The organism is Streptomyces sp. NPDC057099 (assembly GCF_042671245.1).
Classification (GTDB): domain Bacteria; phylum Actinomycetota; class Actinomycetes; order Streptomycetales; family Streptomycetaceae; genus Streptomyces; species Streptomyces purpurascens.
Window position 1 is genome coordinate 112,285 of sequence record NZ_JBHUTX010000007.1, and the last position, 56,367, is coordinate 168,651.

General features: G+C 72.5%; 49 protein-coding genes (1 of these 49 only partly in view). 33 read left to right on the top strand and 16 right to left on the bottom strand.

Translation table 11 applies throughout. From position 1 onward, the window contains the following. From ACFT4A_RS12630 to ACFT4A_RS12660, 7 genes are all read left to right on the top strand, one after another. A protein-coding gene (locus tag ACFT4A_RS12630) for an insulinase family protein (RefSeq protein ID WP_382828722.1) crosses the window boundary here: on the top strand, nucleotides 1-2,367 show its 3' portion. Its footprint begins 237 nt before the window's first position; 2,367 of the gene's 2,604 nt are visible here — the last part of the coding sequence; its start codon lies off the left edge, out of view; the stop codon is at nucleotides 2,365-2,367. Then, on the top strand, nucleotides 2,364-3,593 hold the full coding sequence (lxmK, locus tag ACFT4A_RS12635) for a class V lanthionine synthetase subunit LxmK (RefSeq protein ID WP_382828723.1): 1,230 nt from the start codon (nucleotides 2,364-2,366) through the stop codon (nucleotides 3,591-3,593). Before ACFT4A_RS12630 ends, lxmK begins: the two co-directional genes overlap by 4 nt. Next, nucleotides 3,590-4,591: a T3SS effector HopA1 family protein gene (locus tag ACFT4A_RS12640; protein ID WP_382828726.1), complete on the top strand. Its 1,002-nt coding sequence runs from the start codon at nucleotides 3,590-3,592 to the stop codon at nucleotides 4,589-4,591. Before lxmK ends, ACFT4A_RS12640 begins: the two co-directional genes overlap by 4 nt. A gap of 64 nt (nucleotides 4,592-4,655) precedes the next feature. Continuing rightward, nucleotides 4,656-5,441, top strand: a complete 786-nt coding sequence (locus ACFT4A_RS12645; protein WP_382828729.1) for an ABC transporter ATP-binding protein — start codon at nucleotides 4,656-4,658, stop codon at nucleotides 5,439-5,441. After that, nucleotides 5,417-6,985, top strand: coding sequence for a transporter (locus ACFT4A_RS12650; protein WP_382828730.1), 1,569 nt, complete (start codon nucleotides 5,417-5,419; stop codon nucleotides 6,983-6,985). The genes ACFT4A_RS12645 and ACFT4A_RS12650 overlap by 25 nt, the downstream gene beginning before the upstream one ends. Nucleotides 6,986-7,026: 41 nt before the next feature. Next, nucleotides 7,027-8,835 carry an ABC transporter ATP-binding protein gene (locus ACFT4A_RS12655; RefSeq protein ID WP_382828733.1) on the top strand — a complete coding sequence of 603 codons (1,809 nt, stop codon included), beginning with the start codon at nucleotides 7,027-7,029 and terminating at the stop codon, nucleotides 8,833-8,835. Further along, nucleotides 8,835-9,392: a hypothetical protein gene (locus ACFT4A_RS12660; RefSeq protein ID WP_382828735.1), complete on the top strand. Its 558-nt coding sequence runs from the start codon at nucleotides 8,835-8,837 to the stop codon at nucleotides 9,390-9,392. Before ACFT4A_RS12655 ends, ACFT4A_RS12660 begins: the two co-directional genes overlap by 1 nt. Nucleotides 9,393-9,439: 47 nt before the next feature. Here ACFT4A_RS12660 and pdxH read toward each other — a convergent pair whose 3' ends face one another. Continuing rightward, nucleotides 9,440-10,108 carry a pyridoxamine 5'-phosphate oxidase gene (pdxH, locus tag ACFT4A_RS12665; protein WP_382828738.1) on the bottom strand — a complete coding sequence of 223 codons (669 nt, stop codon included), beginning with the start codon at nucleotides 10,106-10,108 and terminating at the stop codon, nucleotides 9,440-9,442. A 284-nt stretch (nucleotides 10,109-10,392) separates the two neighbouring features. Here pdxH and ACFT4A_RS12670 point away from each other — a divergent pair, with 284 nt between their 5' ends. Next, nucleotides 10,393-11,493, top strand: coding sequence for a citrate synthase 2 (locus ACFT4A_RS12670; RefSeq protein ID WP_215120737.1), 1,101 nt, complete (start codon nucleotides 10,393-10,395; stop codon nucleotides 11,491-11,493). A gap of 467 nt (nucleotides 11,494-11,960) precedes the next feature. Further along, nucleotides 11,961-13,367: a PAS domain-containing protein gene (locus ACFT4A_RS12675; RefSeq protein WP_382828741.1), complete on the top strand. Its 1,407-nt coding sequence runs from the start codon at nucleotides 11,961-11,963 to the stop codon at nucleotides 13,365-13,367. A gap of 16 nt (nucleotides 13,368-13,383) precedes the next feature. Here ACFT4A_RS12675 and ACFT4A_RS12680 read toward each other — a convergent pair whose 3' ends face one another. Beyond that, on the bottom strand, nucleotides 13,384-14,139 hold the full coding sequence (locus ACFT4A_RS12680; RefSeq protein WP_382828742.1) for an SIS domain-containing protein: 756 nt from the start codon (nucleotides 14,137-14,139) through the stop codon (nucleotides 13,384-13,386). Between the two features lie 280 nt (nucleotides 14,140-14,419). On the opposite strand from ACFT4A_RS12680, the gene ACFT4A_RS12685 reads away from it, so the two are divergent. Further along, nucleotides 14,420-15,112: a metal-dependent transcriptional regulator gene (locus ACFT4A_RS12685; RefSeq protein ID WP_215120741.1), complete on the top strand. Its 693-nt coding sequence runs from the start codon at nucleotides 14,420-14,422 to the stop codon at nucleotides 15,110-15,112. A gap of 527 nt (nucleotides 15,113-15,639) precedes the next feature. Further along, nucleotides 15,640-16,548, top strand: a complete 909-nt coding sequence (locus tag ACFT4A_RS12690; protein WP_382828745.1) for an alpha/beta fold hydrolase — start codon at nucleotides 15,640-15,642, stop codon at nucleotides 16,546-16,548. A 24-nt stretch (nucleotides 16,549-16,572) separates the two neighbouring features. Here ACFT4A_RS12690 and ACFT4A_RS12695 read toward each other — a convergent pair whose 3' ends face one another. From ACFT4A_RS12695 to ACFT4A_RS12705, 3 genes are all read right to left on the bottom strand, one after another. Continuing rightward, nucleotides 16,573-18,165: a transporter gene (locus ACFT4A_RS12695; RefSeq protein WP_382828748.1), complete on the bottom strand. Its 1,593-nt coding sequence runs from the start codon at nucleotides 18,163-18,165 to the stop codon at nucleotides 16,573-16,575. Next, nucleotides 18,162-18,953, bottom strand: coding sequence for an ABC transporter ATP-binding protein (locus tag ACFT4A_RS12700; protein WP_382828750.1), 792 nt, complete (start codon nucleotides 18,951-18,953; stop codon nucleotides 18,162-18,164). The genes ACFT4A_RS12695 and ACFT4A_RS12700 overlap by 4 nt, the downstream gene beginning before the upstream one ends. A gap of 109 nt (nucleotides 18,954-19,062) precedes the next feature. Further along, nucleotides 19,063-19,725 (bottom strand): bifunctional DNA primase/polymerase, encoded by a 663-nt coding sequence (locus ACFT4A_RS12705; RefSeq protein ID WP_382829100.1) that lies wholly within the window; start codon nucleotides 19,723-19,725, stop codon nucleotides 19,063-19,065. 306 nt (nucleotides 19,726-20,031) lie between these two features. On the opposite strand from ACFT4A_RS12705, the gene ACFT4A_RS12710 reads away from it, so the two are divergent. Together ACFT4A_RS12710 and ACFT4A_RS12715 are read left to right on the top strand one after the other, a co-directional pair. Continuing rightward, a complete protein-coding gene (locus tag ACFT4A_RS12710) occupies nucleotides 20,032-21,417 on the top strand; it encodes a transcriptional regulator (protein WP_382828752.1) in 1,386 nt (461 codons plus the stop codon). A gap of 201 nt (nucleotides 21,418-21,618) precedes the next feature. Next, nucleotides 21,619-23,544: a hypothetical protein gene (locus ACFT4A_RS12715; protein ID WP_382828754.1), complete on the top strand. Its 1,926-nt coding sequence runs from the start codon at nucleotides 21,619-21,621 to the stop codon at nucleotides 23,542-23,544. 46 nt (nucleotides 23,545-23,590) lie between these two features. Here ACFT4A_RS12715 and ACFT4A_RS12720 read toward each other — a convergent pair whose 3' ends face one another. After that, a complete protein-coding gene (locus tag ACFT4A_RS12720; protein WP_382828756.1) occupies nucleotides 23,591-24,901 on the bottom strand; it encodes an ABC transporter substrate-binding protein in 1,311 nt (436 codons plus the stop codon). A gap of 117 nt (nucleotides 24,902-25,018) precedes the next feature. Between ACFT4A_RS12720 and ACFT4A_RS12725 the strand changes: the two genes are divergently transcribed. Further along, nucleotides 25,019-25,519 carry a hypothetical protein gene (locus ACFT4A_RS12725; RefSeq protein ID WP_382828757.1) on the top strand — a complete coding sequence of 167 codons (501 nt, stop codon included), beginning with the start codon at nucleotides 25,019-25,021 and terminating at the stop codon, nucleotides 25,517-25,519. Nucleotides 25,520-25,577: 58 nt separating this feature from the next. Next, nucleotides 25,578-26,459 (top strand): formyltetrahydrofolate deformylase, encoded by an 882-nt coding sequence (gene purU, locus ACFT4A_RS12730; RefSeq protein ID WP_215120748.1) that lies wholly within the window; start codon nucleotides 25,578-25,580, stop codon nucleotides 26,457-26,459. Between the two features lie 94 nt (nucleotides 26,460-26,553). Here the strand turns inward: purU and ACFT4A_RS12735 are convergent, their stop codons facing one another. Then, nucleotides 26,554-27,831, bottom strand: coding sequence for a zf-HC2 domain-containing protein (locus tag ACFT4A_RS12735; protein WP_382829103.1), 1,278 nt, complete (start codon nucleotides 27,829-27,831; stop codon nucleotides 26,554-26,556). Between the two features lie 11 nt (nucleotides 27,832-27,842). Next, nucleotides 27,843-28,424, bottom strand: a complete 582-nt coding sequence (locus tag ACFT4A_RS12740) for a sigma-70 family RNA polymerase sigma factor (protein ID WP_382828760.1) — start codon at nucleotides 28,422-28,424, stop codon at nucleotides 27,843-27,845. 327 nt (nucleotides 28,425-28,751) lie between these two features. Between ACFT4A_RS12740 and ACFT4A_RS12745 the strand changes: the two genes are divergently transcribed. The 3 genes from ACFT4A_RS12745 (at nucleotide 28,752) to ACFT4A_RS12755 (ending at nucleotide 30,831) form a co-directional block, all read left to right on the top strand. Beyond that, a complete protein-coding gene (locus ACFT4A_RS12745; RefSeq protein ID WP_030849533.1) occupies nucleotides 28,752-29,132 on the top strand; it encodes an STAS domain-containing protein in 381 nt (126 codons plus the stop codon). A gap of 168 nt (nucleotides 29,133-29,300) precedes the next feature. Further along, a complete protein-coding gene (locus tag ACFT4A_RS12750) occupies nucleotides 29,301-29,813 on the top strand; it encodes an EF-hand domain-containing protein (protein WP_382828763.1) in 513 nt (170 codons plus the stop codon). A 664-nt stretch (nucleotides 29,814-30,477) separates the two neighbouring features. Continuing rightward, complete coding sequence (locus ACFT4A_RS12755; protein ID WP_382828765.1) at nucleotides 30,478-30,831, top strand: hypothetical protein; 354 nt, start codon at nucleotides 30,478-30,480, stop codon at nucleotides 30,829-30,831. Between the two features lie 137 nt (nucleotides 30,832-30,968). On the opposite strand, the gene ACFT4A_RS12760 is transcribed toward ACFT4A_RS12755, so the two are convergent. Further along, nucleotides 30,969-32,468 carry a class I adenylate-forming enzyme family protein gene (locus ACFT4A_RS12760; protein WP_382828767.1) on the bottom strand — a complete coding sequence of 500 codons (1,500 nt, stop codon included), beginning with the start codon at nucleotides 32,466-32,468 and terminating at the stop codon, nucleotides 30,969-30,971. A gap of 90 nt (nucleotides 32,469-32,558) precedes the next feature. On the opposite strand from ACFT4A_RS12760, the gene ACFT4A_RS12765 reads away from it, so the two are divergent. The 4 genes from ACFT4A_RS12765 to ACFT4A_RS12780 all read left to right on the top strand — a co-directional run bounded on the left by ACFT4A_RS12765 (nucleotide 32,559) and on the right by ACFT4A_RS12780 (nucleotide 36,696). After that, the gene (locus ACFT4A_RS12765; RefSeq protein WP_382828770.1) at nucleotides 32,559-33,755 is read left to right on the top strand and encodes an amidohydrolase family protein; all 1,197 of its coding nucleotides are present in this window, start codon (nucleotides 32,559-32,561) and stop codon (nucleotides 33,753-33,755) included. Further along, a complete protein-coding gene (locus ACFT4A_RS12770; RefSeq protein WP_382828773.1) occupies nucleotides 33,756-34,889 on the top strand; it encodes an acyl-CoA dehydrogenase in 1,134 nt (377 codons plus the stop codon). Between the two features lie 2 nt (nucleotides 34,890-34,891). Next, nucleotides 34,892-35,773: an acyl-CoA dehydrogenase family protein gene (locus ACFT4A_RS12775; protein WP_382828775.1), complete on the top strand. Its 882-nt coding sequence runs from the start codon at nucleotides 34,892-34,894 to the stop codon at nucleotides 35,771-35,773. Nucleotides 35,774-36,216: 443 nt separating this feature from the next. Beyond that, nucleotides 36,217-36,696, top strand: coding sequence for an ATP-binding protein (locus ACFT4A_RS12780; RefSeq protein ID WP_382829106.1), 480 nt, complete (start codon nucleotides 36,217-36,219; stop codon nucleotides 36,694-36,696). Between the two features lie 460 nt (nucleotides 36,697-37,156). Here ACFT4A_RS12780 and ACFT4A_RS12785 read toward each other — a convergent pair whose 3' ends face one another. Next, entirely contained in the window at nucleotides 37,157-38,083 is a 927-nt protein-coding gene (locus tag ACFT4A_RS12785; RefSeq protein ID WP_382828777.1) for a cyclase family protein, read from the bottom strand. Nucleotides 38,084-38,187: 104 nt separating this feature from the next. On the opposite strand from ACFT4A_RS12785, the gene ACFT4A_RS12790 reads away from it, so the two are divergent. The 3 genes from ACFT4A_RS12790 (at nucleotide 38,188) to ACFT4A_RS12800 (ending at nucleotide 41,431) form a co-directional block, all read left to right on the top strand. Continuing rightward, the gene (locus tag ACFT4A_RS12790; protein WP_382828780.1) at nucleotides 38,188-39,099 is read left to right on the top strand and encodes an SDR family oxidoreductase; all 912 of its coding nucleotides are present in this window, start codon (nucleotides 38,188-38,190) and stop codon (nucleotides 39,097-39,099) included. A gap of 134 nt (nucleotides 39,100-39,233) precedes the next feature. Beyond that, on the top strand, nucleotides 39,234-40,382 hold the full coding sequence (locus ACFT4A_RS12795; RefSeq protein ID WP_382828782.1) for an acyl-CoA dehydrogenase family protein: 1,149 nt from the start codon (nucleotides 39,234-39,236) through the stop codon (nucleotides 40,380-40,382). Further along, nucleotides 40,382-41,431, top strand: coding sequence for an alcohol dehydrogenase catalytic domain-containing protein (locus tag ACFT4A_RS12800; RefSeq protein ID WP_382828785.1), 1,050 nt, complete (start codon nucleotides 40,382-40,384; stop codon nucleotides 41,429-41,431). The genes ACFT4A_RS12795 and ACFT4A_RS12800 overlap by 1 nt, the downstream gene beginning before the upstream one ends. Here ACFT4A_RS12800 and ACFT4A_RS12805 read toward each other — a convergent pair. Continuing rightward, nucleotides 41,421-42,446 (bottom strand): GlxA family transcriptional regulator, encoded by a 1,026-nt coding sequence (locus ACFT4A_RS12805; RefSeq protein WP_382828787.1) that lies wholly within the window; start codon nucleotides 42,444-42,446, stop codon nucleotides 41,421-41,423. The genes ACFT4A_RS12800 and ACFT4A_RS12805 overlap by 11 nt on opposite strands. 72 nt (nucleotides 42,447-42,518) lie before the next feature. On the opposite strand from ACFT4A_RS12805, the gene ACFT4A_RS12810 reads away from it, so the two are divergent. The 5 genes from ACFT4A_RS12810 to ACFT4A_RS12830 all read left to right on the top strand — a co-directional run bounded on the left by ACFT4A_RS12810 (nucleotide 42,519) and on the right by ACFT4A_RS12830 (nucleotide 47,740). Then, nucleotides 42,519-43,823, top strand: coding sequence for an MFS transporter (locus ACFT4A_RS12810; protein ID WP_382828790.1), 1,305 nt, complete (start codon nucleotides 42,519-42,521; stop codon nucleotides 43,821-43,823). 128 nt (nucleotides 43,824-43,951) lie between these two features. Further along, nucleotides 43,952-44,359 (top strand): YciI family protein, encoded by a 408-nt coding sequence (locus ACFT4A_RS12815; RefSeq protein ID WP_382828792.1) that lies wholly within the window; start codon nucleotides 43,952-43,954, stop codon nucleotides 44,357-44,359. 22 nt (nucleotides 44,360-44,381) lie between these two features. After that, a complete protein-coding gene (locus ACFT4A_RS12820) occupies nucleotides 44,382-45,527 on the top strand; it encodes an RNA polymerase sigma factor (RefSeq protein WP_382829108.1) in 1,146 nt (381 codons plus the stop codon). Between the two features lie 91 nt (nucleotides 45,528-45,618). Further along, entirely contained in the window at nucleotides 45,619-46,473 is an 855-nt protein-coding gene (locus ACFT4A_RS12825) for an alpha/beta fold hydrolase (protein WP_382828795.1), read from the top strand. Between the two features lie 133 nt (nucleotides 46,474-46,606). After that, on the top strand, nucleotides 46,607-47,740 hold the full coding sequence (locus ACFT4A_RS12830; protein ID WP_382828798.1) for a methyltransferase: 1,134 nt from the start codon (nucleotides 46,607-46,609) through the stop codon (nucleotides 47,738-47,740). Here the strand turns inward: ACFT4A_RS12830 and ACFT4A_RS12835 are convergent. From ACFT4A_RS12835 to ACFT4A_RS12850, 4 genes are all read right to left on the bottom strand, one after another. Continuing rightward, the gene (locus ACFT4A_RS12835; RefSeq protein WP_382828801.1) at nucleotides 47,737-48,360 is read right to left on the bottom strand and encodes a flavin reductase family protein; all 624 of its coding nucleotides are present in this window, start codon (nucleotides 48,358-48,360) and stop codon (nucleotides 47,737-47,739) included. The two genes, ACFT4A_RS12830 and ACFT4A_RS12835, sit on opposite strands and share 4 nt — an antisense overlap. Nucleotides 48,361-48,404: 44 nt before the next feature. Then, nucleotides 48,405-49,190, bottom strand: coding sequence for an enoyl-CoA hydratase/isomerase family protein (locus ACFT4A_RS12840; RefSeq protein WP_382828804.1), 786 nt, complete (start codon nucleotides 49,188-49,190; stop codon nucleotides 48,405-48,407). Continuing rightward, entirely contained in the window at nucleotides 49,190-51,415 is a 2,226-nt protein-coding gene (locus tag ACFT4A_RS12845; protein WP_382828806.1) for an acetate--CoA ligase family protein, read from the bottom strand. The genes ACFT4A_RS12840 and ACFT4A_RS12845 overlap by 1 nt, the downstream gene beginning before the upstream one ends. 117 nt (nucleotides 51,416-51,532) lie before the next feature. Further along, nucleotides 51,533-52,738: a flavin-containing monooxygenase gene (locus tag ACFT4A_RS12850; protein ID WP_382828809.1), complete on the bottom strand. Its 1,206-nt coding sequence runs from the start codon at nucleotides 52,736-52,738 to the stop codon at nucleotides 51,533-51,535. A gap of 356 nt (nucleotides 52,739-53,094) precedes the next feature. Here ACFT4A_RS12850 and ACFT4A_RS12855 point away from each other — a divergent pair, with 356 nt between their 5' ends. The 3 genes from ACFT4A_RS12855 to ACFT4A_RS12865 all read left to right on the top strand — a co-directional run bounded on the left by ACFT4A_RS12855 (nucleotide 53,095) and on the right by ACFT4A_RS12865 (nucleotide 55,830). Then, a complete protein-coding gene (locus ACFT4A_RS12855) occupies nucleotides 53,095-54,441 on the top strand; it encodes an RNA-guided endonuclease InsQ/TnpB family protein (RefSeq protein WP_382828811.1) in 1,347 nt (448 codons plus the stop codon). A 517-nt stretch (nucleotides 54,442-54,958) separates the two neighbouring features. After that, nucleotides 54,959-55,411, top strand: coding sequence for a DoxX family protein (locus ACFT4A_RS12860; RefSeq protein WP_382828814.1), 453 nt, complete (start codon nucleotides 54,959-54,961; stop codon nucleotides 55,409-55,411). Further along, a complete protein-coding gene (locus ACFT4A_RS12865) occupies nucleotides 55,408-55,830 on the top strand; it encodes a Zn-ribbon domain-containing OB-fold protein (RefSeq protein WP_382828816.1) in 423 nt (140 codons plus the stop codon). Before ACFT4A_RS12860 ends, ACFT4A_RS12865 begins: the two co-directional genes overlap by 4 nt. Here ACFT4A_RS12865 and ACFT4A_RS12870 read toward each other — a convergent pair. Continuing rightward, entirely contained in the window at nucleotides 55,784-56,317 is a 534-nt protein-coding gene (locus tag ACFT4A_RS12870; protein WP_382829110.1) for a kinase, read from the bottom strand. The genes ACFT4A_RS12865 and ACFT4A_RS12870 overlap by 47 nt on opposite strands. Nucleotides 56,318-56,367 lie beyond the last annotated feature (50 nt).

Below are 56,367 nucleotides of genomic sequence, written 5' to 3' on the forward strand. Positions count from 1 at the left end.
CACCAGGACTACACCGACTACTTCCACACCGTCCCCGCACCGGCGCTGGAGCGGGCGCTGTTCGCCGAGGCGGACCGGATGCGGGCCCCGCGCTTCACCCCTTCCGGCCTCGCCGAGCAACTGACCGGCGTCGAGGGGGAGATCAGGCAGGCCGTGCACGAGGCACCGCTCGGCGGCTTCCCCTGGCCGCTGCTGCCCGCCCTGCTCTTCGACACCCACCCCAACGCCCATGACGGTTACGGGGACATCAGCGCGCTGGCCGGTGTCACGGTCGCGGACTGCGAGGAGTTCTTCCGGCTGCACTACGGACCCGGCAACGCCGTCCTGACCGTCTCCGGCGGCGGCGACGCCCGCCGCGTCGAGCGGCTGGTCACCCGGCACTTCGAGGACATCGCCCCCCGGCCGGTGCCCGGCCCGCCCGTGCTCACCGAGCCGGACCTCACCGGGGACCGCGTGCGCGTACGGCGCTTCCCCGGGCTGCCGCCCGGCTCCGGAGCCGTCGCCGTCGGCTACCGCCTCGAGGACCCCTCGGCCGGGCTGGAGGAGTATCTGGCCCACCTGGTGCTCGCCGAACTGCTGGGCGGCACCTCGCGTTCCGTGCCCGCCGACCGGCTTTACTCCGCCGCGTGCGGGTTCTTCGGACCGCTGGACGCCTGGACGCCCGACACGCTCACCGTCACGCTCCACCACCCCGGCGACGGCGCACCGGAAGAGACCCTCCGCCACCTCGACCGCGCCCTCGAAGCGGCGGCCCACGGGCTGCCCGGCACCGAGGTGGCCCTGGCCGCGCGACGGGTGGCCGCCGGGCTGCGCCGGGACGGCCACGGGCCGACGGCCCGCGCCCGCGGGCTCGGACGGCTGGAACTCCTCTTCGGCCGGGCGGAGCTCCACGACGAACTGCCCGCACACGTCGGCGAGATCGGCGCGGCGCGGGTCGCGGCCGCCGCGCGTGGCCTGCTCGCCGCACACCGTGCCGTCCTCGTCACCGAGCCCGCCCCCGCCCGCACGGCCGTCGCCCCGCTGCTCGACACCACACCCGCCGGCCCTTCCGCCCCGGGCCCGGCCCCCGAGGGCCCCCGCGAGGTGCCCGCCGCAGGGCCATCTCGACCGCTGGGCCTGAGCGCGCACACGGCGCTCGGACAGCCGGGCACGGACCGCTGGCGCGTGGTGGCGGTACGGGACGCGCGCGCGCCCTTGTGCGAGGTACGTCTGCGCCTGACCCCGCAGCCCGGTCTCAGCGCGGCGCTGCTGCACGTCCACTCCCATGTCCTCGGCGCGCGCTGGCAGGCGCAGCCGCTGTTCGCCACCGGTGGGCACACCGTCCGCGTCGAGGGCGGCCGGGTCCACCTGGACGGCTGGTTCACCACCGAGGTGTCCCCGCACTGGCCCGCCCTCCTCGGCGAACTCGTCAGCGCTCCTGTGGACAAGGACGAACTGGCGGCCGCCGCCCCCACCGCCGCCTCGGCACTGCACACCGCCCACCGCACCGAGGCAGGCCTGCTGGACCACGTACTGCCCCACCTCCTGGCCGGCCGCCCCGTCCCGCCGCTGGGCCCCCCGCTGCCCGCCGAGGCCCTCACGGCGGACGCGGACGGGCCCGGGCCTTGGGCGAACGGGCTGGTCGTGCTCGTAGGGGACATCGCGGAGGAGAGCGTGGCGGCGCGGACGCTGGCGGCTCTCGCCCCTGGCGCTCCCGACACGGCACCGGACGGAGCCGCACCGGAAGGGGCGGCCGCCGTCCCCGTTCCGCCGCCCACCACCCCGGCACCGCTCACCCGCCCCAAGCTCCTCCACCTGCCCGTCCCGGGCCCGCCCCGGCTGATCTGGACGGCCCGGGAACGGCCCTACCCCGCCCGGCAGGCCTCCGCCCGTGACCTCGCGGCCCGCTACCTCGCGGCCGTCGTGCTCGGCAGCGGGCACCCGTCCGCGCGGCTGACCCGGCTGACCACGCCCGAGGCGCCGCTCGGCTTTCCGGTCTTCGCCGGGCGGGACACCGCGTACGGGGCACCGCGCCTGTTCGTCACCGCGCAGCCGCCCGCGAGCGGGGCCGCCCGCGCGGCGCTCGCCGTGCGCGCGGAGATCCTGCGGCTGACCGCCGCACCGCCCACGGCCCAGGAGGTCGAGGCCGCACGGCGGTTCGCCGACGGCCAGCTGCACGGCATCTTCGAGACGCAGACGCACCTCGCCGACCGGATCGCCGCCTGGGAACTCCTGGGCCTCGACACCGGTCACACGGCCGCGTTCACCGAAGCCGTACGGAACCTGACGCCCGCCGAGGTGGCCCGCGCCTGTGCCGCGATCCTGCCCGACCCCGGTCTCATCGGTGTGCTCACCGGTCGGACCAGCGACCCCGAGGTGACACCGTGACCACGCTGCTGCGCTTCCTTCCGATCCCCCTGGCGGACGCACCAGAGGTGGAGGCCCTGCTGGTGCGCCTGGGACTGGGCCCCTTCGACCCGGCCACCCTCTCCGCCCTGCCCGGCCGCAACGACACCTGGGCGGGCACCACCGCGTCCGGGACCGCCGTGTTCGTCAAGCGGCTCACCGGGCCCGCCGAGGACGTACGGCGGCGCATGGACCGTGCTCTCGCCTTCGAGGCCCTCACGGCCACCGGACCCGAACGGGCCATGCGCGGCCCCCGGCTGCTGGGCAGCGACGAGGAAGGCGGCCTGCTGGCCTTCGAGTACCTCGAAGGGGCCCGCAACGGCACGGAGTTGATGCTGGACCAGACCTTCGGCCCGGACCTGGCCGCCCAGGCCGGCAAGGCCCTGGGCCTGCTGCACGCCACCGCCCTGCCCTGCGGGACCGGCGGCGGGAACGGTCGGGACGGCCAGGCCGTCCGCGCACTCGACACGTCCACCCCGCCACTGCCCTCCCTCGGTCTCCTCGAGGCACTGCCCCTGCCGATGTACGAGGAGGCCAGCAGCGCCGAACTCCAGACCTGGCAGCTGCTCCAGAACGACGCGTCACTGATCGCCGCCGTCACCGCCCTGCTGGAGGCCGAGCGCACGGCACCCAAGGTGCCCGCCCACTGCGACCTGCGCATGGACCAGTTCCTGGTGACCACCGGCACCACCGCCGAAACCGGCACCAAGACCGACACCACTGCCGACCCCGGCCGCCCCCGACTGTTGGTCGCCGACTGGGAGGAGTTCCGTGCCGGTGACGCGGCCCGCGACATCGGCGGCTTCGTGGGGGAGTGGCTGCACCGGTCCGTCCTGGACATCGTCATGCACCGGGGCGGCAGCGCACAGCAGGACGCCGACCCGCTGTCCGGCGCGGAGGCGTTCTCCCAGGCGGGCATGAGCCGCAAGACCGTGCTCCACCGGGGCCGCTCCAACCTGCTGCGCGTACGCCCGGTCATCGAGGCGTTCTGGGCCGGGTACCGCCAGGCCCGCCCCCGCGTCGACCCCGGCCTGGCACACCGCGCCACCGGCTTCGCGGGCTGGCACCTCCTGGACCGGCTGCTGGCCGGCGCCGCCCGCGCCAACCACCTGCGCGCCATCGAACGGGCCGCCGCCGGCATCGGACGCACCGCGCTGATCGCGCCGGCCCGTTTCACCACCACCCTCGGCCTCGGAGAGACCTCGTGACGGCACCCGCATCCACTCCCGCCCGGCCGCACACCGCCCCGGAACTCCTCGACGCGCTCCTCGGCATCCGGATCTCCGCCGACCTGCGCACCGCCTCGGCGGGCGGGCACACCACGGAACCGGGAGAGCCGGACGAGCTCCGTCCACGGCTCGCCGCCCTGCTCTACGACGTGGTGCACAGCGGCCGCCCGCACGGTGAGAAGACCCGGCTGAGCCTGCGCGACCCGGCCCTCGAGCAGGAACTCCGCGCAGCGGTCCCGCACCGGACGGTCCGCAGGCCCGCGACCCTCCTTCCCCCGCGCCGGACGACGCCCGACCTCGCCCCCGGCGTCCTCGTCGACCTCAACGGCGTCCGCGTCATGGTGCCGCCCGAGGCCGTCTCCGGTCCCGAGGCCCCCGCCACCACCGTCGCCGTGGCGTCCGCCCGTCCCGCCCTCTCACCCGGTTTCTTCTACGTCTGCGGCAGCAACGAGCCCACGAGCGACGATCAACTCCTGCGCGTGTACGTCCACTTGACCGACCCGCGACTCGCCGCACCGGTGTGGGCCGCCGTCCTGGAGGTCCTCGAGGACACCGGCGCGACCTACCACGCCAAGGCGCTGTCCTCCCCGTCGCTCTACCCGCGCAGGGACGCCCTCGTCGTCTACCTCGGCCGCCGGTCCTGGGCCGCCTGCCACACCGTGGCCGCCACCGTCCGCGACCTCCCCGGCATCGCCCCCGGCACCTCCGCGTTCACCCACCGCCTCGCTCCCGGTGCCGCCATCGCCTGGGAGCCCGACGACACCCGGCCCGGCATGGCCACCATGAGCTTCGGACAGCACCGCGCGAACGCCCTGGCCGAGGCCGCCGTACGGGCCGCGCACGAGGGCTTCGACCCGGCCGCACCCCAGTCCCGCACGGCCCTGGCCACCGTGCTCGCCGAGGTCTGCCACACGGCCGGCATCGACGCCTCGGCCCCCTTCAGAAGCCTCGGTTCCCCGGCGGTACCCAGCCCGTGACCGCCCCCATCCCCCCCCACAACGGGCCGCCCGCCCCGCAGCGGGCAGAGAAAGGAGTGACACCGTGACATCGTCAGCCGCCGTCGAGGTGCGCGGCCTGCGGAAGGCATTCGAGGACAAGGTCGCCGTCGACGGCGTCGAACTGACCGTCCCCAGAGGCAGTTTCTACGGCCTCGTCGGCCCCAACGGGGCGGGCAAAACCACCAGCCTCTCCATGATCACCGGCCTGCTGCGCCCGGACGCGGGCACCGTCACCGTCGCCGGCCACGACGTCTGGCAGAACCCGTACGAGGCCAAGGAACGCATCGGCATCCTCCCCGAGGGCCTGAGGCTCTTCGAGCGCCTCGGCGGACGGGAACTGCTGGCCTACACCGGCCGGTTGCGCGGCCTGTCCGGAGCCGAGACGGACGAGCGTGCCGACCAGCTGCTCGACGTCCTGGGCCTGACCGAGGCGGCGGACAAACTGGTGGTCGACTACTCGACCGGTATGCGCAAGAAGATCGGCCTGGCGGCGGCCCTGCTGCACAACCCGCCGGTGCTGTTCCTCGACGAACCCTTCGAGAGCGTCGACCCCGTCTCCGCGCAGACCATCCGCGAAGTGCTCCGCAGCTACACCGAGTCCGGCTCCACCGTGGTCTTCTCCAGCCATGTGATGGAACTGGTCCAAGCACTGTGCAGCCATGTGGCGATCATGGCGGACGGCCGGATCGTCATCACCGGAACCCTCGACGAGGTGCGCGGCGGACGCAGCCTCAACGACGCCTTCATGGACCTCGTCGGCTCGCCCCGCACCACCGGCACGACCAAGGGGAAGGGGGCGCTCCAGTGGTTGGGCTCTTCGTCCGCCTGAAACTGGCCCTGCTCAGGGGAAGCCTGCGTCGCAGCCCCTCCCGGGCCACCGGTTTCGTCATCGGCGTGCTGGCGGCACTGACCACCGCCGGTCTCACCGCCGCCCAACTCGCCCAGCGGCACGGCGAACCCGGCGCGGCCGACCTCGTCGTCCTCACCTACGCCGGTCTGCTGATCGGCTGGGTCGTGCTGCCGCTCTCCGCGGGCTCCGGGGCGGGGGACGAGAGCGCCGACCCCACCCGGCTCGCCGTACTCCCGCTGCGCCCCCGGCCGCTCATCATCGGTTCCACCGCCGCCGCACTGGTCGGCCCCGGCCCGCTGGTCACCCTGGTGGTACTCGCCGGCGCCACGGCCGCCGTGACCGGCACGGGCGCCGCCCTCGCGGTCGCCCTCCCGGCCGCGCTGCTCGCCCTGCTGCTGTGCGTGGTCACCTCCCGGGCCGTCATCGCCGCCTACGCGCGTGCCCTGACCAGCCGACGCGGCAAGGACGTCGCGGCCATGGGCGGACTGCTCGTCGCCGTCGTCTCCTTCACCGCGTACCTGCTGCTCTCGTCGGCGGGAACGCCCGAGCCGAGCGTCCCGCCCGTCGTGTCCGAGGTGCTCCGCCGGACGCCCCCGGGCTGGCTCGCCGACGCGCCGCACGCCGCCACCGAGGGCCGGTACGGCGTCGCCCTTGCCGAACTCGGCGCGACCGCCCTGCTGATCCTGCTCCTGATGGGGTGGTGGCACCACTCCCTGGTGCGGCTCATGACCACCAGCGACCGGTCCACCGCCCAGTCGGCCCGCTCCCGCTCCACCGGCGCGGGCGTCCTGGCCCGGCTGACCTCCCGCAGCCGCACCCTCCTCATCACCCACCACCAGCTGCGCTCCTTCGCCCGGGCACCCAGGCACCGCATGCTGATGGTCACCTCGCTGGCCTACTCCTCGATCTTCCCGCTCGTCCTGGTGGCGGTGGCCGTCAAGAATCCGTACGCCGCCCTGGGCGGGGCCTGGGTGTTCGCGCTGAGCTCCCCGTCGATGCTGTTCACCATGGACGGTTCCGCCGTCTGGACGAACGTTGCCACCACCCGCAGCGTCGCCCACGCCCGCGCCGAGGTGACCGGCCGCTTCCTCGCCCAGCTCCTCGTGGCCGTGCCCTGGCTGACCGCGATCACCGTCGTGACCGGACTGGCCACCGGGACGACGGCGCAGATCCCCGAAGTCCTGGGCCTGATCTACGCGCTGCTCGGCGTGACCTTCTCCATGGGCGCGGTCATCAGCGTCCGCTGGCCCTACGCGTTCGAGCACGACTCGATCCTCGCCGGGGTGCCCGGACAGGGCGGCACCTACCACCTGATGAACTTCGTCGCCTCGATCGCCGGCCCCCTGGCCACCACCCCCCTGGTGGTGGGCGCGGTCCTGCTGCACGACACGGGCTCCGCCTGGCTGCTGCTGCCCGCGGGGCTCGGCTACGGCCTGCTCGTGACCTTCGTGGTCCTGCGACGCACGGGCACCCGCCTGTTCCACACCTACCCGGACGTACTCAACGCCCTTCGCCTGGGCTGACGTACGGCCACCGCCACCGGACGACAAGGACCCCACCCGCCGTGACGACCGCTGCCCACGACTCGTCCTTCCGACAGCTCCTCGTCCATGCCCGGCCGCACCGAGGCACGCTGGCCTTCGGCGCGGCGCTCACGACAGCGGGTGCCCTGACCGAACTCGCCCAGCCCCTCGTGGCCAAGTCGGTGGTGGACGCCCTGGCCGTCGGCGACAGCATGGTGCGGCCGGTCCTGCTGCTGGCCCTGCTGGTGCTCGGCGGGGCGGTTGTCGGCGCCTTCGGCCGCTTCCTCATGGAACGCGCGGCGGAGGGCGTCGTCCTCACCGCGCGCCGCGGCCTCATCGCCCGGCTGCTGCGGCTGCGCGTGGACAGCCTGGACCGGCAGCAGCCGGGCGACCTCATCTCCCGGGTCACGGCCGACACCACCTTGCTGCGCTCGGCCGCCACCAGCCATCTGGTGGAGGTCGGCGTCGGCACCGTCTCCCTGATCGGCATGCTCGTCCTGATGGCCCGGCTCGACCTCGTGCTGTTCCTGGTGGTCCTCGGCGTGGTCGTCCTGATCGGCTGCTGCTCCCTGCTCGTGATGCCGAGGATCGGCCGGGCCGGCCGCCAGGCCCAGGAGGCCCTCGGCGAACTCGGCGCCGGCCTCGAACGGGTCCTGGGCGCCTTCCGCACGGTCAAGGCCGCCGGCGCCGAGGACCACGAGGCGGCGGTGCTGAACGACGCCGCCGCACGGGCCTGGCAGCGCGGGGTGCTCGCGGCCCGCTGGGGCGCCATCGCCGGTGTCGCGAGCGGCCTCGCGATCCAGCTGTCGTTCCTTTCGGTGCTCGGCGTGGGCGGCACCCGCGTCGCCGACGGCACCCTGCCCGTCTCCTCGTTGATCGCCTTCCTGCTCTACCTCTTCTACCTGGTGGCGCCGATCCACCAACTGGTCTCCGGTGTCACCGGCCTCCAGATCGGCATGGCCGCCGTGCGCCGCATGGGCGAACTGGAGGACATGGCCCAGGAACCCTCCCACGGGCCCGCCGCGACCCCCACCGCCCACGGCCGCGCCAGGACCGACGACGACGCGCGGCCGAGCGGAGCCGCCGTACGGTTCCGCGACATCGCCTTCCGGTACGACGAGACCGGCCCTGCGGTCCTGGACGGCCTCTCCTTCGACGTGCCGTCCAACGGCCTGACCGCCGTGGTCGGCCCTTCCGGCGTGGGCAAGAGCACCCTGTTCGCCCTGCTGGAGAGGTTCTACGAAGCAGACGCCGGCAGCATCGAGGTCGACGGCCGGGACGTGCGCGACTGGCCGCTGCCCGAACTGCGCCGCGCCATCGGCCTGGTGGAACAGGACGCCCCCGTCCTCGCCGGGACCCTCAGGGACAACCTGCTCCTCGCCGCCTCCGACGCCACCGAGGAGGAGCTCGAACGAGCCGTCGCCACCGCGCGCCTGTCCGCTCTCGTGGACCAGTTGCCGAAGGGCCTCGACACCCCCGTCGGCCACCGCGGCACCACCCTCTCCGGCGGACAGCGCCAGCGCGTCGCCATCGCCCGCGCGCTGCTGCGCCGCCCCCGCCTGCTGCTGCTCGACGAGGCGACCAGCCAGCTCGACGCCCTCAACGAACTCGAGCTGCGCGACGCCATCGCCGAGATCTCCCGGACGACCACGGTGCTGGTGGTGGCCCACCGGCTGTCCACCGTCACCGGGGCGCACCAGATCCTGGTCCTCGACCAGGGCCGGGTCCGCGCCTCCGGCACCCATGAGGAACTGGCCCGCACCGACGACCTCTACCGGGTCCTGTCCTCGACCCAGATGCTCGGCCCCGACGCACACCCCTCCATCCCTGTCCTGAAAGGACGATCCTGATGCGACGTATCGCCACGGCCGCCGGTGCCCTCTTCGCGGGCGCCCTCACCCTGCTCGCCGCCGCGCCCTCCGCCACCGCGGCGGACGGCGCCTGGTCCGTGAAGCACGGGGCGGGCAGCGCCTCGGGCGTGATCCGCCCGGTGGACGGCAAGAGCCTGCTCCAGGGCGAACTGCGCGGCGCCGGCCCGGAGTGCTACTCCCTGCTGATCCAGCCGATGTCCGGCGTCTTCCCGTTGCCCTCGACCAAGGTCGCCACCCATTGCGGTGCCGGCGCGACGCCGGTCAACAGGGAGTACGTCGGCACGCCGAACCTGATGGTCTGCCGGGGCAGCGCCGCGCCCTTCGCGGACTGCGGCCCCGCCCAGCGCCTGCCCGAGGGCTTCAACCCGCCGCAGGGCTACGTCAAGGAGGCCGAGTGGCTGGGCACAGAGGCCATGTGCCGGGCCGAGGGAGACAAGGGAGTCGCCGCGGGCCGGTGGAGCGCGTACCTGTGCCGCTCGGTCTACCGGACGGTCGACGTGCCCATGCTCTACCAGCAGCTCTACGTCAAGAAGTGAACAGGAAGGGGCGGCTCGCCGGAGGCCGGAGGGCCGCCCCTTCCTGTTCACGGACTGAGCCGCTCCACCCGCCAGCTCCCATCCGCCTGCTCCACATACCGCAACCGGTCATGCAGCCGGTTCTCCCGGCCCTGCCAGAACTCCACCGCCTGCGGGGCCACCCGGAAGCCGCCCCAGTGCGGGGGCACGGGCACCTGCTCGCCCTCCGGATAGCGGGCGGCCAGTTCGGCGTACGCGTCGTCGAGGTCGGCGCGGGTGGAGATCACGGAGGACTGCGCGCTGGCCCACGCGCCCAGCTGTGAGCCGTGCGGCCGGGTCCGGAAGTACGCCGCCGTCTCGTCCCGGCCGGTGCGCCGCGCGACACCGGTGACGAGGACCTGCCGGGCCATCGGGTGCCAGGGGAAGAGCAGCGAGACGTACGGGTTCTCCGCCAGGTCACGGGCCTTGCGGGAGTCGTAGTTCGTGTAGAAGACGAAGCCCTGCTCGTCGAAGTGCTTCAGCAGAACCGTACGGGCGCTGATCCGCCCCTCGGCGTCGGCCGTAGAGACGACCATGGCGTTCGGCTCGAACAGCCCGCCGTCCGTCGCGGCCTGCTTGAACCAGCGCGCGAACTGCTCGACGGGCGTGGCGGCCAGCTCGGTCTCGGAGAGCCCCTCGGCCCGGTACTGCTTGCGCATCGAGGCCAGATCGAAGGGGACGGCGTCGCGGTCGGTCACCCGGTCATCTTGCCGTATGGACGGTGTCCTTCGTCACTGCGTGGCACTGAGTGCCGTGAACCCTCCCCAAAGGTGGCACTCGGGGATATCGTTCTGATGCCGATCCGGTTGGGTGACCGCCAGCCGCACGGGGCATCACAGGGGAGACCGGCCAGGGCCGCGAGTCGCCGCGACGACCGTGGATCCTCCGGACGGCCGCCCGCTTCGCAAGCTGACTGACACATGGTTCACCCGTCTCACCCCACCAGACACCATCTGTCACTTACATCACGAGGAGCCGCCTGATGTCCGACTTCGTACCCGGGCTCGAGGGAGTAGTCGCGTTCGAGACGGAGATCGCCGAACCGGATAAGGAGGGCGGCGCACTCCGGTACCGGGGCGTCGACATCGAGGACCTCGTCGGGCATGTCTCCTTCGGCAACGTCTGGGGCCTGCTCGTCGACGGCGCCTTCAACCCCGGCCTGCCGCCCGCCGAGCCGTTCCCCATCCCGGTCCACTCCGGTGACATCCGCGTCGACGTCCAGTCGGCCCTGGCCATGCTGGCCCCGGTCTGGGGCCTCAAGCCGCTCCTCGACATCGACGAGGAGCAGGCCCGCGCCGACCTGGCCCGCGCCGCCGTCATGGCCCTCTCCTACGTCGCCCAGTCGGCCCGCGGCCAGGGCCTGCCCATGGTCCCGCAGCGGGAGATCGACAAGGCGCAGTCCGTCGTCGAGCGCTTCATGATCCGCTGGCGCGGCGAGCCGGACCCCAAGCACGTGGCGGCGGTGGACGCGTACTGGACGAGCGCGGCCGAGCACGGCATGAACGCGTCCACGTTCACGGCCCGGGTCATCGCGTCCACGGGCGCGGACGTGGCGGCGGCCCTCTCCGGCGCCGTGGGAGCCATGTCCGGCCCGCTGCACGGCGGCGCCCCCTCCCGCGTCCTCGGCATGATCGAGGAGATCGAACGCACGGGCGACGCCGAGGCCTATGTGAAACAAGCCCTCGACAAGGGCGAGCGCCTCATGGGCTTCGGCCACCGCGTCTACCGCGCCGAGGACCCCCGCGCCCGGGTCCTGCGCCGCACCGCCCGTGAGCTGGGCGCCCCGCGCTTCGAGGTCGCCGAGGCCCTGGAGAAGGCGGCCCTCGCGGAACTCCACGCCCGCCGCCCCGACCGCGTCCTCGCGACGAACGTCGAGTTCTGGGCGGCCATCGTCCTGGACTTCGCCGAGGTCCCGGCGCACATGTTCACGTCCATGTTCACCTGCGCCCGCACGGCCGGCTGGTCCGCCCACATCCTCGAGCAGAAGCGCACCGGCCGCCTGGTCCGCCCCTCGGCCCGCTACGTCGGCCCGGGCACCCGCGACCCCCGCGACATCGAGGGCTACGGCGACATCGCCCACTGACACGAACGCAGTCGCAGAACGCAGACGACCCGCGAGCCTGGTCCTCCTGTGGAGGGCCGGCCGGACGTACCGGCGGCTCGCGGGTCGGGTGACTGCTGGAGATTGGGCCGGCTGCGCGCTTCGCTCACGCGCTGGTCCGGCACCGCACTGTGTGTGGTGACGGGCCGCTAGCCCGCAGCCACCTCACGCGTCCGGTTCTCATACATCTGCCGAACCACCTCCCTTCTCGTGTACCTGGAACCCTAAGAAACGGATCGGCCTCGCATCAACCGTTTTTCTGAGACCTTGACTCCGGGCCGCGCCCGAGGAGACGGGGTTCGTCGGCGGATGACGTGGGGAATGCCCTCGTACAACGATTCCTTCAATGTTGTGGGAACACGGTGTGCGCTGGGTCACGTTCCAGTTGAATGATTGCAAGTAGCGAACCGACGTGCGGTACGTGCGGACGCAGCCTGCAGGGGGTCCAGGTGAGTGCTTCCCGGCGTAGTGGGACCACCGACGAACTGGGGCCCGACGAGCCAGAGCCCGAGCGGGACGGCTCGGACGGGTCCGATCTGCTTGCCGCGTTGCTGGACGGGATGGACGCGGCGTTGTGTGCCTTCGACGCCGACGGTGTCGTGACGCACTGGAACCGTGAGGCCGAGCGGATTCTCGGCTGGAGCGCGGACGAGGCCGTGGGGCGGCGGGGCCTGGCCGGATGGGCCGTGCGCAGCGCGGACGCCGAGGAGGTCGAGAGCCGGCTGCTGTCCGCGATGCACGCCCCGGGCCGGCAGGTGAACGAGTTCGCGCTGCTGACGAAGGACGGCGGGCGGGTGCTCGTACGGACCCAGTCGGCGGCCGTGCGAGGGCCCGACGGGAAGCCCGCGGGCGTGTACTGCGCCTTCAGCGAGGTGCACGCGCAGATCGATCTGGAGCGGTCGATCGCGCTCAGCGAGGCGCTGTTCGAGGACGCCAGCTGGGGCGTCGTGCTCGTGGATGTGGACCTGCGGCCGGCCGTGGTGAACGCGCACGCGGCCAAGGCACTGGGCACGGGGCGTACGTCCGTGCTCGGCCGGCCGCTCGGGGATCTGCTGTCGCAGGGCGTGGAGGAGCTGGAGAGCGCGCTGCAGCATGTGCTGGCGGAGGGCGCGCCGCCCGCGCCCGCCGAGGTGTGGGTGGGTGTGCGCATGCCGGAGGGGGAGCGGCGCCGGTGCTGGCGCAGCGGCTTCGTACGGCTGGCCTCGCCGCTCGCTGAGGAACCGGTTCCGCTGGGTGTGGGGTGGCTGTTCCAGGATGTGACGGAGGCCAAGCAGAGCGAGCAGGAGGCGTCGCTGCTGCGGTTCCGTACGCAGCAGCTGCACCGGGCCTCGCGGGCCGCCGCCGAGTGCGAGGACCCGGCGGAGGCGGCGACGGTCCACCTGGACTTCGCCCTGGCCGGGTTCGCCGACCACGCGCTGATCGACCGGGTGGCGGGCGGCGCGCTGGTCGACGCGCAGACCGAGGGGCCGGTGCGGCTGGTGCGGGTCGCCGCCACTCCGTCCGGCGCGCCGGGGCCGAGCAAGCTCTCGGGCCACGCGGGGCTGCCCGCGCGGTATGCCGAGGGGCATCCGGCGCTGCAGTGCGTGGAGCGGGTCGGTGCGCTGCGGGCGAGTGCGGGGTCCGCGTCGCCCGAGGAGGCCCGGCTGTGGGCGCAGGCCCGGCAGTGGCCGCCGGACGCGGTGCACGCGTTGTGCGCGGTGCTGCGCAGCCGGGGGCGGACGCTGGGTGTGGTGACGTTCCTGCGGGGGGCCGGGCGCAGCGCGTTCGAGCGGTCCGACGCGATGTACGCGGAGGATGTGGCGGTGCGGATCGCGGCGTCTCTGGATCTCGCGGGGTTGTCGGACGAGCCGGTGTGAGACCGGCCTGGTGCTCTCAGTGCCGGTAGAAGATCCGGTCCCGGTATTGCTCCATCACGCGGCCGTTCCAGTCGTGCCCGCCGTCGACGTTCCCCGAGCGCAGGAGCGGGGGCTCGAGGCCGCGGTCGGCGAGGGCGGCGGCGGTGGTGGCCATGACGGCCTGGAGGAGGGCCGAGGTGACGACCGTGGAGGCGGGGGCGAAGGGGGCCGGGACGTTGTCGAGGGTGAGTTCGGCGTCGCCGACGGCGATCTTCGAGTCGAGGACGAGGTCGCAGTGGTCCTTGAGGTACGTCCCCGAGGCGTGCCGGGACGTGGTCTCCGAGGCGTAGGCGACCGAGGTCACGCCGATGACCCGTACGCCCAGGGCGCGGGCTTTCGCGGCCATCTCCACGGGGAGGGCGTTGCGTCCGGACAGGGAGATGATCAGGAGGGCGTCGCCGGCGCGGAGCGGGGAGCTGTCCAGGACGGCGCTCGCGAGGCCGTCGACGCGTTCCAGGGCGGAGCCGAGCGGCGCGGGCATGACGTCGACGCCGACGACGCCCGGCACGGCGAGCAGGTTCATGAGGGCGAGACCGCCGGCGCGGTAGACGAGGTCCTGCGCGGCGAGGGAGGAGTGCCCGGCGCCGAAGGCGAAGAGACGGCCCCCGCTCTCGACGGTGTCGGCGAGGAGCGTTCCGGCGGCCGTGATGCTGTCGGCCTCCTCGTCGCGGACCCGCCGCAGCAGGTCGATCGCGGCGTCGAGGAACTGGCCGGCCGGCGCGCGGTCGCTCATACGGGGTCCCTTCGGGATGGCCACGGTAGGCGCGTGTCGCGGATACGGTGCGGTCTGGACCAGTGCGGTGTCAAGACGGTCGTGACGGCCGGGTCCAGGGCGCTCCGCGGGGCTCCAGGGCCCTCGAAGGGAAGGTCCGTACCCCTCCGCCGGGCCCGGTAATCCCCTGCTTTCCCTCCCGCGGCACGGTTGTCGGTGGTATCCGGCAGAATTGGGTGCAGGGCCAGCGCACGCGCCGGTGAGCCGTCCAGCCTCCGGCAGATCTCATCGAGGGGCATGTATGTCCGGACTGATCGACACCACGGAGATGTATCTCCGCACCATCCTCGAGCTGGAGGAAGAGGGTGTGGTCCCCATGCGCGCCCGTATCGCCGAGCGGCTGGACCAGAGCGGGCCGACCGTCAGCCAGACCGTGGCGCGGATGGAGCGCGACGGTCTGGTGTCCGTCGCCAGCGACCGGCACCTGGAGCTGACCGACGAGGGGCGCCGTCTCGCCACGCGCGTGATGCGCAAGCACCGGCTCGCCGAGTGTCTGCTCGTCGACGTGATCGGCCTGGAGTGGGAGCAGGTCCACGCCGAGGCGTGTCGCTGGGAGCACGTGATGAGCGAGGCCGTGGAGCGCCGCGTACTGGAGCTGCTGCGGCACCCGACGGAGTCGCCGTACGGCAATCCGATCCCCGGTCTGGAGGAGCTCGGCGAGAAGGACGGCGCCGACCCGTTCCTGGACGAGGGGATGGTGTCGCTGGCGACGCTCGACCCGGGCGCCGAGGGCAAGACGGTCGTGGTGCGCCGGATCGGCGAGCCGATCCAGACGGACGCGCAGCTGATGTACACGCTGCGGCGGGCGGGCGTGCAGCCCGGCTCGGTGGTCAGCGTGACCGAGTCGGCGGGCGGTGTGCTGGTGGGGAGCGGCGGCGAGGCGGCCGAGCTGGAGTCGGAGGTGGCCTCCCACGTGTTCGTCGCCAAGCCCTGAGCCCGGCCGGGACGGCCGCGGCGGTGGCGTTGGCGTGATCCCGTCGTATCCGGGATTCAGTCCGTCGAATGGCAGCGCTCGTCCGCTTCCCGTGCGACGCTGTCGCGTGAGGCATATGACCTGAGGGCTCTTGGTCGTGGCTCGACAGCGATGTCGCCCGGCCGGGGAGGGGGGCGGGAGGATGTGCCGTGGAGATGTGGAGGGCCCCGGCGCCTTGTGGCGCCGGGGCCTGTCCTCCCCTGTGCTGACCTGGAGCCCCGAGCTCTCAAGGTCATCCCCCGCGGACCGGTTTCCCCGAGCGGTCCGCCTCCCGATGAAGATCTCCCCTCGGCAGCGGCTATCAATCCCTGAGGGCGGTCACTCGAACGAGGGGTGTTGTCCGCGAGAACGGCATCCTCGAATGGGTATTCGATAGTGTGCGGGTGACGCACGGCACAGCAAGAAGGCGCAGCAGGCAGAACACGGTTCACAGGACCGGACGGCCGGTGACGGCCACGGTCCGCGCGAAGCTTGGGGGGTGCCAGGACATGGCGCGACGCATCGACGTGACCGGGACGGACGGCGTACGCCTCGCGGCCTGGGAGTTCGGAGACCCGCCCAAGACCGATCCGGCGCACGACCCGCACGACCCGCAGCGCACGCCCGGCGCACGGGCCGCGGCGAACGGCTCGCCCGGCGTGCTGTTACTGCACGGCCTCATGGGCCGCGCCTCGCACTGGGCGTCCACCGCCCGCTGGCTCTCCGGCCGGTACCGCGCCGTCGCTCTCGACCAGCGCGGCCACGGCCGCAGCGACAAGCCCCCGCGGGGAGCCTTCTCCCGCGACGCCTACGTCGACGACGTCGAGGCCGCCCTGGAACAGCTCGGGCTCGACCCGGTCGTCCTCATCGGCCACGCCATGGGCGCGCTGACCGCCTGGCAGCTCGCCGCCAAGCGCCCGGACCTGGTCCGTGGGCTGGTCATCTGCGACATGCGGGCCTCCGCGCTCGGCGCGGCGTCGCAGCGCGAGTGGGACCAGTGGTTCCAGTCCTGGCCGCTGCCCTTCGCCACGCTCGCCGACGTCCGCAAGTGGTTCGGCGAGGACGACCCCTGGGTGGAGCGGCCCAACCCGGCCCGCGGCGCGTTCTACGCCGAGGTGATGGCCGAGTCCCCGGACGGCTGGCGCCCGGTCTTCGAACCGGAACAGATGCTCCGCTCCCGCGAGACCTGGGTGTACGACGCGCACTGGGAGGAGCTGACCCAGGTCCGCTGCCCGGCCCTGGTCGTGCGCGGCCTCGACGGCGAGCTGGGCCGCGCCGAGGCCCAGGAGATGGTCCGCGTCCTGCCCCGCGGCCAGTACGCGGAGGTCGCCGACGCCGGCCACCTGGTGCACTACGACCAGCCGGAGGCCTGGCGCGCGGCGATCGAGCCGTTCCTGGACGCCCTCAGCACCAACTGAGGCGCGCACAGGAGGACGGCGGGGTCACCCCTTGCTGACCGCCCCCAGGATCTCCGGCAGCCGCCGGGCCGTCTGTGGAGCCGCCAGCCGCAGCCCCAGCACCGTGAGCGCGGCCCCGTAGACCGTGCCCGTCGGCAGCAGCAGCCACGTCCAGTCCTCGCCGCCCGCGCTCACGTTCAGCCAGATCGTGAGCGCGATGACGGGCCCGCACAGCACAGCCGCGGCGATCATCCCGCCGAAGATGGAGATCCAGGCGAGCCCGGTCTGCCCGGGGGCGACGTTCTTGTAGCCCTCCTGCGGGATGGAGTAGGGGAAGCGGGCGGACGTCCACGCCCCGGTCGCGAGCATCGCGCCGAGCAGCGCGAAGGTCAGCCCCAGCGCCTCGGGCAGCCGCCGCCAGTCGCCGAGCATCGCGGTCGTCACCACGGTGACGAGGGTGGCGTACGGCAGCGTGATCAACAGCAGGGCCAGCGCGCGGGCGCGCAGCTCGACGTAGGCGTCCCGGCGTGAGGAGATGGTCATGGCGACCATCCAGAACGCGGAGGTGTCCTGCCCGAACTGGTTGTACATCTGGATGCCGAGCATCCCGGCGGCGAAGCACGCGATGTACACGGAGCCGGTGCCCTGCCAGGCGTTGAACACCGGCACGATGAGCCCGAGGGCGAGCGAGGTCACCCAGGCGGTCTTGGTCTTGGGGTCGCGCCACACATACCGCAGGCTGCGCTCCATGGCCGTGCCGGTGCGCCCGGAGGGCAGCAGCCGCCCGAGCCCGCTCGACGACCCCTCGCGGGCGGCCGACTCGGCGGTGGGCAGCGTGGATCCGTCGGGCGAGGTCATCAGCCGGGTCAGATGCCGGGACCACACCGCGAGCGCCGCCACCAGCGCACCGGCGGTCAGCGCCAGTTGGACGGCGGCCAGTCCGTACGACCCCTCGCCCACCGCGTGCACGGCGCCGAGCGCCGACGCCGGCGGCACCCACTGGAGCACGTCCGCGACCGGGTCCAGCTCGCCGAGACCCGCCGAACCGAGCCGCTGCGCGCCGAAGTTGACGACCTGCGCCCCGACGGCGATGACGAGCCCGCTCAGCACCGCGAGGTCGCGGCCCTTGCGGCTGCTCAGCAGCCTTACGTTGGCGGCGGCGACGGCCCGCGCGAACGCCACGCACACCAGCAGCGCCAAGGCGACCGCGACGACACCCACCGCGAACGCCGCCCCGCCCCGCGCGACCGCGATCACGGAACCGACCAGCAGGCACAGCGTGAACAGCGGCCCGATGCCGACCAGCGACGCCGTGAGCAGCGCCCGCACCAGCGGCTGGGGCCGCAGCGGCAGCATCACCAGCCGGGTCGGGTCCAGCGTCTCGTCACCACTGGGGAAGAACAGCGGCATCACCGCCCAGCCCAGCCCCAGGACCGCGACGGCCAGCACGACCAGGGACTCGACGTGCGCGTGCCCGCGCAGCGCGACCAGACCGAGCAGTTGCAGCGCGGCGAAGAGCAGGGCGAAGACGGCCGAGGCGATGTAGGCGGCCTTGCGCCCGCCGGACTGCTTCAGCCCGTTGCGCAGCAGCGACAGCTTCAGCCGTACGACGACGGGGGTGAGGGCGGGGGCACTCACCGGGCCCCGCCGCCCAGCCAGTCGAGGTCGGACCCGGCGTCCCGGCTCTGCGCCCCGACGAGTTCGAGGAACGCCCGCTGCAGCGAGGGCGCGTCCCCGCGGACCTCGGCGAGGGTCCCGGTGGCCCGGATCCGCCCGGCGGCCATGACGGCCACCCAGTCGCACAGCGACTCGACGAGCTCCATGACGTGGGAAGAGAACACGACCGTGGCGCCCGAGGCGGTGTACCGCTCCAGCACGCCCCGGATGGTCTGGGCGGAGACGGGGTCGACGCCCTCGAACGGCTCGTCCAGGAACAGCACTTCGGGATTGTGGAGGAGAGCGGTGGCGAGCCCTATCTTCTTGCGCATGCCGGTCGAGTAGTCGACGACGAGTTTGTGCTGGGCACCGGCCAGATCGAGTACGTCGAGGAGCTGTGTGGCCCGCTTGTCGACCTCGGCACCGGGCAGCCCGCGCAACCGCCCGTTGTACGCCAGGAGTTCCCGCCCCGACAGCCGCTCGAACAGCCGCAGCCCCTCCGGCAGCACCCCGATCCGGGCCTTCACCTCGACGGGGTCCCGCCACACGTCGTGCCCGACCACCTCGACGGTCCCCTGATCGGGCCTGAGCAGCCCGGTCACCATCGACAAGGTGGTGGTCTTCCCGGCCCCGTTCGGCCCGACCAGCCCGATGAACTTCCCCGCCGGCAACTCAAGATCGACCCCGGCAACAGCCACCTGCTGCCCGAACCGCTTCCAGAGCCCCTGCACCCGTACAGCGCTGGATCCCACCGCGTCTCCCTCCGTCACGGAGAACCCTACGGTGGGAAATCGCGCTTGTTAGGGGCGCGGGGAACTGCGCGATCAACCACGACGAAGCCGCAGCCGCCAATGAACACAAAGCAGGCAGACGCGACGGCTACCGATCCCGACCGCACGCATAGGCCAACGGCGAGATCAGCTCCTCCGCGTCCGGCAGCCACCGATTCGCCGGGGTCGGCCGGCAGGCCCACTGCACAGCCCCCCGCGACCCGAACCGCGTGGGCGGCGCCGCCACATACGCCCCTTCACCCCGCACGGTCAGATCCAGCGACGACACCGACCACCCCAGCTTCCGCACCAGGTCCGGCACCTTCACACCGGCCCCCGGCAGCACGAAGAACTCCATCCGCCGATCCGGCGTGAGCGTCACCGGCCCCAGCGTCAGCTCCATCCGCTCCATCCGCGCGAGCGCCAGGAACCCGGCCGTCTCCGGCACGGAGATCGCGTCGAAGGTCCGCCCCGTCGGCAGCAGGATCGACGCGGTGGGCTGCTTCTGCCACATCCGTCGCGCGACGGTCGCACTGCCCGTCGCCTGCGTCGCCCAGTCCGGACGCGCCGGGTGCGATCCGGGTGCCGGACACGCGGCGTCACCGCAGGAGCACCGCTGACTTCCGTCGACCGCTTCCAGCCAGGTGCCGGGGAACACGTCCCAGTGGCGCTCCTCGGCGTAGCGGACGGCGGTCTCCAGCAGCGATTCCCCGCGCTGCTTCGGGATCTGAGCGGCTTCGGTGCCCGCGATCGTCTCTTCCACGATGAACACAACTCTGGTCGTCACCAGGGGTTACGCCCGCCGCCGTGCGCGGGGAGGAGCACCGCCCCTGTCCTCGGGGCGCATGGGTGCATGTGCGGGGGCGCGCAGGAGGATCCGTGGCCGGAGGTGGGTAACCACGAGTGGGGCCGGCAACAGCCGTTACCCCGGCAATCCTCACATGCCTCGCATTTTCGCCTGGTCGACGGGGCATTGATCTTCACGGCCGGATCCTTTCGCTGGGACGTGAGGGGTCCGGCCGCGGAAGACACGTCAACTCGGTGCGTGGGCAGGCACCGCAGCCACAGGGGGTACGCCATGGCCGCAAGGCCGCTCGTCGCTCGGCAGCCGAACGAACGGCTCCAGGCGCTCATCCAGGAAGCCGGATGCTCCAACGCCGGCCTCGCCCGCCGGGTCAACATGTGCGGTGCCGAGCACGGCCTCGACCTGCGCTACGACAAGACGTCGGTGGCGCGCTGGCTGCGCGGGCAGCAGCCGCGGGGCCGGGCGCCGGCGATCATCGCCGAGGCCCTGGGCCGCAAACTCGGCCGTACGGTCACGATCGACGAGATCGGCATGGCCAACGGCAAGAACCTCGCCTCGGGCGTGGGTCTCCAGTTCTCGCCGACGGTACTGGGGGCCATCGAGCAGGTCTGCGAGCTGTGGCGCAGCGACGTGGGCCGGCGGGACTTCCTGTCCGGCTCCTCCGTCGCCGCGTCCGCGCTGGTCGAGCCCAGCCGGGACTGGCTGATCTCCGCGCCCGACGGCCAGGTGTCGCGCTCGGCGGGACCGCGCGTGGGGCAGTCCGACGTACAGGCGGTCCTCGCCATGACGCAGGCGCTGGTGGATCTCGACCACCAGTACGGCAGCGGGCATGTGCGCCCGGTCGTCGTCCACTACCTCAACAGCGTGGTCTCGGGGCTGCTGGCGGGGTCGTACCGGGAGGCGGTGGGGCGGGACCTGTTCGCCGCGGTGGCCCGGCTGACGGAGCTCGCCGGATACATGGCCGTGGACACCGGCCAGCCCGGTCTGGCGCAGCGCTACTACATCCAGGCGCTGCGGCTCGCCCAGGCGGCCGGGGACCGGGGCTACGGCGGATACGTCCTCGCGGCCTCCATGAGCCATCTCGCCGCGCAGCTCGGGAACCCGCGGGAGATCGCGCAGTTGGCGAGGGCGGCGCAGGAAGGGGCGCGGGGGCGCGTGTCACCGCGCGCGGAGTCGATGTTCTACGCGGCGGAGGCGCGCGGGCACGCCCTGATGGGCGACGTGCGCGCCACCCAGTCCGCGGCCGGGCGCGCGGTGAGCGCCCTGGAGGCGACCGACCCGGCCGCCGGGGACGACCCGGTGTGGATCGCGCACTTCGACGAGGCCTATCTCGCCGACGAGCTGGCCCACTGCCACCGGGACCTGGGGCAGGCCGACGCGGCGGCGCGGTGCGCGCGGGAGTCGCTGGACGGGCATCCCGAGACGCGGGCCCGTCGCCGGGCCATCGGTTATGTGCTGTTGGCCACGGCGCAGGTGCAGCAGCGCGAGGTCGAAGAGGCGTGCAGCACGGGCATGAAGGCCGTGGAACTGCTGGAGGGACTGCGGTCCAACCGGGGCGCCGAGTATCTGGAGGACTTCCAGCAGCGGCTGGAGCCGTACCGGGACGAGGCCGTGGTCAGGGAGTTCGGGGCGCGGCTGGACCTGCAAACCGCGGCGTGAACACACGGTCTGCGGATGCGTGAACGTGCGGGAAACGGCCGCCGCGCGAGCAGGAGGTGACATGAACAGCGTGCCGTGACCCGGTTGTGTTACCGCGCTCACAGGGCTTGAGGTCAGGCCCTGTGCTGCGTGGCACGGGGCTCTGGGGACCCGGTAGCGTGACCCGACGATTCACAAGGTCCCCCATAAGTAGGAGTCCCGGTGACGCAGAGTGGACAGGGCGAGGAGCCCTCGGCGCGCCAAGCGCGCGAAGGCATCGTGCTGCCCTCCGACGGTGGCGAACCCCTGCTGCCGGGGATGACGGGCGGACCCGGTGACACCCCGGCAGGCCATCGGCCCGGCCCGGCCCCGACCGGCCAGACCTCGGCCTCCGCTCCCGCCGGGGGCCAGACCTGGGGTCAGCCGTGGGGCCCCGACCAGCAGACCCCGCCCCCGCCGCAGGACAACAGCTGGCAGTCCCCGCAGTCCCCGCAGCCCCAGCAGTCCCAGCAGTCCCAGCAGTGGACCACTCCGGAACCCCCGGCATGGGACGCCCAGCACCCCGCCGCCCCGGGCGCGCTCCCCCAGGAGGGCATCCAGCCCCCCAACCCGTACGCCGGGTACGGCACTCCGCCCGACGCTTCCCCACTGCCCCCGTCCCCCGGCCCGTACGGCACCCCGCTGCCGCAGGCCACGGACGGCTACGGCTCCCCCGCCGGGGGCGGCTATGGCTCCCCGGCCGGCGGAGGCCCGATGCCCCAGCCGACGGACGGCTACGGCTCTCCTGCCGGGGGCGGTCTGCCGCCGGGTTCCGAGGCGTACGGGTCCGCTGCCGCGGGCGGTCCGCCTCCGCAGGCCGCGGGCGGCTATGGCGCCCCGGCTGGGGGCGCCCCGCTGCCGCAGGCGACTGACGGGTACGGGTCTCCTGCCGGGGGCGGCCTGCCGCAGTCCTCCGACGCGTACGGGTCCGCTGCCGCGGGCGGTTCGTCGCCGTCGGCCGCCGGTGCGTACGGCGCTCCCGCCGGGGGCGCCCCGCTGCCGCCCGCGACGGATGGGTACGGGGCACCTTCCTCGTCCACGGGCGCCGGAGGCGCACCCCTGCCCGCGCCCGTCGACGAGGGCGCGACCCAGTTCCTGCCGCCCGTCGCCGCGGCCCCCGACGAGGGGGCGACGCAGTACATACCCCCGGTGGGCCCGGGGGCGCTGCCGCCCGAGACGCCCACCGGACACGACCCCGAAGCGACCACGTTCCTGGGGACCGCGCCCCGGGCCGGAGCCGGGCCGTTGCCGCCCGCGTCGAATCCGGACGCCGAGGCGACGCAGTACATCGCGCCGGTGCCGGGCGGGGACAAGCAGCCGCCCGCCGAGTTCGACAACCTCTTCCGCAGTGACCACGGCGCCGAGAGCCCGGCCGGGGCCACGCAGCAGATGCCCCGTGTCGAGCAGCCCCAGCCCCAGCCCTCCTACGCCCCGCCCGGCCACTCCGGCGGCGGTCGTGGCGGTAGGGGCGGCCGCACCGGCTCGCGGGTGCCGGTGATCGCGGCCGTCGGCATCGGCATCGCCGTGCTCGGCGTGGGTGCCGGCGCGCTGCTGGCCGGTGGCGGAGGCGGGGACGACGACGGCGGTGACAACAACAAGACCGTGGCCGCCTCGGCGCCCGCGACGGACGAGTCCGCCTCGCCCTCCGCCGACCCGGCCCGCGCGCAGGCGGTCGAGCTGGACAAGCTGCTCGCCGACAGCGGCGACAGCCGCACCACCGTGATCACCTCCGTCGCCGACGTCAAGCGCTGCGACAACCTGCCCCAGGCGGCCAAGAACCTGCGCGACGCGGCCAAGCAGCGCACCGAGCTGGTCACCCGGCTCTCCGGCATCACGGTCGACCGGCTGCCCGACCACGCCGCGCTGACCACCGCCCTCACCAAGGCGTGGCAGGCCTCGGCGTCGGCCGACAACCACTACGCGGCCTGGGCCGACCAGACCGCGGGCAAGAAGGGCTGCAAGAAGGGCCAGGCCCGTGCCACCGGCCAGACCCAGGCCGGCAACCGCGCCAGCGGCGTCGCGAGCACCGAGAAGACCAAGGCGGCCGGGCTGTGGAACGCGATAGCGAAGACCTACGGCCTGACCGAGCGTCAGCCGACGCAGCTGTGACGTGAGGTGACGTGATCCGGTCCGGGCGTGAACCGCTGAGCGGGGCTCAGTAGTTCACGTCGGCGTCCTGCAGCGTCCTCGTCGTGTCGACGAAGCCCTTCCGCGCCGACACCAGCCGCCCTTCCCGCACCACCTGAAGGGTCACGTTCGCGTTCACCAGGCGCGGGAAGCCGACGGCGGCGAGCTTGTCCTGGAACCGCCACCGCAGCGTCGGCGTGAGCCCGCCCGTGCCGACCCTGAGGCCGTCGTCGAGGGCCTCCGTCACCGTGTCGGCGCTCACCTCGCCGCCGCCGAGCGACTCGACGACCTTCTTGAACACGGTGTAGGCGATCCAGGTGGTCTGCACCCCGGCGTCCGCGGCGTCGATGCGGTTGTCGCCGAAGGCCTCCTCCTTGATCACCCGCTTCATCCCGTCCCAGCGGGCATCGCTCGCCACGGGGTACCAGCCGGTGATGTACGAGCCCTCGTACGGCCCCGACGCCCCGCCGGTCGCGTCGATCACCGTCTGGTCGACGCTGCCGAGCACGGTGGCCGTCCGTACGTCGGGATAGTCCTCGCGGGCCCGCCGGAAGGAGTCCATGAAGGTGCCGTTGCGGTCCCCGAGGGCGGGCACCACGCAGCCCTCGTCCCCGGGGGCGGCGGTCGTCGTCTCCAGCGCCCGCTCGGCGTGGCCGTCGTACTCGGTGGCGTCCTCCGGCGCCCGCTGGTCCCGGGCCGCCGAGTGCCCGGCCGCCTTCAGGCCGGAGTCGAGCAGCGGAGGCAGCTGGTCGCCCGCGATGGTGTCGGGACGCACCAGGGCGACCGGCCCGCAGCCGGCCAGGGACCTGCCGAGACCGGCGAGCAGCGCGGGCTGGCCGCCGTTGACGGGGTAGGACAGGGGGCTGGTGAACTCGGCGTTGGTGATGCCGTAGCCGCCTATGTACGGGATCCCGGCGCCCTCCAGGGACGGGAAGAAGGAGTCGGCGTACTGGCTGTACGATCCTACGACCGCGACGACGTTCTCCTTGGCGGCCCGCCGGGCGCACTTGGCGGCGGCCACGCTGTCGTTGTGGTCGTTGCAGGTCAGCACGTTGAGCTTGCGGCCGTTGATCCCGCCCTTGGCGTTGATCCAGCGGGCGTACGCGTGGGCGAAGGCGGGCATGCCGGGCTTGTTGGTGGCCTTGGTGTCCTGTGGCGCCCAGGTCATGACGGTGATCGGATCGTCCCCGGCATCCCCCGTGGTGCCGGGGACGACCCCGCAGCCGGCGAGGATCGACGCGCACGCGGCCGCCGCGCCCGCGGAGAGGACGCCTTTTCTGGCGTGACGGGTGAGGTGGCCGGGGAGGAATGTGCTGCGGGTGCGTCGCCTGCCGGTCATGGTTCCGCACGATTCCGCCACATGACCAACCCGAGAGTGATCTCTGCTCAACAATGGGTGACGCGCAGGTGAATTGCGGGGGCAGGGGTGACCGATGTGGAGGGGAACGTACGATCGATGACCGTGCAAGCTTCGGAGAACTCTTCCCGTCGTGGCCGTCGCTCATCCACCATGGGCGGCATGCCTGTCAACGACATGCCGTGGTGGCGCTGGCGCAGCAACGTGCGCTCGGCGCTGCACATGCTCTCCGATCCCGGGTTCCAGCGGGACGTCTGGCTGGCCGGCGTGGACGGCTACGGCGACGTGACCGACGCGGTGTACCGGCTGGTCGAGGACACCTGGCTGGATCACTGGTCCGCCGAGAAGTACGTGGGCACGATCTTCCGCGACTCGCAGGAGGCGGCCCTGGTCGACAGCGCCGTGCTGCGGGTGCTGCGGATCATGCACCAGGTCGGGCCGGACGCGCCGGTCGCCGCGTACCTCGAGCACCAGGCGTGGCCGGAGGCGATCCAGGCGGCCCGGGACGCGCATGTGCGGCTCGCCACGAGCGACGGCGAGGAGCTGGACACTCCGCCGCGCAGCCTGGAGGTCCTGCGGATCATGACCAGGTCCGCTTAGGGGTCCGTACAGCGGGACGATTGCGGGCGGTGCGGGCGCCTGTGGGACCCTGTCCTGCATGAACGAGCAGTCCACCACCGCCGCGACCCCGCCCGACCAGTACGTCCTCACCCTTTCCTGCCCGGACAGGAAGGGCATCGTGCACGCCGTGTCGAGCTACCTCTTCATGACCGGCTGCAACATCGAGGACAGCCAGCAGTTCGGCGACCACGACACGGGACTGTTCTTCATGCGCGTCCACTTCTCGGCGGACGCCCCGGTGTCCGTGGAGAAGCTGCGGGCCAGCTTCGCGGCGATCGGTGACTCCTTCCAGATGGAGTGGCAGATCAACCGGGGCGACCAGAAGATGCGCATCCTGCTGATGGTCAGCAAGTTCGGGCACTGCCTGAACGACCTGCTGTTCCGGGCGCGGACCGGGGCGCTGCCGGTGGAGATCGCCGGGGTGGTGTCCAACCACACGGACTTCGCCGAGCTGGTGGGCTCGTACGACATCCCCTTCCACCACATTCCGGTGACGAAGGACACGAAGTCCGAGGCGGAGGGGCGGCTGCTCGACATCGTGCGTGAGGAGGGTGTGGAGCTGGTCGTTCTCGCCCGGTACATGCAGGTGCTGTCGGACGATCTGTGCAAGGCGCTGTCCGGGCGGATCATCAATATCCACCACTCGTTCCTGCCGAGCTTCAAGGGTGCGAAGCCGTATCACCAGGCTCATGCCCGGGGTGTGAAGTTGATCGGGGCGACGGCTCACTATGTGACGGCTGATCTTGATGAGGGGCCGATCATCGAGCAGGAAGTCGAGCGGGTGGGGCATGACGTGACGCCTGAGGGGCTTGTTGCCATCGGGCGTGATGTGGAGTGTCAGGCGTTGGCCCGTGCGGTGAAGTGGCATGCCGAGCGGCGGATTCTGCCCAATGGGCGGCGGACTGTGATTTTCGCCTGAGAGTTCGGGTTGTCCCGTTTAGTGGCGGGTGCGGGTGCATCGTGGTTGTTCGCGCAGTTCCCCGCGCCCCTGGGGCGTGACCCTGCTGTGAGTTCTACATCCGGCTCAGTGACGCGGCCGCGAAGAGGACGTCTCTGATGGCCTCTCTGTCTCCCAGTTGGCCCGCTGCCGCTTCCTGTGGGGGTACGTGGCCTGCTGCGAGGCGGCAGAATTCGACGCCGTCCAGGGCTACGTGGGCCACCTCGTGTTCCGCGGAGCCCTTGGCCGCGGGGGAGTCGAGGGGGATCAGCCACTCGCCGCCGCCGAGGCCCTCGATCTCCAGGCGGAGGCTGCGGCCCGGCTCGCCCGCCGCCACGAGGTGGCGGTGGTGGGCGGGTGCCGCGAGACCGGCCTGACGGCGTTGGGCCAGGGCCAGCGGCAGCATGCGGGCCGCCAGGTCGATCATGCGGTGCAGATGGCGCGGCGAGGGCGGGTCGTAGGGGTAGTCGACCGCGTCCGCGATGTCCTCGGCGTGCACCCAGCACTCGAAGGCCCGGTCGAGCATCGCGTCGTGCAGGGGCAGCGCGAAGTCGCCGTACGGCACGGGCATCTTCCCGGCGGTGCCGCCCGTGAAGGACACCGTGCGGACGAGGTTGTGGCTCTGCTCCCGCCAGGGCGCCCGCACGGCCCGGGTGGGCGGGAAGTGGGAGGCCTGCCAGTACGCCTCGGTGCGGGCCGCGGGAGTCGGGTGCCGGGACGTGACGTCGCCCAGCGGGTCGTCCAGGCCCAGCGCGAGCGCGACAAGACCGTCGACGCTGAGCAGATGCGCGATGACCCCGGCGACGGTCGTACGGCGGCTCGTGGACTCGTCGGCCCGGAACCAGCGCAGCCGTACCGGCGCGTGCCACTCGGCCTCGCCGAAGTCCTGGAGCAGGGCGTCCAGGCGCGCGGTCTCGGCGTCGTACGCGGCGGCCCAGTCCGGCACCGGGATGCGCGGCGGGCGGCGCTCCAGGCAGGTCTCCAGGACGCGGGTGCGCAGGGTCGGGTCCAGGTCGAGGCTCTCGGGCCGTTGCAGCAGCCCGACCGCCTCGCGCAGCCGCCGCGCCTCGTCGGCGCACTGCCCGCACTCGCCGAGGTGCTCCTCGACGGCCACGGCCTCCTCGGCCGAGCAGGCGGCCAGCGCCCAGGCGCCGAGCAGGGCCTTCAGCACGGGGTGCTCCAGCACGGGCCCTACGGGAGGGAGCGGCGCCGCGTCGCCGAGGTCCTCCAGCGCGGGCAGCGGCAGCCCGCTGTCCTCGACGGAGGCCCGGGGCGTGGGGATCCGCGGCGGCTTCCCCGGCTGCTGTCCGTCGTCGTACTCGGGTCCGTCGGGCTCGCCCGGGCCCGAGGGGATCTCCGACCCGCTCACACCGCACCCCCGTGTCCCTGCGGTGCGCCGGGTGGCTCGGTCTCGTGGGCGGTGGACAGGAGCTGGAGGCCCAGACGCAGCCGGCGGCGGGCCTCGTCCTCGGTGATGCCGAGGTCGGTGGCGGTCTGGCGGTAGTCGCGGCGCTGGAAGTAGGCCCGCTCCAGGGCCGAGCGCAGCGGGGCCGGCATGGACTGGACGATGTAGTCGGCGCGGGCGGCGACCGAGGCGCGGCGCACCCGGTGCTCCAGCTCCTCCGCGGAGCCGGAACCGTCGCGGGCGAGGGCGGCGGTCTCGGTGGCGCGCAGGCGCTGCACGGCCAGGCGGTGGGTCAGTGTGGCGACCCAGGTGCGCAGCGGGCCCTGCCGGGGGTCGTAGGCGTCCGGGTGTTCCCAGACGTGGACGAAGACCTCGCGGGTGATGCCGTCGGCCGCGCGTTCGTCGCCGAGGACGCGGTGGGCGAGGCCGTGCACGAGGGAGGCGAACCGGTCGTACAGCTCACCGAGGGCGGCGGCCTCCCCGCGGGCGAGCCGCTGCTGCATCTTGCGGTCCCAGCGGGGCGGTACGTCCTTTTTCGCCATGCGGCCCCCTCACCCCCTGCTCTTGTCCCGCGCCCGTGCCCTGTCCAGCCTGTGCCTGATGTCTCCTCGAATGTAGTCGGCACGTCCGGTAGCGCACGCCCCTTTGTGGCAATGTGCGCCCCCTGACCGGCCGCAGGTGGTAGAGGCGTCTACCCCTCAGGCGCCCGATCAGACCTGACTGAAGGGGATCGAACAGGATCGAAGCCGACTGAAACAAGCCTGATTCGACAGGGATCCGTTTTTCGGGTTGTGTTTCAGGGAACGGCCGCTGGGCAGCCGCGCTGCAAGGAAGCGTAGGGACTGCTTCCGTTTTGGCGATCGAAGGGCGTGGTGGTGACCTTCAAAGTGACCGGCGGCGAGCAGGGCGAATGGGCCGTGCTCCAGGTGTCCGGCGAACTGGATCTGGTGACCTCGCCGGTGCTGCGTCAGCGTGTGCACGACGTAGTGGCCGAGGGGCACCACTGTCTTGTCCTCGACCTGTCCGAGGTGTTCTTCTGCGATTCCAGCGGCGTCGGCGTGCTGATCGCCGCCCGCCGACTGATCCGCTCCTGCCAGGGCCGGCTCCGGCTGGTGCTGCCCGCCCGGGGCGCGGCCGACGGGTCCCATGTCAACCGGGTCCTCGGCGCGCTGGGCGTTCGCAGGCTGTTCGACGTGTACGGCGATGTGGACGCGGCCCTGGGTGACGAGGGCGAACCCCTGTCCGCGTGAGGGGCCGATGACGCACGGTAGGGCGAGTGTTGCCGTTCTGACACGCTGTTGTCCCGGAATTCCCCCGGTCTTGGCGCAAGTGACGTTTTCCCGCGCCCGAACGGCCCCCTCCGTCGTACGCTCCGAGCGAGACGCACCCCACCTGACGTAAGGCGGCCTGAAAGAGACATGGTCAGCAGCGAGTACGAGCGCAGGATCGCCGCCCGGTTCGCCATCTTCGACCAGGACGGCAACGGCTACATCGACCGCGAGGACTTCTACGGGGCGGCCAAGGCGCTGCTCGGGGAGTTCGCCGTAGCGGCCCGGTCCGACAAGGGCCAGGCGCTGTACATCGGCGCGGAGGCGTTCTGGCAGGGCATGGCGGGCATCGCGGACCGCGACGGCGACCAGCGCATCACGCGCGAGGAGTTCGTGGGCGGCGCGGTCAAGCGCCTGCGCGACAACCCGGACCGGTTCGCGGAGATCGCCCGCCCCTTCCTGCACGCGGCACTGGACATCGCCGACACGGATGGTGACGGCGCGGCGACCCTCGAGGAAGTGGCCCGCGTCCTCACCTGCCTCGGCGCCCCGGAGGACATCGCCCGCACCGCCGCCGGCGCGCTGGACGCGGACGAGGACGGCAAGGTCGGCGAGACCGAGGTCGTACCGGCCTTCGCGCGGTATTTCACGGTGCCGGAGTAGCCGGAGTAGAGCGACTGGGCCGGGCGGAGCGACTGGCGTGGGCGGAGTTGTTGGCCCGGGGAGAGTGACTGGCCCGGGTGCGGTGACCAGCCCGGTGGAGCCGCAGGCCCGGGCGCCGCTCTGCCGATCTGAGCGAGGGATCGCCGGCCCGGGCGGGGCGCACGCCCGGGTGGTGCCAGGGTCGCGGGTTGTGCCGCCGGCCTGGGTGGCGACGCGCGGGTCTGGTGATGGGCCCGGCCCGGACGAGGCGCACGCCCGGGTGGCTCCACGGTCGCGGGTTGTGTCGCGGGCCTGGGCGACGACGCGCGGGCCTGGTGACGGACCCGGCCCGGGCGGCCCACCGGCGCGGGACGTGATGGCGCGGTAGGACCCGAGCCGCTTCGCCCGCCCGGGTCGCCGGGTCGTGTCGCTCGCCCGCGCCGCCTGCCCGGCCGCGTCGCACCCACTTCGGACCGTTGCGGCAGTGCACCGTCGCCAGGACCCGTGGCCACCTCGATTCCGCCCGAGTCCGCCTGACGGGCCCGCCGGAGGGAATGAGTTGAGCTACGACCTCAAGGCAGTGATCGCGAGAAGGCGTCTGCTGGCTGCCATGGCGAGCGCGCTGTCATCGGCTCGCCTCGTAGACCTGCAGCACGGCCTGGCACTCCTGCCGGTGTACGGCGCCATGTCCGATGCGGTAGCCGATCCTTCCCAGCCCCGACGTACCGACTTCTGGAGCCTTCCGCGTGGCTTCGACGGGGTGTTGGCCGAGTGGTCGAATCAGGGGCCCGTGGCCTATGTGGAAGCCGAGTACTTCGGAGGTGCCGGCGAGGAGAACGCGGCAGTCTGGCACGACGGGCAACTCGTCCTGGGGCCGCTCCACCTCGTGGAGGGTGAGCCGCCCTCGACGGACGGAACTCCCGTCTGCCGGGCACTGCGCGCACTCGGGGTCCGTGCGGCCGAGGGAGAGGACGAGTTCACGGCCGTGGGCCTGGGCAAGCACCGGAGCACCGAGGAGTGGGCCGGCATGACGACGTGAGGCTGATCCCAGCCGACGAGCACACGGCGCCCGAGGTGCACCCGCAAGGAGAAGTCGGTGCGCACAACAAGGGCTTCCCGAGTACAGGGGAGTGGGTTCATGCGCCACCCCGGCCAACCTTCCCAGCCCGGGGCGTGTCACGTGCCGTACCGCTCACGCAGCTTGTACTTCAGTACCTTCCGCAAGGTCTCCCCCCGCGGAAGCGCGTCCACCACCTCCAGCCGCTCCGGCAGTTTGTGCACGGACAGGCCCTCGGTGCGCAGATGCGCCGTCACCGCTGCCAGCGTCAAGGGCTCAGCCCCCGGCGGCTGTTCCACCACCGCGCACACCAACTCCCCGCGCGCCGCATCCGGCAGGCCGATCACCGCCACGTCTCCGACCGAAGGGTGCCGGTGCAGCAGGTCCTCGATCTCCTGGGCCGAGATGTTCTCGCCCTTGCGGATGATGACGTCCTTGAGGCGGCCGGTGAGGACCAGGTGGCCGGTCTCCGTCAGGTGGCCGAGGTCGCCGGTGCGCAGGAACCCCTCGTCGTCGAAGGCCTCCGCCGTCTGCCCCGGGTCCAGATAGCCCCGGCACACCGCCTCCCCGCGCAACCGCACCTCCCCGTCCACGACCCGGATCTCCATGCCCTCCGGCGGCCGTCCCTCGGTCGTCGCCAGCAACTCGGGGGTGTCGTCCGGCGCGCCCATGGTGATCATCGGCACCTCGGTCATGCCGTAGCCGTGGGTGAGCTGTACGCCCATCTCGCGGACCACCGCGTGGTAGAGCTCCGGCGGCTTCGGGGCCCCGCCGCCCGCCAGGAGCCGTAGCGTCGGGACCACAGGGGTCCCCGGCCGCTTCCGCTGCTCCGTCAGGAACATCGAGTAGAAGGCCGTGGAGCCGCCCGCCATGGTCACCCCGTGCCGACGGTAGGACTCCAGCGCGTCCGGCAGCGCGAACTGCTCGAACAGGACGGCCGGGAAGCCGTACAGCAGCAGCATCACCGTGTAGTCGGGCCCGCCGATATGCGCGTACGGGAAGGCGATCGACCCCACGTCGTCCGCCGAGGGACGCAGGGCGTGCGCGAGGCAGGAGCCGCCCGCGATCAGGGAACGGTCCGTGTGCAGCACGCCCTTGGGGTCGGAGGTCGTGCCGGACGTCCAGTAGATCCAGCGGACCGTGGTGCCGTCGGCGGGTGGGGGAGGCAGGGACGAGGGGTCGCCGTCGGGCAGGTCGCCGTACGCCTCGAAGACCCCCTTCGCACCCAGCCGCCGGGCCATCTCCGCGTGGTCGAAGCCGCGCCACACGCCCGGCACCGCGAAGAACTCCGCCCTCGACTCGCGCAGCGCGAAGCCCACCTCGCGGTCCCGGTAGAAGGGGATCACCGGCGTCTGCACGGCCCCGAGGCGGGCCAGCGCGAAGGACAGCAGGGCCGTCTCGATCCGGGTGGGCAGCTGCCAGGCGACCACCGCGCCGGGGCGGACGCCCATGCCGTACAGCCCGGCCGCCACCCGTTCGGCCCGCGCGTGAAGTCCTCCGAAGGTCAGCGCGCGGTCGTCCGCCAGGAAGAGCGGCCGGTCCGGGGTGAGGGCGGCGCGGCGGGTGACCAGCTCCCACAGTGTGCGGGACGAACTCAGGGCGTGCGGGGTCTCGTTCACGACTGCCCCCTGCTCCTTGGCTGACGGGTCGTCAGGTGGGATGCTATCTGACGCTGCATCAGATAAGCATCAGTCCGGCGGAGGGGACCCATGGCGACCGAACTGCCCCGCATCATCAGCGTCGACGACCACGTGATCGAGCCCGCCCACCTCTTCGACACGTGGCTGCCGGCCAAGTACCGCGACCGCGGCCCCAGGCCCCTGACCGCCGGGATCGGTGAACTCGCCTACGTCGCGGGCAAGTACCGCATCACGATGGACCCGGACGGCCCGCCCACCGACTGGTGGATCTACGAGGACCTGAAGTTCCCGTACAAGCGCAACATCGCCGCCGTCGGCTTCGACCGCGACGAGATGACCCTGGAGGGCATCACCAGGGAGGAGATGCGGCGCGGCTGCTGGGACCCGAAGGCCCGCCTGGAGGACATGGACCTCAACCACGTCGAGGCGTCCCTGTGCTTCCCGTCCTTCCCGCGCTTCTGCGGCCAGACCTTCGCCGAGGCGCACGACAAGGAGGTCGCCCTGGCCTGTGTGCGCGCCTACAACGACTGGATGGTCGAGGAATGGTGCGGGGACAGCGGCGGGCGGCTCATCCCGCTCTGCCTGATCCCGCTGTGGGACGTCGGGCCGGCCGTCGCGGAGATCCGGCGCAACGCCGCGCGCGGGGTACGGGCGGTGACCTTCTCGGAGATCCCCACCCACCTCGGGCTGCCGTCCATCCACTCCGGCTACTGGGACCCGTTCTTCGCGGTCTGCCAGGAGACCGGGACGGTGGTGAACATGCACATCGGGTCCTCGTCCCAGATGCCGGCCGCCTCCCCGGACGCCCCGCCCGCAGTGCAGGCCTCGCTCAGCTTCAACAACGCGATGGCCTCGATGATGGACTTCCTCTTCAGCGGGGTCCTGGTGAGGTTCCCGCGCCTCAAACTCGCCTATTCCGAGGGCCAGATGGGCTGGATCCCGTACGCCCTGGAGCGCGCCGACGACGTCTGGGAGGAGCACCGCGCCTGGGGCGGCGTCCGCGACACCATCCCCGAGCCGCCGTCCACGTACTACTACCGGCAGATCTACTGCTGCTTCTTCCGTGACAAGCACGGCATCGCGTCCCTCGACGTCGTCGGCCGCGACAACGCCACCTTCGAGACCGACTACCCGCATGTCGACTCGACCTTCCCGCACACCAAGGAAGTCGCCCTCGACCACGTCAAGGGCCTCGACGACGAGACGGTCTACAAGCTGATGCGCGGCAACGCGATCCGCATGCTCGACCTGGATTTCGACAAGTAGATGGACCTCACGTACACCCCGGAGGAAGAGGCGTTCCGGGCACGCCTGCGGGAGTGGCTCGGCACGGTGCTGCCCACGCTCCCTCCCAAGCCGTCCCCCGACGACTGGCCCGCCCGCCGCGCCTACGACCTCGGCTGGCAGCGCAGGCTCCACGACGCCGGATACGCCGACGTCCACTGGGACGCCTCCCCGACCACCCGGCTGATCTTCCTGGAGGAGACCGAGAAGGCCGGGGCGCCCTATGTGGGCGCCAACTTCGTGGGGCTGCTGCACGCCGGGCCGACCATCGCCGCCGAGGGCACGGACGGGCAGCGGGCGCGCTGGCTGCCGCCGATCCTGCGCGGCGAGGAGGTCTGGTGCCAGGGCTTCAGCGAACCGGAGGCCGGCTCGGACCTCGCGGCCCTGCGCACGCGCGCGGAGCGCGACGGTGACCACTACGTGGTGACCGGCTCCAAGATCTGGACCTCCCACGCGGAAGTCGCCGACTGGTGCGAGCTGTTGGTCCGCACGGACCCCTCGGCGCCCAAGCACCGGGGCATCACCTGGCTCGCCCTGCCCATGGACGCGCCCGGCATCACCGTACGGCCGCTGCGCACGCTCGCCGGGTCGGCCGAGTTCGCGGAGGTCTTCCTCGACGAGGTGCGCGTGCCGGTCGCGAACCGCGTCGGGGACGAGAACGACGGCTGGCGCGTGACGATGGTGACGCTGTCCTTCGAACGCGGCACGGCCTTCGCGGGCGAGGTCGTCGCCTGCCGCCGCGTCCTGGGCGAACTGGCCGTCGAGGCCCGCAAGAACGGCCGCTGGGACGACCCGGTGCTCCGGCGCCGGCTGGGCAGGCTCAACGCCGAGTTCCGGGCGCTGTGGCGGCTCACGCAGTGGAACGTGAGCGCGGCGGAGGCCTCGGGCGGGGTGCCCGGGGCCGGAGGCTCGGTCTTCAAGCTGCGGTACTCGCACGCCCGCCAGGAGCTCTACGACGCCGCCGCCGACGTCCTGGGCCCGGACCGCCTCGACCTGGACCGGCCCTGGACCCTCGACCGCCTCTCCTCCCTCTCGTACACCATCGCGGCCGGTACCTCGCAGATCCAGCACGGCATCGTCGCCGAGCGGATCCTCGGCCTGCCGAAGGGACGGTGACCGTGCGTTTCCGGTTGACGGACGACCAGCGGGCGTTGCGCGACGGGGTACGGCAGCTGCTGGCCCGGCGCTTCGACCCGGAGGCGCTGCGGGCCGCCGTGCGGGGCCCGGTGCGGCTGGACCGGGTGCTGTGGCGGGCCCTGGGCGACGCCGGGTTCTTCGCCCTGCGGCTGCCGGAGGCGGACGGCGGGGTCGGACTGGGTCTGCCCGAGGCGGTGTTGGTGTTCGAGGAGGCGGGGCGGGCGCTGCTGCCCGGGCCGCTGGCCGCCAGCCATCTCGCGGCCGGTGACGTACCGGGCGCGGCCACGGGGGAGACCGTCGTGACGGCCGTAGACGGCGGCCTCGCGGAGTGGCTGGCGGAGGCCGACGTCGTACGCGGCGACACCGCCGGAGCCGTGCCGCTGCGCTCCCTCGACCCGCTGACGCCCCTGCACCGCGTGCCCGGCGGCGCGGCGGCGGCCCCCGACCCCGTCGCCGTCCTGCTCACCGCCGCGGAGCAGCTCGGCACGGCGGTCCGCGTCTGCGAACTGGCGGCGCAACACGCCCGGGCCCGCGAACAGTTCGGACGGCCGATAGGGGCCTTCCAGGCGGTGGCACACCTGTGCGCGGGGACGCTGGTCCGGGCGGAGACGGCCCGCGCCGCGGTGTACGCGGCCGCCGTCACCGCCGACCCGGCCGACATCGCCGCCGCCCGCCTGCTCGCCGACGAGGCCGCCGTGCGCGGCGCCCGCGACTGTCTCCAGGTGCACGGCGGCATGGGCTTCACCTGGGAGTCCGAGGTCCATCTGCATCTGAAACGCGCATGGGTTCGAACCCAACGTGCGGGCGGTGTCACGGAGAGTGAGGAATTCCTCGCGGCCGATCTGGCGGCCGGGGCGGTCTGAAAGGCCCGCTGGCTGCGACATTGCCGACGATGCCCGAAAAGATGTCGCGGATTGTGGCATGCCGGAATTACGGAGTGTTGATACCGGGTCGTATCCGATGCGTGACTCGTAACAGCCCGGAGTCGGCTGTCCGCTCCGGTACCTTGTGTGAGATGCGAGTGGCTCAGAGCGCAGTGCGACCCAGGGGCGCGGCCTGTTCGACTCCCCGCGGTGAGCGTCGCACAGTATCCCGCAGGGGTACTCCTTCGCGCTGGAATATGCCCGAAGCGCTTGTTGGGGTGACTGTACGTCAACCATGCTGTCCCACAAGGGATTCACGGTCCGTGATCCCTGTCCCGGCCGTTGTTCTGGCCATGCAGAAAATGGCTACGATCGTGGCCCTCGTGAGGCGCGAGCCTAAGTGTCCGCCGGTTCGGATGGTGTGAGCGGTGCAGGTGCTTCAAGTGCAGCTGGAGATCCGGCCCGACCCCGCAGAGGTGGGGCGTGCCAGGCGGTGGGCCCGCTCGCGCCTGGCCGGGTCCGGCATACAGGCCGACGAACCGCTCGCCGAGACGCTGATCCTGCTCGTCTCCGAGCTCGTCACCAACGCCGTGGTGCACACCGGCCGCCCCGCGGTCCTGCTGCTGTCCCTGCCGCACGCGGTGACGGACGAGGCCACGGTCCGGCTCGAGGTCGCCGATCGCAGCGGCCGGGCCCCCGTGCCCCGGTGCGCTGACGACGACGCGACCGGCGGCCGGGGCCTCGCCCTCGTCGACGGCCTCGCCGACCGCTGGGGCTGGAGCGTCGAGAGCACCGGAAAGCGCATCTGGTGCGAGCTGGACCGCTGCGCCAAGTCCGGTGAGGTCACGACGTCGTGCGGAGGGGGCGCGGCGGTGTACGGCGGCGGGACGTCCTTCGAGGGGCTGGCGTACGAGGCGGTGTAGGGCCGGGCCCTTCAGGCCGCCCGTCCCGTGCCCGCCGACCGTGTGGGACATGGGGTGTGGTGGACGGCGGCACATGCCGCGGGGTCTTGCGGCGAAGCAGGGGCACGGGTGCACGGCAGGCCGGCCGGTTCCGTCGGGGCATGCGGCGATGCGCCGGGATGTGCTTCCGTGCGCGCCTGCGGCACATACCGCATAAGCGACAAATCACCGAACCGGGCGTTGACGCGTCGTGACCATGCGCTCACGCTGGTGAGCAGCGATTCGCCGTGAGGGGACGGCGAGGGCTTCGGTGACGGCGGCCCTCGGCGAGTGTGAGTCGTGATTCGGCGTCGGCTCCCTTCAGGGTCAGGGGAGCCGGGGCGGGAGCGCCGGAGATGGGTGGCGGCGCACGCTGCCGTGCTCGGGGCGAGCAGCGGGGCGCCGCCATCCAGCTTCAGCGGATCCCTGGGAGGTCGATGCCCTAGAGAACGGCGACCGGTGCCACGGGAGACCCGGTCGCCCCGGAGAACGGCTCGGGCGTCGCCGCCAGCAGGAAGGCATAGCGCCCCGCTTCTCCACAGGCTGTGGACAACTTTTCGAGATTCCAGTTCTGGCCCTGCGGCATCCCCATCTCCACGAGGTCGAGGGCGTGCACCGGCAGCCACAGGCCGTCCACCTCGGGCGGGAACACCTCGAAGGTCAGGGTGTCGTTGGCGACGGCCGCGACATCGCGCGCGTGGAACCACTCCGGCGTCCGGATCGACAGCCCCGGCGACGGATAGGCGTAGGCGTGCCGGTCCCCGGCCAGGCAGACCTGGACCTGCCCCGTCCGTACGAGCACGATGTCGCCGGCCCGCACCCGGGTACCGGCCAGCTCCTCGGCGGCGTCCAGGTCCTCGGGAGTGACGGCGTACCCGCCGTCGAGCCGGTCCGTGCCCCGGGCCCGGGCGACGTCGAGCAGGACCCCGCGCGAGACGAGGTGCCGGACCGTGCCGATGCCGCTGAACCCGGCGCCGCCGTGCGCCGTGACGGAGTCGGCCGGGCGGCCGTTGTAGATCCGGCCCGAGTGCGAGACATGGGGCAGCGCGTCCCAGTGGGTGGCCGCCTGCAGCCCCATCGTCACGACGTCGTCGCTGCACGCGACCGTGCCCGGGCCGAACAGCTCCTGGTTGATCTGCACCATGACGTGCAGCGGGTCGATACGGCCCGGGATCATCCCCGTCTGGACGCCGTTCTGTTCGAGGGGCAGCGCGAGGGGGACGCGGTGGCCGCTGCGGACGGTGGCCGCGGCCTCCCGTACGACCTCGTCGCTGATCAGATTCAGCGTGCCGAGCTCGTCGTCCGCCCCCCAACGGCCCCAGTTGTTCACGCGCTTGGCGATGTCATGGAACGCGTCCGGCAGCGACATGAGTCCTCCCCGGGGCTTGTCTTCCCGTATCTGACGGGTCGTAGAATTCGAGAACCTGAAATCTAACGGTCCGTCAGAAACCGTGGGGCGGGAAGGGGCCGGGCGTGGGGAACTTCTTGGCAGGGAAGGTCGTCGCCGTCACCGGCGCCGGGCGGGGCATCGGCCGGGCGGTCGCGCTCGCGGCGGCGTCCGAAGGGGCGAAGGTCGTCGTCAACGACTACGGCGTCTCCGTCGACGGTGCCTCGCCGACCAGTGAGATCGCCGAGGGCGTGGTCAAGGAGATCGAGGCGGCCGGCGGGGAGGCGGTGGCGGTCGCCGACGACATCTCCACCATGGCGGGCGGACAACGGGTCGTCGACGTGGCGCTGTCGTCGTACGGGCGGCTCGACGGGGTGGTCTGCGTCGCCGGGATCCTGCGCGAGCGGATGCTGTTCAACATGACCGAGGAGGAGTGGGACCCGGTCGTCGCGACCCATCTGAAGGGCACGTTCACGGTGTTCCGGGCGGCCTCGGCGGTGATGCGGAAGCAGCGGGCCGGGACGTTGATCGGGTTCACGAGCGGGAATCACCAGGGGTCGGTCTCGCAGGCCAATTACAGCGCGGCGAAGGGCGGGATCATCTCGCTGGTGCGGAGTGCGGCGCTGGGGCTGCACAAGTACGGGGTGACCGCGAACGGGGTGGCGCCGGTCGCGCGGACGCGGATGTCGGCGGGGGTGCCGATGGAACTGGCGGAGATCGGGGAGCCGGAGGATGTCGCCGCGCTGGTGGTGTATCTGCTGTCCGACGAGGCCTCTCGGCAGGGGATTACCGGGCAGGTGTACACGGTCGCCGGGGCGAAGATCGCGGTGTGGGCGCAGCCGAGGGAGTTGCGGGCGGCGTATGCCTCCGGCGGGTGGACCGTGGAGAAGATCGCGGAGTTTTTGCCGGGGTCGGTGGGGGTGGATCCGATGCCGTTGCTGGAGCGGGTGGCGGGGATGGAGAGGGCGGCTCGGGACGGGGAGCGGCCTAACGCGTGAGGGGGTGGGCTTGTCTGTGGTGTGGCGGGTGCGGGGCGGTGGGGGTTGGTCGCGCCCACGCGGCGGAGCCGCAAATCGATACAGCCCCGCGCCCCTAGGGGGTTGGAGACTGCGGCGTTGAGAGGGGAAGCCTGATGGACTTCGGGTTCACCGCGGAGGACGAGAGGTTTCGCGGCGAGGTCCGTGACTGGCTCGCCGCCCATGCCACGGGCGCGAGGGATCGGCGCGCATGGGAGCGCACGCTCGGTGCGGCCGGGTGGATCGGGCTCGGGTGGGGGGTGGGCGGGTACGGGAATCGGAGGGCTGGGCTCACCCGGCAGGTCGTCTGGGCCGAGGAGTACGCGCGGTCGGGGGCGCCTCCGCGCTCCGGGCACATCGGGGAGAACCTGCTCGCGCCCACGCTGATCGCGCACGGCAGCGAGGAGCAGAAGGCCCGGTTTCTGCCTCCGATCGCCGCCGGTGATGAGCTGTGGTGTCAGGGGTACAGCGAACCGGGCGCCGGGTCGGATCTGGCCGGGATCCGTACCGCGGCCGTGCGGGAGGCGGACGGGCGTGCGTATCGCGTCACGGGGCAGAAGATCTGGACGTCGCTCGCGCACGAGGCCGACTGGTGTTTCGTGCTGGCCCGTACCGAGGCGGGGTCCCGGAGGCACCGCGGGCTGAGCTTCCTCCTGGTCCCGATGGACCAGCCGGGCCGTATCGAGGTCCGGCCCATCCGGCAGCTCACCGGCACCAGCGACTTCAACGAGGTCTTCTTCGACGGTGCGCACGCGGAGGAGGTCGTCGGGGGTGAGGGCGACGGGTGGCGCGTCGCCATGAGCCTGCTCGGTTTCGAGCGGGGGGTGTCCACGCTGGCCCAGCAGATCGGGTTCGCCCAGGAGTTGGAGGGCGTCGTACGGGCGGCCGTGGAGTCGGGGGCGGTGCGGGATCCCGTCGTACGGGAACGGCTCGTACGGCAGTGGGCCGAACTGCGCACCATGCGCTGGAACGCCCTGCGCACGCTGGGCGGTTCGGGCGACGCGGGGGCGCCGAGCGTGGCGAAGCTGCTGTGGGCCGGCTGGCATCAGCGGCTCGGGGAGCTGGCGGTGCTGGTGCGGGGCGCGGCCGCGAGCGTCGGTCCCGCCGACTGGTCGGTCTCGTCACCGTACGAACTCGACGCGGCACAGCACCTGTTCCTGTTCTCCCGGGCCGACACCCTCTACGGCGGCTCGGACCAGATCCAGCGCACGATCATCGCCGAGCGCGTGCTCGGCCTGCCCAGGGAGCCCAAGGGAGCCGTGTGATGCGAGGCGTGATGTTCGACGGGAAGCAGGTCCGGGTCGTGACGGACCTGGAGGTGCGGGAGCCCGGGCCGGGTGAGGTGGCGGTCGCGATCCGGGCGGCCGGGCTGTGCCACAGCGATCTGTCGGTGGTGGACGGGACCATACCTTTCCCGGTTCCTGTGGTGCTGGGCCATGAGGGGGCCGGGGTCGTGGAGGCGGTGGGTGTGGGCGTCACCCATGTCGCGCCCGGTGACCATGTGGCCCTGTCCACGCTGGCCAACTGCGGGACGTGCGCGGAGTGCGACCGGGGGCGGCCGACGATGTGCCGGGGCGCGATCGGGCGCCCGGGCCGGCCGTTCAGCCACAAAGGCCTGCCGGTGTATCAGTTCGCGGCGAACTCGGCCTTCGCGGAGCGCACGGTGGTGAAGGCCGTGCAGGCCGTCCGCATCCCCGAGGACATCCCCCTGGCCTCGGCGGCGCTCATCGGCTGCGGGGTGCTGACGGGGGTGGGTGCCGTACTGAACCGGGCACGGGTGGACCGGGGCGACAGCGTGCTGGTGATCGGGACGGGCGGCATCGGGCTGAACGTGCTGCAGGGGGCGCGGCTCGCGGGCGCCCTGCGGATCGTCGCCGTCGACGCCAACCCGGCGAAGGAGGAGGTGGCGCGGCGCTTCGGCGCGACGGACTTCCTCACCTCGACCGAGGGCGTGCGCGGTGTCCTGCCCACCGGCGCGGACCACGCCTTCGAGTGCGTCGGCCGGGTGGAGCTGATCCGCCAGGCGATCGACGCGCTGGACCGGCACGGCCAGGCGATCCTCCTCGGCGTGCCCCCGGCCACGGCCGAGGCCTCCTTCCGCGTCTCGTCGATGTACCTCGACAAGTCCATCCTGGGCTGCCGCTACGGCTCCTCCCGCCCGCAGCGCGACATCGCCCTGTACGCCGACCTGTACCGCCAGGGACGGCTGCTGCTCGACGAACTCGTCACCCGGACCTATCCCGTCGAGGAGTTCGAGAGGGCGGCGGCGGACGCGGAGGCGGGGCGGGTGGCGCGGGGGGTGCTCACGTTCTGAGGTCTTCATGGGTTTTGGCTTCCCCGGCCCGGAAGGTCCGCCGGTAGGCGGTGGGGGTGACGCCGAGTGCCGTCTGGAGGTGCTGGCGCATCGACTGGGCCGTGCCGAAACCGGCGTCGTGGGCCACCTGGTCGACGGAGCGGTCGGTGGACTCCAGCAGGTGCCGGGCCCGTTCCACGCGCTGCTGGGTGAGCCACTGGCCCGGGCTGACGCCGGTCTCCTCACGGAAGCGGCGGGTGAAGGTGCGGACCGACATGGACTCCTGGGCGGCCATGTCGCGCAGCTGGATCGGCTCGTGCAGACGGCCCAGGGCCCAGGCGCGGGCGGCGGTGGTGGACGCCTGCTGCGGATCGGGCACCGGCCGCTCGATGTACTGCGCCTGCCCGCCGTCGCGGTGGGGCGGTACGACCGTACGGCGGGCCACTTCGTTGGCGACGGCGGCACCGTGGTCGCGGCGCACCATGTGCAGGCACAGATCGAGTCCGGCGGCGACGCCCGCGGAGGTCAGCACGTCGCCGTCGTCGATGAACAGCACGTCCGGGTCGACCTCGACCTGCGGGAAGAGCCGCTGGAGGCGCTCCGAGTCGGCCCAGTGGGTGGTGGCGGGGCGACCGTCGAGCAGGCCGGCGGCGGCGAGGACGTAGACGCCGGTGCAGATGGAGGCCAGCCGGGTGCCGGGCCGCAGGTGGGCGAGGGCGGCGGCGAGTTCGTCGGTCAGCACGCCCTCCTCGTAGACGGGGCCGAGTTCGTACGACGCCGGGACGATCACCGTGTCGGCGGTGGCCAGGGCCTCCGGGCCGTGGGCGACGTGGATGGTGAAGTCGGCGTCCGTCACGACCGGGCCGGGCGGCCGGACCGAACAGGTCACGACCTCGTACAGGTGCCGCCTCCGGGCGTCCTTGGGGCGGCCGAAGATGCGGTGCGGGATGCCCAGTTCGAAGGGGAGCAGGCCGTCGAGGGCGAGGACGACGACGCGGTGGGGGCGGAAGCCCGGGTGTGCTGCGCTCACTGCCATGGCCCGATCCTAGCGAATGCTGTCCTTCGGGCCACTCGATGAGCCCCGGGCGCGGATCGGAAGCTCTATGGCGTGACCCAGACAAGCCAAGCCCCCGCAGTCGTGGAGCAGCCGTCGAAACCGAACCGCAGGCGTGTGCACCGCGCCTGGTTCGTCGCCGCCGTCACCTTTGTGACGATCATCGGCGCCGCCGCCTTCCGTTCCGTACCGGGCCTGCTCATCGACCCGCTGCACGACGAGTTCGGCTGGTCGCGCGGCACGATCGGTGCCGCGGTCTCCGTCAATCTCGCGCTGTACGGTCTGACGGCCCCGTTCGCGGCGGCCCTGATGGACCGCTTCGGCATCCGCCGGGTGGTCGCGGTCGCCCTGACGATCATCGCCCTCGGCTCCGGCCTGACGGTGTGGATGACGGCGGCGTGGCAGCTGATGCTGTGCTGGGGCCTGCTGGTCGGCCTCGGCTCCGGCTCCATGGCGCTGGCGTTCGCGGCGACCGTCACCAACCGCTGGTTCACCGAGCGGCGCGGTCTGGTCAGCGGCGTCCTCACCGCCGCGTCGGCCTCGGGCCAGCTGATCTTCCTGCCGTTGCTGTCCTGGATCATCGACCGGTACGAGTGGCGTCCGGCGGCCGTGACGGTCGCGCTCGCGGCGCTCGCGGTCGTGCCGTTCGTGTGGCTCCTGCTGCACGACCACCCGGCCGACGTCGGCCAGAAGCCGTACGGCGCGAAGGAGTTCGTACCCAAGCCGGCCCCGGTGGTGGGCGCCGCCCGCCGTGCCGTCTCCGTCCTGTTCTCGGCCGCCCGCACCGGCCCGTTCTGGCTGCTCGCCGGTACCTTCGCGATCTGCGGTGCCTCCACCAACGGCCTGATCCAGACCCACTTCGTGCCCGCCTCCCACGACCACGGCATGCCCATCACGGCCGCGGCCTCCCTGCTCGCGGTCATCGGGATCTTCGACGTCGTCGGCACGATCGCCTCCGGCTGGTTCACCGACCGCTTCGACGCGCGCCGCCTGCTCGCGGTCTACTACGCCCTGCGCGGTGTCTCGCTCCTCTTCCTCCCCCTGCTGCTGGCGCCCTCGGTCCACCCGCCGATGATCTTCTTCATCGTCTTCTACGGCCTCGACTGGGTCGCCACCGTCCCGCCCACCCTCGCCCTGTGCCGCGAGCAGTACGGCGAGGACAGCGCGATCGTCTTCGGCTGGGTCCTCGCCTCCCACCAGGTGGGCGCCGCCCTGGTCGCCTTCCTCGGCGGGGTCGCCCGCGACACGTTCGGCTCGTACGACGTGGTCTGGTACGCGTCGGGGGCGCTGTGCGCGGTGGCGGCGCTGATGGCGCTGGTGATCCGGCGGCGGGCGGGGGATGCGCCGGCGACGGTGTGAGGCCTCACATCTGTATTTCTGTGAGGGCCCGAAAAAAAGTCGGACGGGGATGTCGAGAACCCGCGTCCGGCTCCGTCCCCGGTGTGAACGCGACCACAATGGGTCGCACGAGCACCGAGGAGAACACCATGGCGAAGTACCTGCTGCTGAAGCACTACCGCGGCGCCCCGGCTCCGGTCAACAACGTGCCGATGGACCAGTGGAGCCCCGAGGAGATCTCGGCGCACATGCAGTACATGAACGACTTCGCGGCCCGGCTGGAGAAGACCGGCGAGTTCGTCGACGGCCAGGCGCTCGCACCCGGGGGAGCGTGGGTCCGCTACGACGGTGAGGGGCGCCCGCCGGTCACCGACGGGCCGTTCGCCGAGACCAAGGACCTCATCGCCGGCTGGATGATCATCGACGTAGACAGCTATGAGCGTGCCGTCGAGCTGGCCGGGGAGCTGTCCGCCGCCCCCGGGGCGGGCGGCAAGCCGATCCACGAGTGGCTGGAGGTGCGCCCGTTCTACGGCGAGCAGCCCACCATCACGGAATGACGTCACCGGAATGACGCCACCGATGGACGAGGCCCTGCTCAGGAGCCTCACCCCGAGCGTGCTCACCGTCCTCGTCCGCCGCGGAGCCGACTTCGCGGCGGCCGAGGACGCCGTGCAGGACGCCCTGGTCGAGGCGCTCCGCGTCTGGCCTGCGGACCCGCCGCGCGATGCCAAGGGCTGGCTGGTCACCGTGGCCTGGCGCAAGTTCCTCGACGCGACCCGGTCGGACCTCGCACGCCGCCGGCGTGAGGACCGCGTCGAGGAGGAACCGGCGCCGGGGCCCGCGCCCGCGCTGGACGACACGCTCCAGCTCTACTTCCTGTGCGCCCACCCGTCACTGACCCCGGCATCGGCGGTCGCGCTCACCCTGCGCGCCGTCGGCGGCCTCACCACGCGCCAGATCGCCGAGGCCTACCTCGTGCCCGAGGCGACCATGGCGCAGCGCATCAGCAGGGCCAAGCGCACGGTCTCTCGTGTGCGGTTCGACCAGCCCGGGGACGTGGCCACCGTCCTCCGCGTCCTCTACCTCGTCTTCAACGAGGGCTACTCCGGCGACATCGACCTCGCCGCCGAGGCCATCCGCCTCACCCGGCAGCTCGCGACCGCGATCGACCACCCCGAGGTGGCCGGCCTGCTCGCCCTCATGCTCCTCCACCACGCCCGGCGTACCGCCCGGACCGCACCCGACGGCAGCCTCGTGCCGCTCGCCGAGCAGGACCGCGGCCGCTGGGACACGGCGTCGATCGCCGAGGGCGTCGTGATCCTCCAGACGGCCCTCGCACGCGACCGCCTCGGCGAGTTCCAGGCCCAGGCCGCCATCGCCGCCCTCCACGCCGACGCCCCCACCGCCGCGGAGACCGACTGGGTGCAGATCGTCGAGTGGTACGACGAACTCGCCCACCTGACCGACAGCCCGGTCGTCCGCCTCAACCGCGCGGTCGCCGTAGGTGAGGCCGACGGACCACGCGCCGGCCTGGCGGCGCTCGCCGAACTGGACCCCTCCCTGCCCCGCCACACCGCGGTGGCGGCCTACCTCCACGAACGCGACGGCGACGTGGCGACGGCGGCCCGCCTGTACACCGAGGCGGCCCGACTGGCCCCCAACCTCGCCGAACGCGACCATTTGACGCGGCAGGCGGCGCGGCTCAATGCGGGCCGGGGTGGCTGACGGGTCGAGCGATCCGTGCTGTGGGGCCTGCCTGCCGTCCGGCGTAATTCGGTGTTCGGGAGGGTGTGGGGCGTCCTACGGTGAGGCCCATATGACTCTCCTGCATGCGCATGACTATGGGGGCGATGGCCCGCAACTGGTTCTTCTGCACGGGTTCGGGCGGTCGCTGGTCGACTGGAGTGCCTCGGCGGCTCGGCTCACCGATGGGTATCGGGTTCTTGGTGTCGATCTGCCCGGGCACGGGCGTTCTCCCGATGTGTCTCCCTGGGGGATTCCCGCCGTGGTGCGGGGCATCACCGACACGCTCGACGCGCACGGTGTGGCCGAGGCCGTCGTGGTGGGGCATTCGCTCGGTGGACTGGTTGCCGTCGAGTACGCACGGGCGTATCCGGACCGGGCTCGTGCGGCCGTGAATCTCGACGGGTTCTGGTGGCGGCGTGAGTATCCGGGCGCCGAGAAGGTGACCGAGGGGCTGCTGGCGTCGGTCGGGGCCGTCGTGTCGGAGGGGTACGTCGAGCGGCAGGTCGCCCACTCCGCGCGGTTCGGGGTGCCTGCCGGCCGGGCGGAGGCCGCTGCTCGCGCGGCGGCGCGGCCGCTGCCCGACGGTACCTGGCAGACGCTGCCGGAACGGGCCGCGGCGCTGGAGATCGTCGACGAACTCCACCGGCTCGGCGCGCACGGTGTCGCCGCCTGGCTGGACGGGGTGGACCGCCCGTTGCTGCTGGTGCAGGCCGGGCGACGGCTGCCGCCCGCGCCCGGCATGGAGTGGTTCGACGAGTTCAGCTCCCGGTTCGCCCGAGAGGTCTCCGACGAGCTGGCCGCCCTCTCCCGCACCCGGCCGATGATCGGCGTCGAGCGGATCGACGCCACCCATCCCATGATCCTCGAGGCTCCGGAGGCGGTGGCGACGCTGGTCGCCGGGTTCGTTCGGGCCCTGCCCGGCTGAAAACTCCGGCACACTGAGCCCAGCTGCTTCGCCGCTTCGAAAGGTCCGTTGATGACAGTCGGCATGGTCCTCGGCGACGTGGACGTCGTGACTCAGCACGCTCGTTCACGCCCGATCTTCCGAGGAGTACGCCGTGTCCACGATCAACTGGATCGAGACCCAACCCCGTTCCGCCCGCTGGCATTCTGAGTCCGGACTGCCCCTGCCCCGCACGGTCGTCGTCGCCGACGACCGGATGCGGGCCGCCGTCGCCTACCGGCTGGCCTGCGAGGGCACCGCGTTGCTGTGGCGCGGGGACTTTCACAACGCGCGGCAGTTGCTGAGTGCCCTGGACCGTCGTGTCGGGCGTACCGCGCCCGGCGCGGCGGACACGGCGGCCGAGACCTTCCGGTCGCAGCGGCGGTTTCGTGCCCACCGTGCCCGCGTGCTCGGCAAGTTGCTGGTTCTGCTGGACGCGGATCACGGACTGGACCTCCGTCGGGCTCCCGATGTGCGTCGGGCCGTCGCCGAGGCGTACGGGGCGTTCGACGGGCCCGTGGCCGTCGCCCTCTCCGAGCTGCTGGGTGTGATCAGTGCCCGGCAGTGGCGGGAGAAGGGCGTGTACGTCCCGGCACTGGAAGCCCTGGTGCACCCGCACTACGGGGTGTTCGCGCCCACCCGGAGCGAGTACGTCGACCTCGTCGCCCAGGCCCCGCTGCCACGAGGCGGTGACGTACGGGTCGCCTTCGACCTGGGCACCGGAACCGGCGTGCTCGCCGCCGTCCTGGCCCGGCGGGGCGTCGGGCAGGTCGTGGCGAGCGACGTCAGTGCGCGGGCCCGGGCGTGTGCGCGGGACAACGCGGGGCGGCTGGGGCTCTCGGAGGTGGTCCGGGTGGTGAGCGGGTCCGAGCTGTATCCCGAGGGGCGCGCCGACCTGGTCGTGTGCAACCCGCCCTGGATTCCCGGCCGACCCGCCTCCGACCTCGACCTCGGCGTCTACGACGCGGGCGGCGGCATGCTGCAGGGCTTCCTGAGCGGACTCGCCGAGCGGCTGGAACCCGGAGGGGAGGGCTGGCTCGTGCTGTCCGACCTCGCCGAGCGGCTCGGGCTGCGCAGCCGCGAGCAGTTGACGGCCCTCGTAGGGGACGCCGGGCTGCGGGTGGTCGGCCGGTCGGACACGCGTCCGCGCCACGCCCGTGCGCGGGACACGGACGATCCGCTGCACGCCGTACGGGCCGCCGAGGTCACCTCGCTGTGGCGGCTGGCCGTCGTCCAGCCCTCCGCCTAGCCCTCCGTCAACCGCCCGAAGCGCCCTCGGTGGAACAGCAGCGGTCCGTCCGGACCGTCCGTGCCCGTGCCGAGGGCGTTCACCCGGCCCACCACGATCAGGTGGTCGCCGCCGGTGTGGACGGCGTGGATCGCGCAGTCGATCCACGCGACCGTGCCGGAGAGGCGGGGCGAACCGGAGACGGGTGCCCTGTCGTACGCCACGCCCGCGAACTTGTCCGCGCCGCTCACCGCGAAGGAGCGGCACAACTCGGCCTGGTCGGCGCCCAGGACGTTGACGCAGAAGACGCCCGCGCGGGCGATGCGCGGCCAGGTCGTCGACGTACGGCCGACCATGAAGGTCACGAGCGGCGGGTCGAGGGAGAGGGAGCTGAAGGACTGGCAGGCGAAGCCGGAGGGGGCGGTGCCGGGGGTGGCGGGGGGTGCCGTCACGATCGTCACGCCCGTCGCGAAGCGGCCCAGGACACGGCGGAACTCCTGCCGGTCCAGGGGAGCGCGCTCGTCCTCGCCCACGCAGCGCAGCTCCGGGCGCGGCAGCGGTTCCACGGGCCGTGGGGCCGGGGTGCGGGTCGTCGACCTGAGGTAGCGGACGGCGGCCTCCGCCATCCCTGCTTGTCCCATCACACCCCCGATTGAAGCTGACGGAGTGTCAGATGGGAAGGGTTTCAGCGGCCGTCGTACGTCGCCTTCCGCCGCTCCACGAAGCTCCGTACCCCTTCCCGCGCGTCCGCCGTCGTCATGTTGATCTCCTGCGCCGCGGCCTCGGCGGCGAAGGCGGTGGCCCGGTCGGTGTCCAGGGACGCGTTGACGAGCTGCTTGGTCAGGGCGAGGGCGCGGGTCGGGCCGGTGGCGAGGCGTGCGGCCCAGGATCGGGTCGTATGGGCCAGGTCCCCGTCCGGAATGACCCGGTTCACCAGGCCCAAGTGCTCCGCTTCCGTCGCCGTGAGCGCGTCGCCGAAGAACATCAGCTCCTTCGCCCGCTGCGGGCCGACGAGGCGGGGGAGCAGGTACGCGCCGCCGCCGTCGGGGATCAGACCTCGCCGTGCGAACACCTCGATGAACTTCGCCGACTCCGCTGCCAGGACGAGGTCGCAGGCGAGTGCCAGGTGGGCTCCGAGGCCGGCCGCCGTGCCGTTCACCGCCGCGATCACCGGCTTCTCGCAGTCGAGGACGGCGGCGATCAGGCGCTGGGCGCCCGTGCGGAGGGTGCGGGCGACATCGCCCGCGGTGCGTTCGGCTGTGGTGGCGGCGCCCCGGAGGTCCGCGCCCGCGCAGAAGCCTCGGCCCGTTCCCGTGATGACGACCGCGCGGGTGTCGGCTGTCGCGGAGGCCTCCGAGAGGAGTCGGACGATCTCGTCCCGCTGGTCCGGGGTGAGGGCGTTGAGGGTCTCGGGGCGGTTCAGGGTGATGGTGAGGACCTGGTCGGCTGTCGCGTGCAGGACCGTCGGCATCAGCGGCACACCGCCAGCGCGTCCAGCGCCACCGCGCCCTGCCCCTGCGGCAGCACCATCAGCGGGTTGATGTCCAACTCCGCCAGCTGGTGCCCGAGTTCGAGAGCCATGCGCTGCACGCGCAGGACGACCTCGACCAGGGCGTCCAGGTCGGCCGGCGGGCGGCCCCGGACCCCGTCGAGCAGGGCCCGGCCGCGCAGGCCGGCGAGCATGTCCCGGGCCTGTTCCTCACCGAAGGGCGGCACGGCTACGGCGGTGTCGCGCAGGACCTCGACCAGGACCCCGCCGAGCCCTACGGTCACCGTCGGGCCGAACAGGTCGTCGTGAGTGACGCCCACGACCATCTCCACGCCCTGCTCGACCATCTGGCAGACCAGTACGCCGTCCAGGGAGACCTCCTCGTAGCGGGCGATGTCGGTCAGCTCCCGGTAGGCGTCGCGGACCTGGCTCGCCGAGGTCAGGCCGATCTTCACCAGGCCCAGTTCCGTCTTGTGGGCGATGCGGGCGCCCGAGGCCTTCATCACCACCGGGTAGCCGACCAGGCCTGCGGCACGGACGGCGCCCGCCGCGCTCGTCACCAACTGCTCGCGCGGTACGCGGATGCCGTACGCCCGCAGCAGCTGCTTGGCGGCGTGCTCGCTGAGCTGCTCGCCGGGGTGCATCAGCGCCTGGGCCTTGCGGTAGGACGGCGAGGGGGTGCGCGGGGCCTCGTCGAAGGGGGAGCGGTAGGCGGTCGTGAAACGGTGGTGGGCGAGGTAGGCGCGGACGGCGGTGAGGCAGTTGCCGACCGTGCGGAAGGTGGCCACGCGGGAGGAGCCGAGCAGGACCTCGCGGTAGGCCGGTTCGGTGCCGACCGGTGAGCCCCATACGACGCACACCAGCTTGTCCGTGTGCTCGGCCGCGTCCACCAAGTCCCGTACGAGGCGGTCGCTGAGGGGTGGGAAGGGGCCCGTGATCGGGCAGATCAGGACGCCGACCTCGGGGTCGGCGAGGATCGCGTCGATGATCTTCCGGCCGCGCTGGTCGCCGACCGGGTGTCCGCCGTTGTCGACGGGGTTGGCGACGCTCAGGTACTCGGGGATCCACTGGTGCAGCTCGGCCTGCCGGGTCTCGGACAGGACCGGGAGTCGGAGGCCCGCCTCGGTCGCCAGGTCCGCGACGTGGGCGCCGGTGCCGCCCGAGATCGAGTAGACGACGACGCCGTCCGAGCGCGGTGGCCTGGCCCGGGCCAGCAGGGCCGCCGTGTCCTGGAGTTCGTCGAGGCCGTCGACGCGGATCACGCCGAACTGGCGCAGCGCCGCGTCCACCACCGTGTCCGCGCCGGTCAGTTTGCCGGTGTGGGAGGCGGCCGTGCGGGCGCCGGTCTCGGTGCGCCCCACCTTGACGGCGACGACCGGGACTCCGCGCCGGGCGGCCCGGTCGGCGGCGAGGAGGAAGGAGCGGCCGTCCTTCAGCCCCTCCAAGTAGCAGGCGATGGCGCCGATCTCGGGCTGTTCGGCGAAGTAGGAGAGGAAGTCCGCGGTCTCCAGGTCGGCCTCGTTGCCGGTGGGCGCCCAGTGGGAGAGGCGGATGCCGAGTTCCTGGAGGGCGAAGACGGGGCGGCCCTGGTGGCCGGACTGGGTGATCAGGGCGATCGCGGGGCCGTCGAGGTCGTCGCGGAAGTGCTCGAAGGCGTTGAGGTTGGTGTTGGGGCCCAGCAGACGCACCCCGGAGCGTTCGACGGCTGCCGCGAGTCGCCGCTGGGCGGCCTCGCCCTCGGGGCCGGTCTCCGCGAACCCGGGGGCGAAGACGACCGCGAACCGCGCCTTGGCCTCGGCCAGTTCCTCGAGCACGGGGAGAGGGTCGCCGACGAGGACCACCGCCAGGTCGACCTGCTCGGGCAGGTCGGCGACGGAAGGGGAGCAGGGCAGGCCGAAGACGGCCGGGCGGCTCGGATGCACCGGGTACAGCCGGGCCCCGACCCGCTCGGCCCAGTCGGCCAGTTGGCGGGTCACGCCGGTGTGGGGGCGCCCCTCGGCGTCCGAGGCGCCGATCACGGCGACGGACCGGGGCCGGAAGAAGTGGTCCAGATCGGGTACGTCGGCGTGCAGCGGACGCCCGCTGACGTCGACGTCGCCCTCCTGGGCCGGCCTGCCGTGCACGGCGGGCCCGGGCCGCTCGCCACAGGCGATGGCCCGGGCCCGGCGGGAGTCGGTGGTGAGGGTGCCGTGGGTCGATCCAAGCATCGTTTCCGCCCGCTCCTGTGAGACAGCCGCTAACTGACGCACTGTCAGATTACTGAACCGGCACGACGTCAGGAACGGTTGGGAGCGGACGAAGTTCACCCGTCACCGGGCGGGCGCTCAGCCCGGCAGCCGGGACACCGTCCCCGAGGCGTCCCGGGCCAGGGCCTTCGCGATCTTCACGGCGTCCAGCGCCAGCTCCCGCAGGTTGCCGCTGATCGGGTTGGTGAAGCCGGTGAAGTACAGGCCGGGGGCGTTCGGCGGGGTGCGGGCGCCGTGGACGACGGGCTTGCCGCGGGCGTCGAGGACGTCGAGGTGGCCGACCAGGCCCTCCAGGGCGCGGACGTACCCGGTGGCGGCTATCACCGCGTCCGGGGAGAGCCGGGTGTCGTCGGCCAGCACGATCTTGCCGTCGCCCTCGAAGGACTCCACGGCGGCCACGATCTCGACCTTGCCCTTGCGTACGGCGTCGATCAGGCCGACGTCCTGCACCGGGATCGCGCCCTGCTTCACCCGCGTGTACAGGCCGGTGTCGGGACGCGGCAGTCCGTGCGCCGACAGGTCGGGGATCGCCACCTTGGCCTGCGCCCGGCTGATCCGGTCGACGAGGCCGGTCGGCAGACGGCGTACCAGGACACCGCTGTACTGGGCGGCCCAGCCGGCGGTCGAACGGCGCACGATGTGCGGGACGGTGCGCACGGCCAGCCGGACCCGCGAGGCGCCGCTCTCCACCAGGTCCACGGCGATCTCGGCCCCCGTGTTGCCGACACCGACGACGAGGACGTCCCGGCCGGCGTAGGGCGCGCCGTCGCGGTACTCACCGGCGTGCAGGAACTCGCCGGTGAAGGCCTCGCGGCCGGGCCAGTCCGGCAGGCGCGGGGTGTGGTTGTAGCCGGTCGCGATCACGACCGCCGAGCCGGTCAGTTCCCTGCCCCCGGTGGCGTGCAGCAGCCAGCCCGTGCCGTCGGGCGTCCGCTCGATCCGGGACACCTCGACGCCGGTGACGATCTCCAGGCGGTGGTGCTCGGCGTACTTCTCCAGGTACCGCACCACGTTGTCCCGGGACACCCACCGCCCGAACCGGCGCGGCATCGGCAGCCCGGGCAGGGCCGACAGGCCGCGGGTGGTGTGCAGACGCAGCCGGTCGTAGTGGCGGCGCCAGGACGCCCCGACCCGGTCGGACTTCTCCAGGACGACGGCCCGTACGCCCCGGGCGCGCAGCGCGTACGCGGCGGCGAGTCCGCCGGGGCCGCCGCCGATGACGTAGACGGGGCGGTCCGGTGTGGGGTGCGCGGAGGAGTGTGGGGAGGGCGTGGAGTCGGCCATGAGCGGGAGCGTAATCACGAGCCCGGTTGATGGGTCTCGGTCAAGACCGGAATTGGTTGCGGATTGATCACGGCTGTAGGAGGAGGGAGTGGGGCTCGTGGCGTAGCGGGCCTGGTTGTGGCGGGCGCGTGATCGTTTCTGACGGGTGCGGGAGGCCGCGGTATTGGAGGGAGGCTGCCTGTCAGGGCGATTCGTCGTCCCTGATGCTGAGGCCAAGGCCCGGACAGGTGGTGGTGACGGGGGGCGAGGGTCCTGAGGTCGGTGGCGGCCGGTGGCTGGCCTGGTGTGGTCACTCGTGCGGGTGAGTGTGATCGATGGTGTGCGCGGTGGGGGAATGTGCGGTCTAGGTTCGCGGCGTGGCGCGGTTTCGGATGTACCCGAGGAGCGAGCAGGAGCAGCAGATGCTGCTGCACTGCGCGCACGCCCGGTATGTGTGGAACCTTGCGGTGGAGCAGCATGCGCACTGGCGGCGGGACAAGGCGCACCACCGGCCCGACGGCACGCGCATTGGGGCCCCGTCGTTCGCGGAGCAGTGCCGTCAGCTCACCGAGGCCCGTGCTGCCAGTGAGTGGCTGCGCGCCGGGAACCAGACCGTCCAGGCACAGGCACTCAAGGACTTCGCCAGGGCCAAGGCTGCGCGTTTCACGTCCGGGTTCGGTGAACCGACCTGGCGCAAGAAGTTCGTGCACGAGGGCTTCCGCGTGATCGGCGACGACCGCGTACCCGAGTACGAGCCGGACGGCCGCCCGCTGATCAACCCCAGGACCAAGAAGCAGGTCGTGGGCCGCTCCGTGACCGTGCAGAAACTCAACCGGCGGTGGGCGCAGGTGAAGGTGCCCGGATGCGGGTGGGTGCGCTTCCGCCTCAGCGTCAAAGGCAAGGGTGCTCGGCTTCCTGCGGCGAAGACGTTCCGCGTCACCTACCGCAATGGCCAGTGGCACATCGCGTTCGCCGTCATCCCCGACCCGGTCGACAAGCCGGGCACGGGCGAGGTCATCGGCATCGACCGGGGTGTGACCATCACCGCCGCACTCTCCGACGGACGGAAGCTGAACTGCCCGCAGCTCACCACTCGCGAGCGGGCTCAGATCCGCAAGCACCAGCGCCGCGCCGCCCGCGCCTCCAAGGGCAGCGAGCGCAAGACGGCCGGGTACGCGCAGGTGGCCCGGCTCAAGGCGAGGGAGGCGAACCGGCGTAAGGACTGGTGCGAGAAGACCAGCACCATGCTCGCCCGCACCTACGATCTGGTGCGGTTCGAGAAGCTGAACATCAAGACGATGACCGCCAGGGTCAAGGCGAAGCCCGATCCCGACCAGCCCGGCCGGTACCTCAGCAACGGCCGGGCGGCCAAAGCCGGGCTGAACCGGGCCATCCTGGCCCAGGGCTGGGGCCTGCTGCGGCAGCGCACCGGGCACAAGGCTCCCGGCCGGGTCGAAGACGTCCCCGCCCCCTACACGTCTCTGCGGTGCAGTGCCTGCGGATGGATCGACAAGAACTCGCGCAAGAGCCAAGCCGAGTTTGTCTGTTCCTCCTGCGGCTTCACCTGTAACGCGGATACCAACGCCAGTATCAACGTCGCGGCAGGACAGGGCGGGATCCCCCGCCCCCGGCGAACAGCCGGTGCCGGAGGGGCGACAACGGCCACCAGCCGTTCGAGCGCCCGTGAACCTCAACCCGAATGGGCTGGAATCCCCCTCTTTTAAGAGGGAGAGGATGTCAATGGATGAAGTCGCCCGGGTCGGTGTTCGCGCCGTGCCCCTGGTCCGAATAGCAGAGGTGGCTGACGTCGTGGCCCAGCGCGGCCGCCGCGGCGGCGAGGTTCGCGGAGACCTTGTGCGAGGTGTCGGAGTCCTTGGTGCCGAGGCGGATCCATCAGTGCCTGCTGCGGCGGGAGGAAGGGCATTGGGTCCATCGGCCGCAGCTTCGCGGTTATGCCGCCGTCTAGCCGCGCCCCGGCGTTGCCGGTGGTGTCTTGGTTGCGGTAGGCGACCTCGTGGTCGTCGCCTTTTGCGTCGGTGATCGCGGTCGTCTGCTCGGTGTAGCCGTCCTTGTCGAAGACCAGGCCTCCGGAGGCGGACCCCGGCCCGCTCGCTGCCTGTGCGCTCAGGGCGATACTGCCGATAGCGGCCGTCGCCCCGATCCCCATCACGACTCATTGTGAACACATGGCTTCACCGTGAGGCCTTGCGGATCCGGCGATCTGACGTACCGTCAGATCGCATGGACACGATCTGGCTCGGCGGAGCGGAGTGGCTGGCCGTACTGCGGATCGGGCTCGGGCTGTGGTGGCTGGAGAGCTGGCGGCACAAGGACCGCAAGGCCTGGTTCGAACGGGGCGCCGGCATCGAGTGGGCGGCCGGGATAGCGGCCGAGCACCGCTGGAACGCCGTCCGTTCGGGCTTCGGCGCGGTCGTCGCGCCCCACCCGCGTGTGATGGCGTACGTCGTCGTCTACGCGGAACTCGCCCTCGGCCTGGGCCTGATCACCGGCTTCCTCACCCCGGTCGCCCTGGTCGGCGGGTTCCTCCTCAACGTCCTGTACCTCACGCTCATGATCCACGACGTCGCCGAGCAGGGGCAGAACTCGATGATGGCGCTGATGTCCGTGGTCGGGCTGTTCGGGATGTCCTGGCAGACGTGGTCGCTGGACAGCGCGCTGGGGCTGTTCCGATGACCGGGCGCATCGACCTGCCCGAGCCCGACGCCTTCACCCGGACGTACTGGGACGCGGCGGCCGAGGGCCGGCTGCTGATCCGCCGCTGCCGGGCCTGCGGACGGGCCCACCACTACCCGCGCGAGTTCTGCCCCCGCTGCTGGAGCGAGGACGTCGTCTGGGAGGCCGCGAGCGGCCGGGCCACCCTCTACACCTGGTCCGTCGTCCACCGCAACGACCTGCCGCCCTTCGCGGAACGCACGCCGTACGTCGCCGCCGTGGTCGACCTGGCCGAGGGGCCGCGGATGATGACGGAGGTGGTGGGGGAGAGGGAACTGTCGGCGGGGGCGGAACTGGAGGTGGCGTTCCGGGAGGGGATCCCGGTGTTCCGGGTCAGCGGTCCGTCGCCGGCAGGCGGTCCAGGCCCGTTTCGCGCATGATGCGGCCGACGGTCTCGGGCAGGGCGCTGTCGGCGTCGACGACGGTCTCGGTTCCGTCCGGCAGCAGATCGCGCGGCCGGTACCACTCGCGCAGCCGCTCCTCGTGGACGTCGTCGGCGATCGGCTTGGTGGCGTGCCGGAGGAGGGTCTCGGCGAGCGGTACGTCCAGGTAGTAGCCGTGGGTCGGGCCCCGGTGGTCCGCGCGCAGCCGGGCGAGCATGTCGCCGTAGCGGTCGGCGTACAGGATGCCCTCGACGACGACGTGGAACCCGGCGTCCAGGGCGTAGCGGGCCGTCAGGTCGATGAGGCCGATGTTGGCGGCGCCGGGCCGGTCGCGTTCGCGGAGCACGATCCGGCGGAGGTTGTCCTGGCCGACCAGGGCCAGGCCGCGGCCGAACCTGTCCCGCAGGCCGGCGGCGACGGACGACTTGCCCGAGGCGCTGTTGCCGCGCAGCACGACCAGCCGGGTCTCCTCGGTGCCCACCATCACGGCGCTCAGGCTACCGATCGACGGTGACCGTCAGGGGGCGTTCGGCT

Excerpts from the sequence above, each read along its gene's own strand:
- ACFT4A_RS12690 (WP_382828745.1), top strand. The coding sequence starts at position 15,640 with ATGGCGCGACGCATCGACGTGACCGGGACGGACGGCGTACGCCTCGCG.
- ACFT4A_RS12680 (WP_382828742.1), bottom strand. The coding sequence starts at position 14,139 with ATGAGCGACCGCGCGCCGGCCGGCCAGTTCCTCGACGCCGCGATCGAC.
- ACFT4A_RS12660 (WP_382828735.1), top strand. The coding sequence starts at position 8,835 with ATGCGACGTATCGCCACGGCCGCCGGTGCCCTCTTCGCGGGCGCCCTC.
- ACFT4A_RS12770 (WP_382828773.1), top strand. The coding sequence starts at position 33,756 with ATGGACCTCACGTACACCCCGGAGGAAGAGGCGTTCCGGGCACGCCTG.
- ACFT4A_RS12670 (WP_215120737.1), top strand. The coding sequence starts at position 10,393 with ATGTCCGACTTCGTACCCGGGCTCGAGGGAGTAGTCGCGTTCGAGACG.
- ACFT4A_RS12750 (WP_382828763.1), top strand. The coding sequence starts at position 29,301 with ATGGTCAGCAGCGAGTACGAGCGCAGGATCGCCGCCCGGTTCGCCATC.
- ACFT4A_RS12685 (WP_215120741.1), top strand. The coding sequence starts at position 14,420 with ATGTCCGGACTGATCGACACCACGGAGATGTATCTCCGCACCATCCTC.
- ACFT4A_RS12765 (WP_382828770.1), top strand. The coding sequence starts at position 32,559 with ATGGCGACCGAACTGCCCCGCATCATCAGCGTCGACGACCACGTGATC.
- ACFT4A_RS12835 (WP_382828801.1), bottom strand. The coding sequence starts at position 48,360 with ATGGGACAAGCAGGGATGGCGGAGGCCGCCGTCCGCTACCTCAGGTCG.
- ACFT4A_RS12825 (WP_382828795.1), top strand. The coding sequence starts at position 45,619 with ATGACTCTCCTGCATGCGCATGACTATGGGGGCGATGGCCCGCAACTG.
- ACFT4A_RS12870 (WP_382829110.1), bottom strand. The coding sequence starts at position 56,317 with ATGGTGGGCACCGAGGAGACCCGGCTGGTCGTGCTGCGCGGCAACAGC.
- ACFT4A_RS12815 (WP_382828792.1), top strand. The coding sequence starts at position 43,952 with ATGGCGAAGTACCTGCTGCTGAAGCACTACCGCGGCGCCCCGGCTCCG.
- ACFT4A_RS12740 (WP_382828760.1), bottom strand. The coding sequence starts at position 28,424 with ATGGCGAAAAAGGACGTACCGCCCCGCTGGGACCGCAAGATGCAGCAG.
- ACFT4A_RS12725 (WP_382828757.1), top strand. The coding sequence starts at position 25,019 with ATGACCGTGCAAGCTTCGGAGAACTCTTCCCGTCGTGGCCGTCGCTCA.
- ACFT4A_RS12800 (WP_382828785.1), top strand. The coding sequence starts at position 40,382 with ATGCGAGGCGTGATGTTCGACGGGAAGCAGGTCCGGGTCGTGACGGAC.
- ACFT4A_RS12865 (WP_382828816.1), top strand. The coding sequence starts at position 55,408 with ATGACCGGGCGCATCGACCTGCCCGAGCCCGACGCCTTCACCCGGACG.
- ACFT4A_RS12845 (WP_382828806.1), bottom strand. The coding sequence starts at position 51,415 with ATGCTTGGATCGACCCACGGCACCCTCACCACCGACTCCCGCCGGGCC.
- ACFT4A_RS12840 (WP_382828804.1), bottom strand. The coding sequence starts at position 49,190 with ATGCCGACGGTCCTGCACGCGACAGCCGACCAGGTCCTCACCATCACC.
- ACFT4A_RS12785 (WP_382828777.1), bottom strand. The coding sequence starts at position 38,083 with ATGTCGCTGCCGGACGCGTTCCATGACATCGCCAAGCGCGTGAACAAC.
- purU (WP_215120748.1), top strand. The coding sequence starts at position 25,578 with ATGAACGAGCAGTCCACCACCGCCGCGACCCCGCCCGACCAGTACGTC.
- ACFT4A_RS12805 (WP_382828787.1), bottom strand. The coding sequence starts at position 42,446 with ATGGCAGTGAGCGCAGCACACCCGGGCTTCCGCCCCCACCGCGTCGTC.
- ACFT4A_RS12710 (WP_382828752.1), top strand. The coding sequence starts at position 20,032 with ATGGCCGCAAGGCCGCTCGTCGCTCGGCAGCCGAACGAACGGCTCCAG.
- ACFT4A_RS12795 (WP_382828782.1), top strand. The coding sequence starts at position 39,234 with ATGGACTTCGGGTTCACCGCGGAGGACGAGAGGTTTCGCGGCGAGGTC.
- ACFT4A_RS12850 (WP_382828809.1), bottom strand. The coding sequence starts at position 52,738 with ATGGCCGACTCCACGCCCTCCCCACACTCCTCCGCGCACCCCACACCG.
- ACFT4A_RS12820 (WP_382829108.1), top strand. The coding sequence starts at position 44,382 with ATGGACGAGGCCCTGCTCAGGAGCCTCACCCCGAGCGTGCTCACCGTC.
- ACFT4A_RS12720 (WP_382828756.1), bottom strand. The coding sequence starts at position 24,901 with ATGACCGGCAGGCGACGCACCCGCAGCACATTCCTCCCCGGCCACCTC.
- ACFT4A_RS12860 (WP_382828814.1), top strand. The coding sequence starts at position 54,959 with ATGGACACGATCTGGCTCGGCGGAGCGGAGTGGCTGGCCGTACTGCGG.
- ACFT4A_RS12755 (WP_382828765.1), top strand. The coding sequence starts at position 30,478 with ATGTCCGATGCGGTAGCCGATCCTTCCCAGCCCCGACGTACCGACTTC.